Source organism: Paenibacillus sp. J31P190 (assembly GCF_059692075.1).
Window position 1 is genome coordinate 1 of sequence record NZ_JCAUAS010000033.1, and the last position, 57,671, is coordinate 57,671.

Sequence of the window (57,671 nt, forward strand, 5' to 3'; positions counted from 1 at the left end):
GGCTTGCATTTCCATTAATTGTTCGAAGGAAAAAAGCTCTTCTTGTTGAATATGATACATGGGAGTACTCCTTTCTCTGTTTATTTGGTGTGGTAACCTTAAACTTCGAGATTTGGGGAGGTACTCCTTTTTTGCGTGCTTAAAACCCTTGCGGTAGCAAGGGTTCTAAATTATGAAATTGACTCCAGCGTACAACAATTCCTATCCATTCACCGGGGCTAAAGTGAAGATGTTGTATTTCGTACAACAATTTAGCCTAAATTCTTGCTAGCATGCTACTTTTGGCTGGAATTGTTGTATTTGGTGCAACAATCGCGAGGAACATGTGGATTACCTCGCTTAATGTTGTATAAAATGCAACCCCCAACCCCCAAACACACTCTCTCGCTCAAACTAATGTAAGCCGTTTATCCTTATTAGTCAGCTTATTACTCCAGATTCACATTAAACAACTGTCCCGCTTGATAGTAGGGGTAATCCATCTTTTGTTGAACTTGCTGCACGAAATGTGAATCAGTAAGAGATTCAATGACGAATAATCCTAAATCAATGGAGGCTGAAACGCCGCCACCGGTAAAGAGATTTCCGTCTCGGACGATTCGTTCTTTAACGACTTCGGAACAGTAAGGCGTCAATAACTCGTAGGCGGAAGGATTGGTGGTTGCTTTTTTTACATGTAGGAATTCGGCTGCACCTAGTAACAACGCACCTGTACACACAGAAACCTTATATGTCACATTACTTGAGGTTTGGAGCCAAGTGATGAAGTCAGAGTCAAATCTAAGGCTTCTCGTTGAGAAACCGCCAGGTACAAACAGGAGATCATAACCCGATAAAGCGGGATAGACATGTGTTGCCTTAACGGTTAAGCCTCGGTCGTCCGTAATTTCCTCCTTATTGGAGCAGAAATCCCAAGTGACGTTCTCTTTGGCCCCCATTATCCCCATCCATGTGATTGCTTCATAGAAGCCAGCGAAGTCTAACGTGGTCATTCCATCGAATAGTACGAATGCCATTTTCATAAACAGCCACCTGACCTTTCAATTGTCTTAAAAGCACAAAAAAGCATTTGATTAAGGATCAAATGCTTTGCCCAGGCGTACGGCCATTTGCGATGTGCTCCCTCATGGTTATCCATGTTTACGCCAGTCACACATCGGTTTAATTTCTATAATATTACAATTGCCCGCTCCGAAATACAATATCTTTTTTCAAGTGACGACCATGACATAAACCCATTACGTTCCCATATGAATGGAAGAGGTGTTTGTTGCGCACGTCATAATGGCAGTAAAGCAGGGAGGGAATGACTTATGAAATCGGTTTTTAAGCTTGAAGTAGAGGAAGCGAGGGTCATGATCGCAGCAGGCATACAAGCGGCAATAGAAGCGAATGCAGCCGAAACGATATGTATTGTAGACGATGGCGGGTATCTAATTGCGTTAGAAAGAATGAATGGCGCTCGCAATACGAGCCCTGAAATCGCCATAGCAAAGGCGTTTACAGCTAGCGGTCACAGGCGTTCTACGCATTTGTTCAATCAACCCGGTGGCCCAGCGACCATCCATGGTGAGGCATTTGGTATTCATGCTATGATGCCTGGTAAATTTGCCATCTTCGTCGGAGGGCTTCCGATTGTGGTGAACGGGAGTGTCATTGGCGGAGTCGGTGTAAGTGGAGGGAATGGAGAGGATGACATTGCGGTGGGGGTTGCGGCGTTAAAGGCGCTGCAGTCTTATTTGGGTAACACGTATGAAGTCATGACAGAGCCTGATATAAAGAAATAGGCATTATTTCAAAAAGGAAAGCCCCAGTCCCTCTGATGATAGAGAGGACGGGGCTTATTTTTAACTCATAAGGCTTCTTACATATTGAAAAGTTTCATCAAGCGTATCATCAGCAAGCTGTTCTAAGGAGATATCGATGCCTGGTTTTGCCCGGTACAGCTTTTCCAAAAACGATTTCGTTTGGAAAATACCCTTACCAGATCGTACCTCTTTTCGCTTGTCGTTCTGAATAACAACATCCTTAAGATGGGCGAGGACAATCCGGTCACCGAAAGCAGCAAAAGCCTGATCTAGGAAAACATCTTGTGAATCTATTGCTGTTGGCGGGAGCAGGTTGACTGGGTCAAATACAACTCCCAGATTACTGGATGGAACCTCATCCAAAATCCGAACCATTTTCTCAGTGCTAGATAACGTGTGAGTAAAAACAGGTTCGAGTCCGATGAAGACACCCCAACGTTCCGCTTCTTCAGCTAATTCCTCAACCGTTTGCTTGAGTATCTCCCACCCAATGGCTTCATAACGCTCGGAATCCTGTGAGAGGTAAGTCGTTAGTTCGGCTGTTTCCGTCGCAACGATGGATGTACCAAAGTCTCTGGCGAAACGCAGATGCTCTTTGAACCGATTGATTTCATGACGCCGTTGCTGAGGATCAGGATGAATCGGGTTAATATAACAGCCAAGCACGCCAATCCGGATACCAGCACGGTGGAATTGCTCGCCAATGTGGTTGGCTAGAGCAGGGCTGAGCCTACCGAGGCTGGTGTCAAAATCACTGATTGCTTTGCTGAGTGCCAGTTGAACGAAGTCAATGCCTCGTCCGCTTAGCTTCTCTGTTAATTGCTTTAATGGAAGATGGCCGACGGTATGGGCTAACGTACCGATTCCCATCTATCTAGCCATCCATCCGCCGTCCACGCACAGTACGTGTCCGTTCATATAATCCGATGCATGCGATGACAAGAACACAACAGGACCTTTCAAATCCTCTGGAGAGCCCCAACGGCCTGCCGGAATTCGGTCTGTAATGGATTGTGTACGTTTCTCATCTTTGAGGATAGGAGCTGTATTATTCGTCGTCATGTAACCAGGGGCGATGGCATTGATCTGGATACCTTTCCCGGCCCACTCGTTCGCTAAAGCTTTGGTAACGCCAGCTATAGCATGTTTACTCGCTGTGTAGCCAGGAACATTAATGCCACCTTGGTAGGTTAGCATGGAAGCGATGTTCACGATCTTGCCGCTGCCGCGCTCAATCATGTGACGGCCAATTAGCTGACATAAGAAGAAGGCAGAGTTCAAGTTCAGATCAATGACATCGTGCCAATCTTGACGTGCATGGTCAACAGCCGGCGTACGTCGGATGATTCCGGCATTATTCACGAGAATATCGATGCCGTCGTAGATACCGATAGCTTTATTTACAACATCCTCAAGGATGTCTTCGTTGCTAAGGTCAGCTGCGATCAGCTCGGCTTTGCCGCCTAGTGCTCGGATGGCTTCTACCGTTTGAACGCTTTCGGAAGAGGATACAGCAATGACATTTGCTCCTGCTTCAGCAAGGCCAATGGCCATGGCTTGACCAAGACCGCCGGAAGCGCCGGTTACGAAGGCTGTTTTGCCTGTTAAATTAAAAAGTGTCATGAAGGATACTCCTTTTCACTATTGAGTTACGATCTGAATGCCAGCATCAAGGTATTGCTTGGCAATTTCAGCGGGTAGGGCACTATCTGTTAGGATCATAGCCACTTCAGACAAGGAAGCGAACGTGCGTAAGGCACACTGGCCGAATTTGTAATGATCGGCAACGCCGTAAACCGTTGCGCTGGATCTAATCAATGCACGTTTATAATCAGCATGATCACTTGTGTAGATGGTAAAGCCGTGCTGCAAATGAACGCCAGTGGCAGAAATGAATGCTTTCTGAATGTTGAGCTTATTCACATAGTCCACGGCTTCAGGACCTGCGAGCATGTTGCGCAGACGGTAGCCGCCTGGAACAACCAGACGGATTTCTTCCTTATGCAAGAGCTCGGAGATAATAAATAGATCATTCGTTACAACAGTAAGCGGCTGATTCTCCAGCCGCCTAGCAATTTCAAGTGTTGTACTGCCGCCATCGAGGGCAATGATATCCCTTGGTTGAATGTATCGCAGAGCTATCGTCGCGATTTCGGATTTCTGATCGGCATGCTTAATGATCGGCTCTTTCGTTGAAAGTATGCCAAGCTGATCACTTTGAGCGAGCACTGCGCCGCCATGAATGCGGACAAGCAGCCCTTTTTCTTCGAGTTTGGCCAGATCTTCGCGAATCGTTTTACCTGTAACGTCCAGCCGTTCACTAAGCTCGTTAACGGTTACTTCTTTCTGTGCCAGAAGTATTTCCATAATGGTTTCATATCTGCGTAAAGGGTTCATCGGTTGTCATCCGTTTCTAAGTAGAGGTTATCGACTATTTTAAATCTTTCATAGCCACGGCGTCCATATCATCAAAAATTTGATTTTCGCCAGCCATGCCCCAAATGAAGGTGTAGTTGTTCGTGCCCACACCGCTATGAATGGACCAGCTTGGGGAAATGACAGCTTGCTCATTGCGCATGACTACGTGACGTGTTTGCTGCGGCTCACCCATCATGTGGAACACTACCGCATCTTCCGGCATGTCAAAGTAGAAGTAAACTTCGGAACGACGATTGTGTGTATGAGAAGGCATTGTGTTCCACATGTTGCCTGGCTTCAGAAGTGTCATACCCATAACGAGTTGACAGCTTTTTATGCCGCCTGTGTGGATGTATTTGTAAATCGTGCGCTCATTGGATGTATTGATGCTGCCTAAATGAGTAGGAGTAGCTTCGCTAATAGCGACTTTCACCGTTGGATATGTTTGGTGAGCAGGTGTTGAATTAAAGTAGAATTTCGCTGGCTCGGCAGCGTTATCACTAGCAAACGTAATGTCCTTCGCGCCAAGACCAATATAAATGCAATCTTTGGAATCCATGTTGTAAACCGTACCATCAACGGTGATCGTGCCTCTGCCGCCAACATTAATAATACCGATCTCGCGGCGCTCTAAGAAATAATCTGCAGCCATTTCTTTCTTGTCAGCTTGCAATTGAAGTGCGCCTGTAATTGGAAGGACACCACCAATGATGAAACGGTCAACATGGGAGTAAACCAATTTAATTTCATTAGGTGAGAACAAAGCATTAATTTGAAACTCAGCTTGCAGGCGTTCAGTGTCAAATTGTTTAACTTCATTCGGGTGTGATGCGTAGCGGATATCCATCGGTTAATCTCTCCTCATATTTGGTTTATTTATGTTGATATTCGTTCATATAGGTTTAATTTACTCCAATAATGGGGTTTAGGCAAGCGTTTTCGGACCAATGTTTCAAAAGTTTCTGTTAGGGTGAATAAAGGATACGGAATAGGTAAACAACAAACGAACGAGACTAGTTTACAATTAGGAGGTTAGCACATGGATAAAAGTCATTATTTCGATCACGTATGTAACGACACGATTCCTACTCAACCTGAGGAAGAGGCTACAACACCAACAGATATGCTGAGTGAGGCTGTCGAGGAAATCATGGATAATGTGAAAAAGGTGTTCTCTGCCGGCGATCCCGATGATCGGGATTAGGAAGTGGAAGAGCTTCTCCCGAAGATGGGAGAGTGTTGAAAAGGACCTTGTTGTTGTCTACATGTGTAGATAACAAGGTCCTTTTTTTCATTTTGGAGTTAGGCGACGATGCTTCCCTTATATTGGGTAGTTTCAACGGATTTTTGCTAGGTTAAGTAAGATTTTGGACATGCAAAATATTCGGTAATTAGCATGTTTTACTAACGTTTTACTTCTGGTTTATTGAAAAAATGGAGAATTAGACAGACAAGTTGTACAGCGTACAACAATTTCCTTAATTTCTTCTTGGCAAGCTATGGATTGTTGCATGTTAGAGGCCGTCGATTCATTCATCTAATCTTGCTCTGCATGGAGGTGTCTTGGATCGGGTTCATATGTTAAATAGGCTAATTGAGGTTGCTAGATGAATGAATCCGTGTTCGCGGTTGAATGATGTTGTAGAAATTACAACAATTACTACCTAATTCTCACCTTTTTCCATTAGTTGTTGCATCATGTACAACAATTTAGTCCTATACAGGCCATTCGCAACAAATTGGGTTAAAAATGTTGTACAAACTGCAACTTCAAGTTGCAAAATAGCCTTTGGGCTTGCAAATTATTGTATAAAATACAACATTGGAACCACTTTAGCCCATTTGCCCTAACGAAGACTGAATGACTCTAAAATCGGACTTTGGAGTTTTGAATACCGTTGTGAGAGACATAATGAATCAATCGATACGTCAATTGGGAATTGCTTTGTTAGAGTGTATCATTCCATCCAGCTTGAAACAGTCTCCATTGGATCGGGGTCATGCCGGTAATGCGTTTAAACACGGTGGCAAAATGTTGACTGGATGCGTACCCCAATTCATTAGCAATCTTTGTTACCGTATCCGTGCCTTCAACAAGCAGTCCGCAGGCATTTTTAATTCGTGAGCGTTCTATAAATACCATTGGCGGGAGCCCCGTATATTCCTGAAAGGTGCGGAAGAAGTGGGAGGGACTGATTCGGACAAAATCAGCCATCTCTTCGATGGCGGGGCGCCATTGCGGCTCTTCCGCGATCCGGCCTATCAGCGCATCCAATTGACGTAATAGATCGTCAGCGAGAGAAACAACTGTTTGACTAGGCTGAAGAATTCGAAGCAGCAGCCCAAGCAGCGCTTGGCGGGTAGCGGAGGTTCGTAATGGACTGTTGGAATTTAGCGCATTTCGCAACTGTCTAATGTCGTCAACGGCCTGCAGACCAGTGTGGGTAACTCTTGGCAGCGCCTCTAGTGCAAGTTTGAAGCATTCACTCTCGTCTTGCGGCAAGCGCAACCAGTCTTCCACATGCGGCGGTGTGACGATGAACCACCAGAATCGACTGGGCTCAATCACGTTGAAGCCCCCGCGATGAACCTCGCCAGGGCTGGTGTGAAACACGTCACCTGCTTTTGTCTCATAAACGTGCCCGTTCAGCTCCCAGCTGGCTTTACCCCGTTCAACCAAAACGAATTCGTATCCGTCATGCTTATGAAAGGAAAGGGGCAGTGCCGACCTAATTTCATCGAAGCCGAAGAGGAGCAATTCCGGAACTCCTAGTATGCGATTATCCTTATTGATGTCGTAAGTCCAGCGTGGACTTTGTTTCGCAGGCACGGGGAGGGACCTCCTCTACGTTCGGATGTTCTTATTTGTCTTGTATGTTTCTCATACTACTTTGTAGCTCTGTGAACGTCAATCATCAAGGGATTAAGTATGATGAAAGCAAGACATATAAGGAGGAATTTACGATGACTTTGAAAGTAGATAGAACGTACAAAATTACGGCTCAGGACAAGGATACATTCAATCGCGATGGATACTGGATATCTCCGAAGCTGCTGGACGATGATCAAATCGCACGGTTGCGACTTGCGCACGAGCGGGTTTGGACTGGCGATTACGATGGCGATGGGCTTCCGATGAACCATTACCGTGCGAACCCGAACCCTGATTCATTACGCAAGCTAGATAATGGATGGTGGATCAATGACGAGATCCGAAGAGCTGTCACAGATCCGTTAATCGGTGAGCTTGCAGCCGATTTGCTGGAGACCGATGAAATTCGGCTCTGGCACGATCAGGTTATTTATAAGCCAGGTGTCAGCAATAAGGAGACGCAGTCAGGTAACGTTGGCTGGCATCAGGATTACGGCTACTGGCAATGCTCCAGCAATTCGAACATGGTGACCGTATGGATAGCGCTGCAGGACACGGATCTAACCAACGGCGGGATGATGACCATACTTGGATCTCACAAGTGGGGACTAATACCTGATAGCAATACGTTCTTCGATCCGAACATGGAGGAGCTTAGGAACAAATATGCGGCAGGTCGTGAATGGGTCGAGGAGCCCTGCATTCTGAAGGCTGGTCAGGCAAGCTTCCATCATGCTCTTACGTTCCACGGGTCCGGCGCAAATAAGACGAATCAGCCTCGTATGTCTGTCGTCGCGCATCTGATGCCTGGCGGCACCAGCTACCGCGCAGGCTTACAGCGTCATGATAATTCCCGTCTGTTAGGACCGCGCCCTTATCACGGTCAAGCTTTTGCAAATGAGTATTTTCCAGTTTTGTTTAAACGATAATTAAGGTGCAAAATCCCTTCCATACGAAGGGATTTTCTTTTTACCTACAGGCGGTTACAATTGCCTTAATGATGACACAGCTTTTCTGGAGATGAAGCACATGGCGAATCCGTTGGAACATCTTAGTTTTAATCATATCGATTCCGCTACGGTCGGTACGATTGTATATCCGCCGGGCGGCAGGTACGGTCCTCGCATCCAACAAGATATTCAGCTCGTTCTATTACATACTGGTTCTATGGAAGTGACCATTGATGGCGTTCTCTTCCGATTGGAGCCCGGCAATGCGGCACTTTTGAAGCCTGGGCACATCGAGCATTTTACATTTGCGGATGAACAGGAGAGCTGGCATCGTTGGGTGGCCGTAAGCGTCCAACCCTTATCAGTAGATGAGGTAAAAGCATTGGAGCAGGTCCCGTTTAGCTTCCCAATCTCTGAACACTTGAACCGATTAACAGACCTTATGCTTTCGATCCGATCCGAGCATGCGGATACAGGGACTGTCATGCGAAGTCTCGGTCACACAGCGATTCAATTGTTTCTATCGGAGTTGTCCAAGGCGCAGCTGCAGCAAGACATTCATCCTTCTGTTTTACGTGCGAAAGCTTATATTCATCAAGAGTTCAAGGAAGGACTCGATTTGACGATGATTGCCTCACATGCGGGAGTTTCGGATGAGCATTTGGTCCGGCTTTTCCGTAGATACGAGCAGACGACGCCGATTAAATATGTGTGGCACTATCGTGTACTGCGTGCTATTGAGTTACTAGCCCATACGGGTTTATCGATATCGGAAATTGCTCAGCGAAGCGGGTTCCAAACCAGTTACCACTTCGCGCGATTGGTGAAGCAGCAAACAGGTAAAACCCCTTCAGAAATAAGGACTTCCTCATGGGGGAAAGGAGATTCTCATGCAGAATAGCGTCAGCCTATTTCCCGCTTTTTTAACCGAGCATCACTGCCATCCTCAGGTAATGGCGTATTATTTTAAACAATGGCAAGGCTTCTATATGTCCTTTCATCGCCATGATGCAGTAGAAATTATGTATACCATACAAGGTTCCTGCGACGTTGAAATCCAAACACAGCCTTCACAAATCGAAAGTGTTAGTCTCAAAAAGGGAGAGTTCATTATTATGGACGCAAATGTCTCCCATCGATTGATCGTTGACGAGGCTGCTCCCTGTAGAATGCTAAATGTAGAGTTCCGCTTTGCCCAGCAAAAGGGTGTGTTTCCATCTATTCATCAACTGGCGGCAGAAGACAAGCTGTTGGCTTCTTTACTGGAGGTTAAATCTCCTTATTTGGTGCTGCGCGACCCCGATGAGGTTTACCACATTATGAAAAGCTTGGTGCTTGAACTGGATAAAGCAGCTGCCAAAAGTGAAACGATGGTTCAATTGCTCATCGCACAACTGCTCATTCGAATTGCGCGTCTTAGGCAAGAAGCAGCAAGCAGCGGCATGGCGCAAAGTGAATGGTATGTGAAACAGAGCATGGATTATTTGCATCAGAACTATGACCGCGACATTCAAGTGAAGGATATTGCCGGAGCAGTAAATTTACACCCCGGGTATTTACAGCGAATTTTCAAATCGTTAACGGGGCAAACCCTTATGTCTTATTTAACGGTGATTCGGATGGAAAAAGCTAAAATGCTGCTGCTGGAAACGGATGTGCCGATTTCAGAAATTTGTGACTATATTGGGGTTGGGAGCCGACAGTATTTTCATATGCTTTTCAAAGACTATACCGATTTAACTCCTACGGAATATCGGAAGTCAATGGATACTCATAAGTGGAATTATCCAGAAAAAAGTTAGGATTTTTGACAAATCACCTCCGATGAAGTTAGGAATTTGATAACGTTTTCTCTTTCGCGCTTGATACAATGTGAATTGTAGATTAAACGATAGAGAGGACGATAGATATGTCATTTAAGGTAGCTTTTATTGGAGCAGGGAGTATTGGATTTACACGCGGATTACTTCGAGATTTGTTAGCAGTATCTGAATTTCATGATATTCAAGTCGCTTTTACAGACATCAATCAACATAATTTAGATATGGTTACGGAGCTGTGCCAAAGAGATATTCGAGAAAATGGTTTAAAAATAGAGATTCAAGCTACAACAGATCGTAGAGAAGCTTTGAAAGACGCGAAGTATGTCTTATGTACGATTCGTGTGGGAGGTCTTGAGGCTTTTGCAACCGATGTGGATATTCCGCTGAAATACGGCGTTGACCAATGTGTGGGCGACACGCTATGTGCTGGCGGCATTATGTATGGTCAGCGCGGCATTTCGGAAATGCTTCGCATTTGCCAAGATATTCGAGAAGTGGCGGCGCCAGATGTGCTGCTGTTAAATTATGCGAATCCGATGGCTATGCTGACTTGGGCTTGCAACAAGTACGGCGGTGTACGGACGATTGGTCTCTGTCACGGAGTTCAGCATGGGCATAAACAAATCGCGGAAGTATACGGCTTGGAGAAAAAGGAAGTAGACATTATTTGCGCAGGCATCAATCATCAAACTTGGTATGTACAGATTCGTCACAATGGTCAGGATTTGACGGGCGGTCTGCTTGAAGCTTTCGAGAACCATCCGGAGTTCACGCGTACGGAGAAAGTTCGTATCGACATGCTGCGCCGCTTTGGCTACTATAGTACAGAATCCAACGGACATCTAAGCGAGTATGTGCCTTGGTACCGAAAGCGTGCTAGCGAAATCCAAGACTGGATCGACATGGGCAGCTGGATTAATGGAGAAACAGGCGGCTATCTGCGAGTTTGCACGGAGGGACGCAACTGGTTCGAGACGGAGTTTCCGAACTGGATGAAGGATAAGGCATTTGTTTACGATGCTGAGAAACGCAGTGAAGAGCATGGCTCCTATATTATTGAGGGCCTTGAGACAGGACGCGTGTATCGAGGACATTTCAACTTAGTCAATAACGGTGTCATCTCGAATCTGCCTGATGATGCAATCATCGAAGCGCCAGGTTATGTAGATCGCAACGGCATCTCGATGCCTCATGTTGGAGACCTGCCGCTTGGACCAGCAGCGGTATGCAATGTGAGTATTTCTGTACAGCGGCTTGCTGTGGAAGCTGCCGTGCATGGCGATGATAAGCTGCTTCGTCAAGCGTTTATGATGGATCCACTCGTAGGAGCCGTCTGCAATCCCAAAGAAATATGGCAGATGGTCGATGAAATGCTGGACGCACAAGAGGCATGGTTGCCACAATATGGCACAGCAATTGTCGAAGCGAAACAACGTCTCGCAGCTGGGAACCTCGTTCCTACGCGCAGCTATGAGGGTGCAGCTCGCTTGAAAGTGAAAACGGTGGAAGAAATGCAGCAGGATCGTGAAGCTGCGAATAAAAATGCAGGCGAAGCGGACAAAGGGAAGGATCGCGCAGCGGTTAACTCGTAATGTTCGTTTAGATTCAAGTATGTTCATTTAGGTTCTTTTCAGATATAATAAAAAAAGGAAGTGAAGGACCGCTTGCGGTCCTTTTATTTTTTCGTAAGATCGTTTAATGATGAAAGGGGAAAGTCAGATGTCTAATATTGGCGTATGGGAAGCAGCCGAGCCAGGCGTTCAGCGCTGCATTCTGAAAGCTGAGGTTGGTTTAATGATGATGGAGGTTCATTTCGAGCCAGGAGCCATTGGTTACCAACACAGCCATGTTCATGAACAAATGTCCTATTGCTTAAAAGGAAAAATTGAGTTTACCATAGATGGTGTGGTAACCGTTATCGAGCAAGGCCAGACGGTATACATACCAAGTAACGCCAAGCATGGTGTAACAGCATTAGAAGAATCCGCCTTATTAGATGTCTTCACACCGATTCGCGAAGATCTTGTAAAACGGTAACCAGTTGCGCTTGCAGCTGGTTTTTCTTTCTTAACCATTGAATGCGTTTACAAATCCGGCGGAATGGAGGTTAAACATGAGTAGAAGAGGTCGTAGAGCTTGGATCTGGTTCTACAGAAACTTGTTTCTGCGTGATCGTCCATTGACAGTGAAACTGCTCGTCTATTCGGCCATGCTGGTGGTCATACCGCTGCTCGTGGTGGGGCTGATTTCTTATCAGAAATCATCTGAAGTGCTGCGTGAGGAAGCCAATTTGAGTAACAAACAAATCATCGAGCAAGTTAAGCTGCATATTGAATACTATATTCGAGATTTCGAGATCGACTCGATTCGCATGCAGAATCATCCGTCGATGCAGCAGTTTCTAAGGATGACAAGCGAACAAGAAGTGAAGAATTCAGGCATTCGCGAGCCGATGATGCAGCTTTTGAACGATACCGCTTATTCGCGATCAGACATCTCTCGGATTATGCTTGTTATGGAAAACCAGACGGTCTTGGATACAAGCATGAACAAAAATGTGACCCCGGCACTGCAATTGATACAGGAGCCATGGTTTGCCAGTGTACCCTCCAACAGTGATATTATGTTGATCATCAGACCGCCTTCTCAGCGCTACGAGTTGGAATATGTGCCTGTTCTCTCCATCGTGAAGCGCTTAGTGAGTCCACTTACCTTAGAGCCCGTTGCAACGTTAATTATGGAAGTCAACTTCAAACGGATTCAAGAGATTGCTGAACGCGTTACAATTGGACGAACGGGGTATTTATCTATTCTTGACCCATACGGGCGTTATATTTATTCTCCTGAGTATACGGAAATTGGTCATTTGGCGGATTGGGATCAGCTAGCATGGATTTTGCAGCAGGAAAGCGGATCATACCAAGCTCAAACAGGAGATAAGCCATTCTACACCTTCAGTCTGTCGTCCTATTTAAATTGGCGGTTGGTGACGACGATCCCTGAAAAAGAATTGACGCGTGGATCCGAGTATATTCGGCGAACGATTTGGTGGACAGTCCTTGCCACCTTATTGATGGCCTATTTGATTGGGATTGGTTTTGCTACGAGTATCGTTCGGCCTGTAAGAGCGCTGCAATTTTTCATGAAAAGAGTGAAAGATGGCGACTTTCTGGCTCGCGCGGATATCGAATCCAAGGACGAGATTGGGCAGCTAACGAATGATTTTAATAAAATGGTCGAAAAGCTCCAGGTACTGCTCGATGAAATTTACTACTCTCAGCTCCGAGAGAAGGATCTTCAGCTGCGCCAAAAAGAAACAGAACTGAAAGTGCTGCAATCGCAGGTTAATCCGCACTTTCTCATGAACGCTTTAGAAACGGTGCGAGGGATGGCACTGGAAAAGGATATGACCGACATCTCTGTGCTCGTTGCGTCCCTAGCTCGACTACTGCGTTACAATCTCAATCATGCTGGGGCAACGATCTCCTTGCAGCAGGAAATTCAGATATGCGACATGTATTTACGGATTCAGAAGTATCGGTTTGATGATAAACTCACCTATGAATTCCTGATCCCTGAATGGGCTGAAGGACAAATCATCGCGAAGTTCGCTTTACAGCCCTTGGTCGAAAATTGTGTCATTCATGGCATTGAAACGAGTGCACAGCCTGTTCATATTGTTATTTCAGCTGCTCAATTAAATGATCATCAATTTGTTGTGGAGATTCAGGATAGCGGTGTGGGAATTCCGGCTGCCAAACTCCGTGCCTTACAGCTCGATTTGCTGCAGAAAGACATGATTACGGCGGTATCACAGATCGGCATCGTCAATGTGCATCGGCGTATTTCTTATCTGTTTGGTGACGCCTACGGTCTTGAGCTAGAAAGTGGTGCAGATGCAGGAACTCTCGTGAGAATCAAGCTGCCGCTGAAGCCTCGCGGAGAGGAAGGGAGGTAGGAGGTCATGTACAAAGTCATTCTTGTGGACGATGAAAGATGGGTTCGTGTCGTCCTTCGTAAAGCCGTGGAACAAACCAAGCTTCCTTTCGAAATCGTGCAGGAATGCGCGAATGGTCTGGAGGCTATGGATGCACTGCTGAAGCATAGCGCTGATTTGGTTATCTCGGATGTAAAGATGCCGATCATGGACGGCATTGCTTTGGCGGAGCAGATGACACAAGTATCGGCCAATTTAATCCTAGTGAGCGGGTATGACGATTTTCAGTTAGCGCAGCAAGCAATACGCTTTGGGGTGAAGGACTATCTGCTTAAACCTGTGGAAATGGAGGCGATGGCAGATTGTTTGGGCCGATGGATGCAAGACAGGACAACGAAGACAGCGAGGCGGTTGGCGGATTCCCCGCTAATCGGAACGGACGAATTGTCAGTCATTGAACAAGTGCAGCAGTTTATCGGCTCGAACTTATCCAGAGATATCAGCTTAACCGATGCCGCAGCTTTGGTCCATTTGAACCCCAGCTACTTAAGCCAGCTCTTTAAGCAGCAAACGGGAGGCAAGTTCGTCGATTATGTCATTGAAATGCGCATGGAGGAAGCGAAGAAGCTGTTGATAAAAACGTCTTTACGTGTTTCCGAGATCGCAGAACGACTTGGTTATGCGGATATTTCTTACTTCAGCAGTACGTTCAAAAAGCTGATCGGCTGCTCCCCGTTGGAATACAGGAAATGTGGCGGAAGGCTGGATGAAGCCAAATAGAAGCGAAATGAAAAAGGACATCTGAGGGGGAGAATGCACCCCATAGAATGTCCTTTTTCATTTGATTGCTTATGCTATTCTTTAGCTTATTTTCTAGCTTTCTCGATAGCTTCTAACGTTTCTTTGTAGTCGTTGCGATACTTTTCGATAACAGGCTTTACAGCATCTTGCCATGGCCCCAGGTCAGATACGTCCGTAATCGTAACTCCCGCCGCTTTCACTTTGGCTTCGGAATCCTTCTCGAATTTATCCCATTCTGCTTTTTGCGTTTTGACGGATTCAATAGCAGCCTTTTTAATAAGCGCTTTATCGTCAGCAGACAGCTTATCCCAAGCTACTTTAGAAATCAAAAGCACTTCAGGCACCCGTTGGTGCTGGTCAAGAATGAGATTTTTGGCTTGTTGAAAATGATTGGAAGAGAAATAACTCGGATAGTTATTCTCAGCGGCATCTATGATACCTGTTTGCAAAGCATTGAAGACGTCTCCATAGGGCATTGGTGTTGCATTCGCACCAAGTGCATTCATAAGATCAATGTTGACCTTGTTTTGAATAACGCGAATTTTGAGTCCTTTCAGATCGGCGATGCTTTTAATCGGCTTCTTGGAATAGAAATGACGAGCACCAGAGCTGTAATACGCAAGTCCCTTCATACGTGAAGACTCTAAGCTATCGAGCAGCTTCGTTCCTTGCTCGCTTTCAAGGAATTTCCATTGATGATTATCGTTATCGAAAATGTAGGGCAAGCTGAACACTTCATACTGCTTGTTGAACCCGCCAAGCGCTCCCGTACTGACACGTGTGAATTCAATTGCACCGAGTTGAACTTGTTCGATCACGGCTTTCTCTTCTCCGAGTTGGGAGGCAGGGAATACATCGATTTTGATGCGCCCATCCGATGCTTGATTCACGAGTTCGGCGAATTTCTTATCGCCTAGCGTCGTTGGGTAGTCAGCGGGGTGTGTCTCAGCTAGACGGAAATTTAATTTAGGACCGTCGGCATTCTTCGCTGCTGCAGCAGGGCTGGCGGCCCCAGGAGTCGTTGTTGAACCGCTATTGGTCGGTGTACTGCCGCCGCCGCAAGCTGCAAGTAAGAGACTAGTACCAATCACTGTACTTAGAGCCGTGATGTATTTTCTTTTCATTTTCATATCGAATATTCCCCTTTTTATCGTATTAGTTGCGTTGTTTCCTTATTTCATTAAGTTAGGAAGCCACATGACAAGACCAGGTATATAGGTAAGGATCATGAGCACGACGCACATGACATAAAAGAACGGCATCATGGCTTTGGTGCCTTCAGAAATCGAAATATTTCCAATTGCAGAGCCTACGAAGAGGACGGTTCCGACAGGGGGTGTTAGCAGTCCAATGCCTAAGTTTAACATCATAATGATGCCGAAGTGAACAGGATCCATGCCAAGGGCCGTTACGACCGGAAGTAAAATAGGCGTCATGATTAAGATGAGCGGAGCCATATCCATCGGTGCGCCTAGCAAGAGCAGTAAGACGTTAATGATCAGCAAAATAACAATGGGGCTGTCCGTGATGCCCAGCATCCAATCTGTTAACATGCCGGGAACTTTGAGAAAGGCCAGTACCCAGCTGAACGAAGCGGAGGCAGCGATCAGGAAGAGCACCATCGCTACAGTTCGAAAAGTACGTTGGAGAATAATCCACATCCGGCTTATGGGAATATCTCGATACACTAGAAAGGTGAGAATAAAGGCATATAGACAAGCTAGTGCGCCGCTTTCTGTTGCCGTAAACCATCCCGTGAATATACCACCTAGAATGATGACAGCTGTCAAAAGGGAAAGCAGGCCATCGCGTACAATCTTTGGAATTTCTCGCACGGGAACAGCTTCGCTCTTCGTATAACCGCGCTTGATGGCGATGATATAACTCGTGATCATAAGCGATACACATAGAATCAAGCCCGGGACTATGCCCGCTAGGAAAAGCGATGCGATAGAGATTCCACCGCCAGCCGCTAGGGAATAAAGCACGAGGTTGTGGCTTGGCGGCACAACAACGCCTTGAATGGCGGCAGAGACTGTAACGCCAACTGCGTAATCGGTGTCATAGCCCTTCTTTTTCATCATCGGAATCATGACAGAGCCAATAGAGGAGACGTCGGCGATGGCTGATCCGGAGATGTTCCCGAAGAACATACAGGCGACGCAGTTGACCATGGCTAAGCCTCCGCGTATGCCTCCGACGAGAACTTGAGCGAGATTAATGAGGCGCAGTGCCATCTGGCCTTCACTCATAATTTGCCCGGCAAGAATAAAGAACGGGATGGTCAGGAGGGAGTAAGAGTTCATCCCTTGAATCATCGTTTGACCGACGGTTGCGAGCGGGACTTTCAGGTAAAGTAAGGTGAGCAGGGAAGAACCTGCTAAAGCGAGTGAGATCGGAAAGCGGAGCACGATCAGACCAACGAAGGTGATAGTAAGGATAAGAATAGCGATGGTCGGATCCATTATTCGGGACCTCCTTCTTTTATATGTTGATGACGCTTCGTTTCGATACCAAACAACTGCAAGAGCGCATAGGCACAGGTCATGACGCCGGTTATCGGCATGATGACATACAGCGTGCTGTTAGGCAGGCCTGTCGCCGGTAATTCGGATTCATTCATGATAACGGTGAAGTCCCATCCAAAATACACGAGATAGGCACCAAAGGCGAGAATAACAAGCTCGATGATTTTATCAAGAGCTTTATTGATGGTGGCTGGAAGCTTGTGGGTGAAGGAATCAATGCCCAAATGCAGCTTCTCACGAAAGCCAATCGCAATGCCCATGAAGGAAAACCAGACAAGAAGCAGCATGGTCACTTCCTCCGACCAGAAGAATACGAAGTTAAACAACTTACGGGTCATGACCTGTGCGGTGACGATGATGATCATACTAAGCAAGCCGATGAGGGCGGCGGACTCGATAAATGAATCGATACCGAGAGCAATTTTTCGAATTATTCTCATCGTAATAGAGACCTCCTCTCTAATTTTGTAAGTGCTTTCATTAACGTACCTTAAGTATAGCGCTCCTTTCTACCCACAGGTATGCCATAGTTTTTAGTTTTTTTTGTAGTTTTTTTAGATATTTGGTTGGAATGAAACAAATAATGAGCAGGTGTCGGAGGACAACCTGCTCATTAAATCTTTCTGCCGAGAATGTGGATTCATTCATCCAGTGTTCAACGGTTCCTCCACTCCTTCTATAAGAATTGCATGCCCATATAGACAGCAACAGCCCATATCATACAAGCAGAAACCTTGTTTAATTTGGTAATGAATTGGCCTCTAGGATCACGCTTACCCACTAGGCATCCTGCGAACGCTAAGCCGAAGAACCAGAACCAGGAAACTAGAATAACGCAGACAGTGAACACCCATTTTTCTCCGCCAACATATTGTAAGGAATTTGTACCTATAACTCCTATCGTATCCAGTATTGCGTGGGGATTCATTAAGGAGACGGATGCTGCAAACAGGATTTGTTTTTTTGGTTCATGTTCCCGTTGTGAGGTCACCGAACCTGGTTTACTTTTCCAGAGTACCCACCCTATATATAATAGGAAAAATAATCCAAATCCATAGAGCGCTGCTTGAAGCCAAGCGAAGGTTAATACGACGAAAGAAACGCCTAAGACTGCCAATAAAATAAGGATCGTGTCACAAACCGACGCCGTGATGATGACAGGCAGTGCTTTAAGGTAAGAGGGCCCGCGGGCACCTTGGTTGAATACGAAAACATTTTGTACCCCTACAGGCAGAATGAGTCCAAAACCCAAAATAACCCCATGTAAAACAGTTTCCAGCAAAATGATCTCTCCCATCACAAAGACTATTCTTCCCTAGTATAGAGCAAATCTAATGGATGTCTCCCTCCAAATGGATGGTGTATTACCCAACCAAATGTTATATTTGAACTTGTTAGGAGAGGATCATAGCATGGACTGGAAACCGGATATATCGTCGGAAACCCCTTTATATAGTCAGATTAAAGATTTTATTAAAAATAAAATATCGCTAGGCGAATGGGCGGTTGGGACCAAAATTCCCTCGCAGCGTGCGCTGGCTGAACGCTTTAACGTCAATCGAAGCACGGTTGTCACAGCCCTGAGCGATTTGATTGCCGAGGGGTTGCTAGAGGGCAACACCAAAGGGGGAACTAGAGTCATCAATAACTCTTGGAACCTTTTAGCTGCTTCGCCTCCCCCAGACTGGAGCTCTTATGTGCAAGCTGGCACTTACTATCCAAATCAGCCTGCCATACAGCACATTAATCGTGCGGAATTTCAAGATGGCATTATCCGGTTGGGGACTGGAGAGCTTTCACCTGAGCTACTTCCTTCTGAGCAAATGAAACAAATTTTTGAAGATCGTTCTGTGAATCCTTTCACTTTGGGCTATGAAGAACCTAAGGGAAATCAGTATTTGCGGGAACAGGTAGCCGCGTACATGCATGGAATTGGCGTTCATACCTCGCCCTCCAACATCCTTATCGTATCTGGCTCACTCCAAGCGTTACAGCTAATATCCATCGGACTACTGCAGCGTGGTTCTTCCATCCTTTTGGAAAAGCCATCCTATCTGTATTCGGTCCATGTGTTTCAATCTAGTGCAATTAAGCTTGTTGGCCTACCCATGGATGAAGAAGGTATTCAGACGAATCTGATTAGCCGTTACAAAGAAGGCTATAACGCTTCGTTGCTGTATACCATTCCTACTTTTCATAATCCTACGAGCACGTTGATGTCAGAGCCAAGACGTCAAGAGCTGATGAGAATCTGCGCGGATGAAGGACTTCCAATCATTGAGGACGATGCCTATAGGGAGCTTTGGTTCGATACTCCGCCTCCACTGCCTTTAAAAGCTAGGGATCCCAATGCATTAGTCCTCTATTTGGGGAGTTTGTCAAAGACCTTAAGTCCAGGACTAAGAATTGGTTGGGTGGTCGCCCCAGAGCCTGTTATTGAACGTTTGGCTGATATCAAAATGCAGAACGATTACGGTTCGAGCTCGGTATCCCAATGGGCAGCAGCCGAATGGCTTTGTAGAGGGTTATATCAAGAGCATCTTGTCTTTGTCAGAGACCAACTTAAGAGAAGACGCGATCTAACTATTCGGTTGTTGAAAACCAATTTTACGGAGATTGCTTCATGGTCAGTGCCGTCAGGCGGTTTCTACATTTGGGTTCGCCTCACCGTGAGTGTGTCCATGCAAATGCTGTTCGAGCGTGCTTTGAAAGCAGGGATATTGCTGAACCCGGGTTCGATTTATGATAGAAATGCGGGAAGTTACTTGCGTATTTCTTACGCCTATGCCAAGCATCATGAGCTTGAATGGGGGATTGTGCATTTGGCTGAGATGATTAAAGAGTTAGCTGGGGGTAGTAAAAATAAATAAATCACGAGGTGATTGGATGCCGATAAAAGGTTTGAATCATTTATTATTTTCGGTTTCTAATTTAGAGAATTCGATTTCGTTTTATCAACAAGTTTTTGATGCAAAGCTGTTGGTTAAAGGAAGAAGTACGGCCTATTTTGATCTAAATGGCATGTGGCTTGCCCTGAATGTAGAACGAGATATTCCACGTAATGAAATAAACCATTCCTACACACACATTGCTTTTTCAATTGAAGAAGCCGACTTTGAGGATCTTTATGAGAAATTAAAGAAACTGCACGTTAACATCCTACCAGGTCGTCCAAGAGACGAGAAAGATAAGAGGTCAATTTACTTCATAGACCCAGACGGTCATAAATTCGAATTTCATACAGGCACCTTACAGGACAGATTAGATTATTATAAACAGGAAAAAACACATATGGCGTTTAACGATGAATAATCGGCTTCATGAGATGTTCCGCGGCTACGAAATGACTTAGGCCGTTAGTGGATGTGCTAAATAGAGAAAAGGCACGCTAAAAGCGTGCCTTTTCTTGTTTTTTCTTTTTTCACTCCATTAAGTCATGTAATTAAAAAAGGTTCTGAATGATTGGATACTAATGGTTGTCCTTCTTTATAGTACAAATGAGGAGAAAGTAGGATAAAAAAGATATGAACATCGCGAAAGCCATGCTCACATAAAATCGTATAGAGTTCTTTAACAATGCTATCATGCAATTCCTGATCTCTAGGGAACATATATATTTCTAAGGATAGGGGAGAATTATTTAATTGTTCCACAAGAAGAAGTTCAATTTTTATTTTCTCTTGCACAACGCCAGTTAACTTTGAAAATTGTAGAATGATGGTACTTGAAATCGAAGAAATGAAATCCTTTTGAAAACCTTTAAATCTGAGAAAAGGCATATGGGTTCCTTCTTTGCAAAATGGTTAGCGAATTTATTTATTTTAATAAAAAATTCACATAAAAACAAATCCTATATTAGATGAAACCATTCTCATATGTAGATAAGTACCTAATCTGAACGATATATCTTATAATGAGATCATTGTACTTTCAATTGATTGACATTTGACTATTGTGGGGGTAAAGACAATGAACAGCTTACCAAAACAATTCGTTCAAACAATAAGAGACGTCCATAAGGATAAAGCTGATGAATGGTTGAGAAATTTTGACAAGCTTATTTGTGATTGTGAAAAGCGTTGGCAAATGAAAATGATGTCCCCGTTTGATTTATCCTTTAATTTTGTGGCTCCTGCCATACGGGAAGACGGAACTGAAGTTGTGATAAAACTCGTCATTCCAGGTGATGAATTTGTATCTGAAGTCGAAACCCTTAAACTTTATGATGGGAATGGAATTGTTAAAATCATTGATGTAGATATCGCAAAAGGGATTCTTATTCTTGAACGATTGATTCCTGGGCAAACACTTGCCTCATTAGAAAATGAGGAGGAAGCTGCGCATATAGCCTCTCAAGTAATGAAGAAATTGTGGATTCCTGCTCCTTCTAATTCATCAAGCATTCCAACAACAATGCATATGGAAGAGAAATTAATCAATATTTATAAGAGAAATACAGAAGGTCTCGGTCCAATAACAAAGGAAATACTGCAAGAAGCAGTGGAGACTTATAGATCAATGAATGCTATGCCGGATAAACCATTTTTGCTTCATGGTGATTTACATCATTACAATATTTTAATGGCTGCTAGAGAACCTTGGTTAGCGATTGATCCTAAAGGGTTGATTGGAGACAGAGAATACGATGTTATTCAATATTTGTTAAATAAATTGCCTATTGGAGATTCAACACATGTTATTGAGAAGCGAATTGATATTTTTGTAAAAGAGTTGAACTTAGACAAAAAAAGAATGTTGTCGTGGGGGTTTGCACATTCTGTTCTAGCAACATGTTGGACCGTTCAGGAGGATGGTAGTTATAGCAAGCCTTTTATTGATGCCATCCATGTTTTTAAGAGCTTGAAGCAGATATAGCGAAGACTGTACGGTTTTTAATTTAGTATCATATTCTAAAAAATGGCTATCCCTCGGGTCTGTTAAGACTTTAGGGATAGCCATTCTTTATACCAGTTGATTATTTGTCGTTAGAAAGCTTGAGAACCTCCAGCAGCTTAAAGAACAAGCTGAGAAGAATGGCAACTATGGTGGCTAGAGCCATACCTTTCAGTTCAAAATGTTCTAGTTTCAGCGTTGCTCCGCTAAGTCCAATAACAAGAACAACGGTTGTTAGTATCAGATTGACTGGTTTGGAATAATCGACTTTGGTTTCCACCAGCATGCGGATCCCCGAAGAGGCGATGATACCGAACAGCAGCAAGGAAACGCCGCCCATGACAGGAGTTGGAATAGTTTGAATCAACGCCGAGATTTTCCCGACAAAGGAAAGAACAATTGCCAAGATCGCTGCTCCTCCGATAACCCACACCGAATATACGCGGCTAATCGCCATGACACCGATGTTTTCACCGTAAGTTGTATTTGGTGTTGAGCCTACTAAGGATGACAGCATGGTAGAGATGCCATTTCCGAGTAAGGATCTGCTTAATCCAGGGTCTTTGGATAAATCTTTTCCTACCATATTCCCGGTTACAATCAAGTGGCCTATATGCTCCGCTATGACAACTAAAGCAGCAGGAGCGATGATTAAAATGCTCGCCAGATCGAATGTTGGGCTGTAGAAAGTAGGGAGTCTGAACCACTGAGCAGCTCCTAATGTTTCTCCAATATGCACCAAACCTAGCAATGCAGCGAGTAGGTAGCCTGCAACGATGGCTACCAAAATCGGGATGACCTTCAAAAGCCCACGAAAGACAATGGAACCTACGACTCCTACCAAAAGTGTAAAAATAGAGACCGATATAACGATAGGATCTGGAACCCAGGCTTCTTTTAAATTAGCCGGCGGAATAATACCTGCCATTGAGGCGGCTGTAGGTACCAACTCTAAACCGATAACGGCAACGATCGCTCCCATCGCAGCAGGTGGAAATACGACGTCAATCCAGCGTGTCCCCACGACACGAATCAACAACGCTATGATCGTAAAAATCAATCCGACGACCAGAAATCCGCCTAACGCCGAACTATATCCTTTGGAGGCGAGGACGGCGAAAACGGGAGAGAGGAAAGCGAAGCTTGACCCCAAGAATGCGGGGATCTTTCCTTTTGTAATGAAAATATAAAGCAAGGTGCCTATTCCGTTCATCAACAGAATAGTAGCTGGATCGACATGAAACAAAATAGGAACCAGCACGGTGGAGCCAAACATAGCAAATAAATGCTGTAAACTAAGGGGAATGCTTTCGCCTATGGAGGGGCGTTCATCTACTTGAATAATACGAGACACGGTGGGAACTCCCTTCTTAAACTTATCGTACGATATCTTACCATATTTGGAATGAAAAAAAGAAATAATTTTCAAAAATTCTATAAGACAATTTAGAGGCATGCCTCTTGTTCATGCTGTCTTTACTTTGTTATTGACAGATTATACAATAGTCGGATAATCATAAGTTCATGGAGTCCTATATGTTACCTCATTCCAAGAAAAAATTCCGTTGGAGTCCGCCGCAAGTTATGGCGATCGGATTCTTAGTGATCATCCTAATTGGCGCCGTACTACTGTGGTTGCCAATCTCCTATGTTGGCGTAGGCAGATTATCATTTATTGACGCCTTATTTATGGCGACTTCCGCTACATGTGTTACCGGGCTGTCCGTGATCAATACAGGAGCACATTTATCGGCCTTTGGGGAGATTGTTCTTATTTTGCTAGTCCAAATTGGCGGTCTCGGCTTCATGACGATGTCCACACTCATTGCACTCGTACTCCGCCGCCGTATTTCTTTTCAGGAACGTCTCATCTTACAGGAAGCGATGAACCACCATTCAACAGAAGGTATAGTCCGTCTTATTCGTAAGGTGTTGATCTACGCGCTATATATTGAACTGGCAGGCGCGCTGTTATTCGCACTTCGCTGGTCATTTGAAATGCCAATCGGCCAAGCGTTGTACTTCGGCATTTTTCATAGCATCTCGATATTCAACAACGCGGGATTTGATCTGTTTGGCGGTATACCTAATAGAATGGGAAGTCTCATGCATTATGTAGAGGACCCGTACATGAACATCGTCTCGATGTTACTTATCATTTTAGGCGGAATCGGCTTTATCGTTATCTCCGACCTGCTTACATTCCCTAAGAATAGAAAACTAACGCTGCACAGCAAGGTTGTCTTAACTGCATCCGCCGCTCTGATAGTGGTAGGAACACTGGTCGTCTTTGTGTTTGAGTTCACCAATTCCCTCACGCTTCAGCCATTGTCTACCATAGGCAAAACGCTCAGTGCGATGCTGCAATCCGTGTCATCACGTTCAGCGGGAGTGAACACGGTCGATATTGCCTCGATGAGGCAAGCTACACAGTTTTTTATCATTATCATGATGTTTATTGGAGCCGCGCCCGGTTCTTCCGGTGGGGGGATTAAGGTGACTACCTTCGTAATCCTCGTCGGAGCGGTTTATGCAATGGTTCGAGGCAGGGAAGAAATTGTACTATTCCACCGAAGAATTTCGAAGGATCGGATTTATAAAGCTATTACATTTACTTTGCTCTCTTTTATCTTAATTGTACTTTCGACAATGATCCTTTCGATCACCGAGAACTTCCATTTCTTAGGTATTTTGTTCGAGGTTACTTCGGCGTATGCTACCGCAGGAATGTCGATTGGATTAACGTCTCAGCTCTCGGGATTCGGTAAGGTGTTTATCATTATTTTAATGTTTGTAGGACGTCTTGGTCCCGTCACATTGGCTTATACCTTGTCACCATTACCGAAAAAAGAACCGTATCGTTACCCGGAGGGGAAGATCACAATCGGCTGATAATAGAGGTGCTGCGATTCCTCATTCTTCACGAATTTCTACCTCTTTATCATTCTCTACACGCAGGAAAACCTTGATATGACAAGGTTTTTTTTGTTTTTCAAGGAAATCCCGAGAAAAATATAAGTCGGTGGAAATCGTTTTATTTACGAAAGTTGGAAGCGCTTTTAATATAAAAAGGGAAGCTGACGCGCTTACAAGTAAATACCAAAAGCGTAAATGCAAATAAAAGGGAGGAACGCAAATGACAAGAAAGCCGATCCGCATCATTACCGTATTATCAACGATCATTATGATTCTGGCTGCTTGCAGTGGAAAGGCCGACGTAAACAAGGATGCAGGTGCAGTCGGCAATGCGACGAGCACACCTGTAAGCTCGCCCACGGCAGCGGCCCATCCTAACGGCGATATCGGAGGATTAAAGCTTCCTTTGGTGGACAAACCAACGACGCTGACTTGGATGCTGCCGAGCAATTCATCCAATATTAAAGAAGATCGGCTGGTTGTTCAGGAAATATTAAAGCGTACAGGCATTAAAGTCGAGTTCCAGACGTATTCACCTCAAACTTATCAAGATAAGCTTAAGGTTGTTGTCGCCTCAGGCAAGCTGCCGGACATTTTCAGCGGGCTCAAGCCGGCGGAATTAAAGAAAATTGGTAAACAAAAAGGTGTAGTTGCCATCAATGATTACACGGACCAGCTTCCGAATTTCAAAAAATTATATGTGGAAGAAAACAATTGGGTCATAAAATCTTACGGCGATGAAAACGGTAAGCTGTACACGTGGCCTATATTTAACCTGAATCGGGATGTCAATCACGGTTTTATGTTTAGAAAAGATGTTTTTGACAAATTAGGCATAAAAGAATGGACGAATACGGAAGAGTTTTATCAAGCTCTCAAAAAACTGAAAGAAGCTTATCCGGACTCCTACCCGTATGCCTCGAAAGGCCTTGCCAATATTTTTAGAGACTGGTCGTTCGGCTGGGGCTTAGGCAACGTAGATACGTATCCTTCTTATTATGACGAGAAGGATAAAACTTGGAAGTATGCGAGCGTTCAGCCCGAGCACAAAGAAATGCTGGATTTCATGAAGAAATTATACAACGAAGGCTTGATGGACCCTGAGTTTTTGACGGATACACAGGATTCGTGGACAACGAAGATGACCACCGGCAAATCTTTTGTTACTTGGGATTGGATTGGACGTTTGGATTTATTCTATAACCAAATTAAGGACAAAAATCCCGACTATAATCTGCGTTATGCCAATCCGATAGGACCGACGGGCAATGTAAGAACACTGCCTAAAGTATCTGATTTTAGCGTGACAGTCTCCAACAATAAAAACAAAGAAGCAGCTCTTAAACTGCTTGATTACTTGACGAGCCCGTCCGGCGGCGAATTGATGACGATTGGGGTCGAGGGTGTGAATTTTGAGTGGGGCAAAGATGGAGTCCCTGTCTATCCGCAACTGAAGGATTTGCCTCTGGTTGACATCAGCGTACTGGAAGACCGTTATGCGATGTGGTTAGAGGGAGCCTACTTGCGACCGGATCGACGCAGTGTGTATTACAAATTTTCTGAGAAAGAACGAGAAGCTCAAGATAAGATTCTGAAAGGGAAAAAGTTTGAGCCCGTCGATCCTATTTTAAACTTCACAGATGAAGAAATATCGACCCTAGCTCAACTGCAAACCACGCTGCAAAAAGCAGCCGAAGAATTTAACGCCAAGTATATCCTTGATAAAAAATACGGGGATAGCCAATGGGAAGAATGGAAAAAAACGATTGCGAAAAAAGGACTGGATGCGTATATCAAAGTCTACAACGACGCTCAAAAACGGTATGATGCAGCCAAATAAGAGATCAAGCAGCTAGAGATGGTGAGCCGGGCGTTCAGAAGTTAGTTTCTGGGTGCCCTTCATCGGTAAAGGAGGGGATGGAACCGTGCAGCAACCAATCGCAGATGCTTCGGCAGCATCATCGAAAAAACACCCAAAGACACAATCCCGATTATCGGCCGCATTTAAGCATATGAGACGGGATCGACAGCTGCTAATACTCTTCATTCCGTGTATAATCTTCTACGTTTTATTCCGTTACGGACCCTTATACGGGTTAATTATAGCCTTTAAGGATTACAGCGTCTTCTCGGGTGTGCTGGGCAGTGAGTGGGTCGGGCTGAAGCATTTTATCCAATTTTTCACCAATCAAGATTTCTGGATATTATTCAGAAACACACTATTGTTAGGTTTTTATACGCTGATATTTGGCTTTCCTTTTCCGATAATATTGGCCATTTTGCTGAATGAGGTCAGATTGCAGTGGTTCAAGAAATCGGTTCAAACGTTAAGCTATCTTCCTGCTTTCTTATCCGTCGTCATTATCAGCAGTATGATCATCGATTTTCTCTCACCTACCAATGGGTTATTCAATCAACTTCTTTCTGCTGTCGGCTTTGAAAAAAAGTATTTTCTGATTGATCCCGACTGGTTCCGACCGATCTACGTAGTGTCTGAAATATGGGGCACGATGGGCTATGAAGCGATTATTTATTTAGCAGCGATAGCAGGAATAAGCCCGACGCTGTATGAAGCGGCGAGAGTCGACGGAGCAAGCAGATTCCGGATGATTTGGTATATTACTATTCCTGGACTGCTGCCAACCTTACTTGTGATGTTTATTTTAAAGACGGGATCGATGATTCGGATCGGTTATGAAAAAGTATTGCTTTTATACAATCCGATGACCTATGACGTTGCCGATGTTTTTTCCACGTATGTATACAGAAAAGGTTTATTGGAATCAAACTACAGCTATGCGGCTGCGGTTGGCATGTTCGAAGCGGTAGTAGCCATGATTATGCTGCTGGGTGCCAATTATTTGAGCAAAAGGATCGGGGGGAACGGGCTATGGTAGGACAACGCAGACTGTCTGTCTTCGGCATTGTGAATGGAATCCTATTGATCTGTGCAGCCATAGCGACTCTGTATCCTGTTCTGTACATGATAGCAGTCTCTTTAAGTGAGACCTCATCCGTCATACAAGGAAAAGTCTTTTTATTTCCCAAAGGAATCAATCTGGGTGCCTACATGGAAGTGCTGAAAAACGATAAAATTCCAAGAGCATATTTGAATTCGATTTATTATACGGCGCTTGGGACGTTCATTAATTTGCTGTTTACTTCGATTGCTGCTTACCCGCTTTCACAGCGAACATTTTTCGGACGCAAGTTTTTTATGCTGGCCATTGTGATGACGATGTTCTTTAACGCTGGTATTATTCCAACTTATATGGTCGTACAGCAGTTGGGACTTTTGGACACAGTATGGGCGATTGTGCTGCCGAATGCGATATGGACGATGGAATTGATTATTCTGAAAAGCTTTTACGAAAACATGTCCAGCCAAATTAGGGAGGCTGCGGTCATAGACGGCGCTTCTGAATACCGCATCTTGTTCAGTATCGTCATCCCGCTATCCAAGCCGGCCCTTGCTTCCATCGGATTATTCTATTTCATGGGACATTGGAACAGCTTCTTCCTCCCGATGATTTATTTAAGCGATAAAGATATGTACCCCTTGCAGGTTGTACTCAGGGATATGCTTATCTTCAATGCTGAAAATGATGCCGCCCTTGTCGATCGGGCCGCCTTGGCGCCGCAAGCGATGAAAAATGCCACGATTGTATTGTCAATGATTCCAGTCTTAGTAATTTACCCATTTGCTCAAAAGTATTTCGCGAAAGGGGTGATGCTTGGTTCCGAGAAGGGTTAAATAGACAAATGTGGAATATTAGTTGGAGACAAAGGTGAGAGATAATGAGGTGACACCAATGAACCGATTAATGGCTAACAGAGGCTTGCTGCAAATCTTTTTCGCATTATTGCTAGTCATTGTGATCATGTTTGTATCCAACTATGTTGTCTATAAAAATTCCATTTCCGGGATCTATGAGAAAGTGACGCAAAATAATCGGTTAGCTATCAAAAATATTATTCAATCGTTTGACAGCAGCTTTACGAACGTTAACAATCTCATGTTTAGCATCCAAGGACTGCCGTACGACAATCTTGAATCAGCTGAAGACAAGCACATCGATATGACAAAGGCATACACGATGCAGGAAAACATCTCCAGGCTGGCCTCTTCCGTGGATTATATCGAAGATGTGATCGTATTTTACAACAACATTGAATTAGCCGTTACGGCTAAAGGCACCAGTGATTTGAAGATTCTTTTTGAAAAAAAGTACAAACACGAAAGCTGGAATTATGAGTATTGGCGGGCGTTTGCCAAATCCAAGCATGCGTTAACTTTTTTTCCGGTGGAAGACTTTTCCGTTTCAAATGACGGTTTAACGAACAGAAAACAGCGCTTAATGGTGGCTATGGACGGCAATAAAGTCCGAATGTCCGATAAGAATGTCATGGTTCTGCTGAATGCAGACAAACTGCTGAAGAAAATCGATCTCAGCGCGATGATTCCGGGAGCTTCCTTGATCGTTCTCGATGCTAACCGCAATATGATTTTCAGCACGGACAAGGAATGGAATCTGGATAAGGTGTTAAACGATGTTTATTTTAATCCGTCACAGGAAGGTTCTTTAACTCGCGAGAATTTCGAATATAACTTCTATAGGTCGGAGTACAACGATTACATTTATATCAATAAAGTTCCGTATCAATTCCAAAATATTAATTCGGTTGCAACCGCCAATCACATGATTATGATCAGCGCGATCATCAGTGCCGTTCTGCTTTCCGCCTTTCTTAGCATCTACTTGTACCGTCCGGTCAAAGATATACTCAAATTGCTTGGCGGCGGGCATGTAAAGGGGAACGATTTTCGGAAAATATACAGCGGCATTGTCAGCGTGCAGGCGGAAAATGAATCGCTCAAAAAACAAATGGACTTTGTTGATTCTGAGATGCGCAGAGGTATTTTTCTGCAAATGCTGGATGGTTTTTCACATGGTCAGGAATACGACATACAAATGCAAAAGTATTATTCCGATTTTTTCCGGAAGCGTCAGTTTGTTATGGCTGTCCTGCACGTAAAACGTCTCGAGGAGTACGATCAACCCCTTCTGAGGATTGAGGAAATGACAGATATCTTGAGCAGCGGATTGAGCAGCAAGGTAGATCACTCTGTTGTATTTCATGCAGGCAGTATGCAGTTTCTGGCTCTCATAGGTATCGAGCAGGCCTCCGAACGGAAGACGGTTATGGATGCTCTTGAGTCTTTGGTAAATCGTGCTATGAAAGAAGAGCTGAAAGGGTACTCAGTTTGGGGGTGCGTCAGCAAATTGTACGATTCAAAAGTTAGTCATTGCAATGAAGCCTACCAAGACCTTACGAACGGCATGCTTTACCGGAATGTTAATATGCCTCGGACAATTGTCGACATGGAGGCCATTCGCTACGTCTCGGATATTTATTTTCCTTTTGAGAAGATTGAGAAGCTGTCTCATACGTTGTTAAGCGGAAAAGCAGACGATGGCATCCGAATTGTTGCAGAGATTATTCAGGAAAATAAGGATCGGAATGTCCATTACCATCAGCTTGCGCATATTGCCAAGTGCATATTTTTCTACCTTTCCAAGCAGGTCGAGGATTCTTCCGGAAATAAGGATTTTTGTAAATTGGAAATGGACTTTTGTTGGAAGGTGGATAACGCTTTTGGTTATGGCGAAATCCAGAACGCGCTTATAGAGGTGGTCCGATTCATCGCCAACAAGCGGAATCATGATCAGAAGAGCAAGCTGAATCCAGAGTTCATTTCCCAATATATCGAGCTGCACTATATGGAGAACTTGTATCTAGATCATATGGCCGAAGTACTGAATACGAGTCCCAAATATTTCTCGAACTATTTTAAGAAAACGTTCGGCATCAATTATGTGGAGTATTTCAATAAGGTCAGATTGTCGCATGCAAAAGAATATTTGAAACATACGGAACTGAGTATCGCGGAGATCGGGGAAAAGACCGGGTATTTGAATTCATCCACGTTCACAACTACATTCAAAAAATATTGCGGCATCTCACCGAGTGAATATCGCAAGAAACCAGAAGATTAAATCTAGGAATTCGGATGGGAAGAGGAGAACCAGAATGAAGGCTGTTGCAGCTCTAAAAGGCAAGATTATGATTACAGACATTGACCTTGGCGTCCTACCCGATGGTCATGTGCGTATACGGACCGAGTACTCGGCGATTAGTCCCGGAACCGAAATAACGTATATCAAACGCGCTTCGGAGCAGCAGGGTTTGCTAGGTTACAGCGCCGTCGGCGTCATTGAACAGATAGGGGACAACGTGACCGGTTTGCAATTGGGCCAGAGAGTCGCTTGCTACGGGGCCCCTTATGTACGCCATGCAGAATGGCTGACTGTCCCGGCTAATTTAACCGCTGTTGTGCCAGACCATGTCCGTCCAGAGGACGCAGCATTTGCGGGGCTAGGCGCCATTGCCATTCATGCGCTGCGCACAGCGGATTTACGATTCGGGGAATCCACGGTTATCGTTGGATTAGGCATTTTGGGTCAGATGATCGCGCAAATTGCTTCTGCAGCGGGTTTTCAAGTAGCGGGAATTGATTTGAATGCCAGTCGCGTTGAGTTGTTCAAACAGCAGGGGAGCGGGCATGCTTTTGTGGATCAAGAGCAGTTAGAAGATAGGCTTGGACAACTGACTGGCGGTCATGGCGTCGATAGTGTGATCCTGTGTGCGAGTGGCCCCGGTGAAGTGCTGATTAACCGCTCACTCAAGTGGATCAGGGATAAAGGTAAGATCGTTATTGTCGGAGATTTATCGACTGAGTTTTCTAGAGGGCTTATGTTCGGCAAGGAAGCAGAGGTTCTAATTTCCAGAGCCGGCGGTCCCGGGAGGTACGATGTTCAATATGAGCTGGAAAACCGCGATTATCCGATTGGCTACGTGCGCTGGACAGAAGGCCGGAATATCGGCGAATATGTTCGTCTGCTGGCGGAGAAGCGAATCAAGGTAGAGCCGCTTATATCTGATATTTTCACTTTGGAGCGTGCGGAAGATGCTTACCGGAATTATGAGCAGCCAGGCAAAGTGATAGGAACACTGTTGAAATACGAAAAAATAAGCTATTGAGGAGTATTAGAACAATGAAGGAGGAAGAAGCATACGGGTTCCGATTTGATATGAAAACGCTTACAAATCAAGGAAGGTTATTTCTGATAACTCTAAGGAGGTTTTGTAATGCCAAACAATAAGTATCGTGTGTTCGTGCTCATGATGGTCCTATTAATCACTTTGACTAGTTGGGGTGCTGTTTTCGTTTCGGCTGAGGGCAGCCGACTTTCACAGAAAACTTACGGGACCCCGGAGGAGCTCCTAATTCCGAATAATTATACGGTTGCAGTATTCAACGGCACTGTAGGCCGAGAAGATGGACATTATGTGCTTTATGCGACGAGCAAAGGGAAACCGGGGCATCTTAATGTCATTGATCTGGAGGACTATAAGCTGTTGCGAAGCATACCAATCGGCCCTTCGGAGAGTTCCTGGGCGCATACTGTCGCCCCTGACGGAACCTTATTCCTAGCAGCTGATGGTGGCGGGGCCAGGCTTTGGAGCTACTCGCCGGTTACGCATACGCCAACGCAGGTAGCCCAATTCGATGGGCAATCCGTACCGAATAGTATTACAACGGATGAGCAGGGACGTGTTTACGTGGGGACATATCCCGGCGGAAAGGTATACCAGTATGACCCTGCCTCCAAAATGACCAAGGATTACGGCCGAGTCATTGGCGCAATGGATCAAGAATATGTACGTTCTATCGCGTACCAAGGCGGGAACGTTTATGCGGGAACCGCACATAAGCAAATTGTGAGGGTGAATTTGGCAACGGGTATGAAAACGAATATTGCCGCTTCCCTCAGCGTTAAGAATGATACGGTATATGACTTGGACACCATTGATGACCGATATTTGTTTGCCCGTTATACGGATGGCAGCGGGGTGCCGGGAGAAGCTTACATCTACGATACGCAGACAGAAGCTTGGCTGGACGTCCAATTGGAGAATGTGACGGGATTGCATGCCACGGACTCACTAGACGGAAAACTGTACTATATGTCAGATAAAAAGCTGAAGACCTTCGATCTCGCGACGCATGAAGTCGCGTTGACAGGAATGGAATATGGTTCAGGCTTACGCGGTGCGGATTGGGTGGAGATTCCGAATAACCCTGAACTGCCCGGCAAAACCTTGGTGACGGTACGTTATGACGGCGGCGTAACGTTAATGAATATCGAAACGAAGCAGGTTTATCTCAAACCGCCTGTTATACCAGGACTTCCTGGAGTTGTGAACCGACTCCAGAGCGTCTCTGAAACACAGTTGATCACGACTGGGTCACAGGCACGATCATCGCTTGTCAATCTGACAGATAATACGGCCAAGCCCTTCAGCATCGGTCAAGCGGATAGTGTATACCCTGTTGGAAATAAAGTATATATGGGGGTTTATCCGGAAGGCGCCCTGTATGCATACAACTTGGCAGCTGAACCGAGCGATTCAAATCCGAAACGTTTAGCTGTGTTAGGGGATGATCAAGAACGGCTTGTAAATATCACAGGCGGTCAGGGCAAGCTGTTTATTTCCACGATATCCGGTTATGGGACGTTAGGCGGTTCATTAACGGTACATGATTCGGCAACGGGGGAAACGAAAGTTCACCGCAACGTTGTCCAGAATCAAAGCGTACTCAGCACAGCTTACCTTAATGGCAAAATATATGGATCCACTACAATCCGGAACGGCCTTGGCTCCGAACCGACGGAAGAGGAAGCAAAAATCTTCGTATGGGATGTCGATAAGGAGCAAAAAATTGCTGAATTCCCTCTTCGGGTTCCCGGCTTGACGAAACCGATCTTCATCGGTGATCTGGCCGTCGGACCGGATGGCTTAATCTGGGGCGCATCTTACGAGTACATTTTTGCCATAGATCCCAATACGTACAACGTTGTAAAAAGTAAGAAAATCTATCCGAGTCTGAGCTTTAGCCAATGGGCTCATCATCCGCTTCGCTGGTCGGAGGACGGACTGCTCTACGTACTCTTTAATAACAAACTAACCGTTATCGATCCGCAAACGCTGGAGTTCCGCACGTTGGCGGACACATCAAGATTTGATCTGGGAATGGATGGGAACTTGTACTTTACCGATCAGGCGACCAATACAATTTTATACCGAATGAAGGTAGATGGGGAAATCGTGGAGGAGCCACCGGGCATCCCAGTTCCTGTCCGCAACGCAGGGTTGGAAGATAATGTGAATAATGGCGTCATTCCCGGCTGGACTTCCTTGTTCGCGACAGGAACAGATTACCGGTTTGAGATCAGCGGCGAGCGCAGCTTCTCTGGCTCCAAAAGCCTGAAGATCACGGATAAACTCCGGACAGCTTCCGTTGCCGTACAAAGTGACAAGATTCCGGTTAAACCTGGGGAAGAATACCAAGCGGGCGTCAATCTGTACATTGAGTCAGGTCAACCGGGATTCATGTTCCGCTTCTTTGATAAGAACAACGCGACGATCTCCACACTCGAAATCCATCTGGACGAATCCAGATTAGCCCAATGGCAGAAAGTGACTCTCAAAGGAAAGGCGCCGGCCAACGCAGCTTACGCTAGTCTAATCGCGGTAACGAGCCGTTATAATATTTCATCGGCGTATTATGATGATTTTTTCATTAGTGTCAAAGATTCAGTCCCGCCAATCTCAGTCGCAAGCATCAATCCGTCTCCGAACGAAAGCGGATGGATCAACAAGGATGCTGTCGTAACGATTGAAGCAAACCGTGCCTACACCATCACCTATTCGGCATTGGGGGCGCAGCAGATTGCTCAAACGACCGTAAAGGGATCATCACTCCAATTCCCGATATCTGCCGAAGGGGTTACGAGCGTGACGTATGCCGCTACGAACTTCTCAGGTATCAAGGAGACTCCACGAACGATGGATATCCGGATCGACAAAACGGCGCCGGTTATTGAATTCTCGGGCGAACGTTCGTATACTGTACAACAAGCGGTCTATATTGGCTGCACAGCTGCAGACGCATTATCCGGACTGGTTACGAATTCGTGTTCATCTTCACTCGTTGGGCAACCTGCCTATACGTTTGAACCTGGAAGCCACGATATTTCGGTGTCGGCCACAGACTTGGCAGGAAATACCAGTACTGCCACATTTACGTTTCAGGTTTCTGTGACATATGACGGGGTGTGTGGACTCATTCGTCAGTTTATAGCTGATGATCAGGGGATTGTAAGTGGGCTTTGCAGCAAGCTTCTGAATGCTCAGGAAGCGGAGAAGCGAGGAAATCTAAAGGCAAAGGAAGGCATGCTCCATGCTTTCTTTAACGAAGTGGAAGCCCAAAGCGGCAAAAAATTGACGACAGAACAAGCGCAAATTCTTACAAAGTTGGCAGGTCATTTGTAACTATTGGAGGAGAACAATGGATATAACGGTGATGACGTTTAACCTGAGGGTTAATGTCAAGCAGGATGGCGACAATGCATGGCCGAACCGTATCAATGAAGCGGCAGAGGCCATAAAAAAAGCAGGGGCAGCGATTGTTTGCACGCAGGAGGGAACGCACACTATGCTGCAGGATCTGCAAGCGCTGCTATCGGATTACGCCTGGCTCGGTGAAGGCCGTCAGGGAGGGAACGAAGACGAGCATTGCGCCATCTTCTATCATCGTGGTTTGCTGAAGCCAGTCGAGAGCGGGAACTTCGGTCTATCCGAATATCCTGAACGGCTCGGTTACATGAGCTGGAACGCTGGCTGTCCGCGAATATGCACCTGGGTACGGCTGAGGCAGCAAGACGGACAGGAGTGGTACGTGTTCAATACTCACTTGGACCATATGAGTGAGAAAGCTAGAACGAACGGCATCCAGCTTATTGTAGAACGAATCCGCACCATGGACGGCCGAGACGGGATTCCGACAATATTGACGGGTGACTTTAACTGCGGCCCAAGCAGCGATGTGATCGAATTTCTGACACAAGCGGGGCTTTGTAATGGTTATGGCGCGGACGATAATGTAGGCAGCACCTGGCATGACTTTAACGGCGGCGACACGGGAGAGCCGATAGATTACATTTTCGTGACTCCCGAAATTCAAATGAATTCAATCAACGTCGACCGAAGCGTGTACAACGGTCGCTATCCGTCAGACCATTATCCAGTCGTGGCGAGTGTGCGATTCAATTGAAATAAGACAAAGGGAAAGAACTCTGATGTTATTCATCAGGAGGGCTTTCTCTTTTGTTTGTTCATAACAAGGAGCTGCCGCTGTGACTAAGATGCGGATTTAGATAGGCAAGTTGCAAGTTGCCCAATTGTAGGGACTGAATGAATGAAATCCATATTCGCGGTTGAATGATGTTGCAAAAAGTACATTACCGATGCAAAAAAGCTGACATGATCAGAAAGCCTATATACGTAAATACAATTTATTTAATTTATTGTATTTATTACCATATATTGTACAAACTGCAACTTCAAGCTGCAAAATAGCCTTTAGGCGTGTACATTGTTGTAGAAAATACAACATAGGTAACTACTATAGCCCATTTGCCCTAACGGAAGCTGAATGAAACTTAAATCAAATTTTGAAAATCAGAAGATCGGATCAAGCAACTCGACATGGGAAAGTCGCGGCTCCCGTAACATCGACCATATTATGGTAGAGTAGTAAGATGGATTTTATTAGACAGCCCTATTCTTTTTTAATAGGAAAAAAGGAGATCAAAATATGCCAAAGAACAAAAACATTGAAATTAATCATGTGGAAATTAACGGTGACCAGAAATCTGACCTTCCGAGGTTAAGCAGTCCAGCACGTCGAGCGCTTGCTAGTGCTGGATACTTGCGGCTAGAGCAGTTCAGTAAGCTCACTGAGGCAGAGATCTTGAAGCTGCATGGTATGGGACCAAAGGCCTTGGATCAGATTCGCCAAGCCCTCGCCGCCAAGGGCCAATCGTTCGCCGATGGCTCTTGAAGTTATTCAGGTACATATTTGTTGTATAGAATCGGCATATTTATCCAAACTATGGTTGATGGAGGTGATCAATTTGAAAGATAAGTCCCAATCCAACCATAACGAGCCGACAATTGCACCGGGTATGAACACGCATGATCCACTTGAAAAAAAAGCGACCGATGAAGATGTTGAGAAGGGCGATGCTACTTCAGTGACTCGTTTATACTTGGATCGTACCCCAGAAGACTAAAGTCATTCATAAATCTCCCATTGGCCGAAATGGCTAACGGGATTTTGTTATATCCAGAAAAAAACAAGGCGGAAGAAAGGTTGACTTCTACATGATTAGCAGCCTGTGTAAAAGGAACGGACCAACATGCTGACCAACACCGACATACCATTTTCCCGCAATTGGCTTTTGCACTTGATGATTTTCGTGTTTGCTGTGTATTGGGGATTCACGGCTATCGCACCCACTGACCGGATTCAATGGCTTATGGAGAGCATACTTCCCGTTATCGTCGTGCTTGTTCTCGCTTTCACTTATAAAGTTTTCCGTTTCTCTAATGCTTCCTATTTACTCATGTTTATTTTTCTCTGCTTACATACCTATGGGGCTCATTATACCTATCAGGGAACACCTTTTGATATGTGGCTGAAGGCTTCGATTCAGTCCCAGAGAAGCTACTACGATCGGGTCGTTCATTTCACATTCGGTTTGTTCTGGGCATATCCATTCCGTGAATTGCTAACCCGAGCCGCCGCACAGCGTGGTTTTTGGTCATATGCCATTCCCGGGGCAGTCGTTTTTAGTTGCAGTGCCAGTTTCGAAATTATAGAGATGGTAGCTGCTTATGTAGCTGGGCAACATGGGGAGGAATATGTCGGACTTCAAGGTGATGTTTTTGATACTCAAAAAGACATGGGACTCGGATTAGCCGGAGCGGTTATTTCAATGGGCATACTTGCCTGGTATCTACACGGACATCATACGGATGATAATCCGTTTAAAGGCATTGAAAAGCAGCTCAAATAATCACATTGACGCTCCCTGTTTCACAACTTATGATGGGGATAACCATAATCTGAATGAAAGGAGAGACCTCACTATGATAGCTTTCGCACGACCTCCCTGCTAAGACGTAACCGCTAGTCCACCGCGAGCGCCCCCTGAATTGATTGAGCCCAATTAGCCAATCAGATTTAGGAAAGGAGCTCCTTCATGGACTATACAGCCAATCTCCCCAAACTATTTGCGCTCCGCTTCTTTTCCAGCCTTATCCCAGCCTACGTCATCGAGAGGCTTTTCTGGGAAGAGCGGGGTATGACCATTCAGATGGTCGTGTATACCGAAATTATTTACGCCCTGACAATCGTCCTTCTGGAGATTCCGACTGGCATTATGGCCGACAAGTGGGGCCGAAAAAGGATGCTAGTACTAAGCGCCCTCTTGGCGTGCAGCGAGTTTCTGATTCTACTGTTTGCGACGGAATTTTGGCACTTTGCCTGGGTCGTTTTCTTGGCGGGCGTAAGTAGATCAGCTAGCAGCGGCTCAGAAAATGCCTTGCTTTACGATTCCTTAAAGCTGCAAGGGAAGGCCTCTTCGTTCGAAAAGCAACTTGGCAGATTGAATGCCTGCGACTTCGTATCCGCGATACTTGCGGCTTTGTGCGGAAGCTTCCTCGCTAGTAAATACGGCCTTGAGCTGAACTATTGGATATCACTCGGCAGTACTATAATCGCTCTAGTCCTCTCATTGCTATTGATTGAGCCTGCTGTAGAAGACAGCACTTCTCACGAAGAAGTTATTCCTTTCAAGACATATGTCGCTGTGTCTCTGCGTTTTTTTCGAACGAATCCAAGTGTCACACTTGTGATGCTTTCAGCCATGGTGACAGGTGCTGCCATGGGCTACATTGAAGAATTCTGGCAATTGTACGTGAGCAGATTGGGTATGCCGGTTGTATACTTCGGCGTGTTTTCCGCCGCGATCATGCTGCTGCAGCTCCCTGGCAATTTGATTGCACACGTGCTGTTACGTTGGTTCAGCTATAAAGCGTTGATTTTCATGATTATGGTTGTATTCGCCGTCGGCTTCAGCTATGTTGCCATTAGTAAGGATTTCATCGGACTCACAGCGATGCTCTTCATTTGTTTGTTCTCTGGCGTGATGGAGCCGATCGCCACCGGCTACTTGCATCACCGGATCAATTCCTCCATGCGGGCAACGATCGATTCGTTCCAGTCGTTAGGGCAGAATCTAGTGCACACTCTCGCAGGTCTTGGCTTCGGCTACTTCGCTTCAAAGTATGACGTGTTCGGCGGCTATGGCTTTATTGCACTACTGTGCTGCGCTTTTCTCGTTTGGTTTATTGGAGCATCCCGTAAAATCGAATAATAAACACGGTGCAATAAGAGACGGCGGCCCTAATTGGCTGTCGTCTTTTCTGCATAAAAGCTTGGACGATGAATTTATTGACGGGAGGATGTTGTCGCGGTAAAGTACAATTGATTGAATGTTAATGGGAAAGGGTGACCGTATGACGAGTAGTGGGAAATTCGCTTGGACATGGACCATACGTGAAGAGGATTTAGAGGAATACGTGACTATGCATCTGGCTCCATGGCCGGAAATTATGGAAGAACACACGAAAGCCGGGATTAGGGATTACTCGATCTTTCAAAATGGCGCACAATTTTTTTATTGTTTCTTGTGCGATGATGTAGAAGCTGCTTTCGCTTATTTAGCAGAAAGCGAAGCTTGTAATCGATGGAATGCGATTACTTCGAAGATGGTCGTCGGATCCTTCGACTTCCGCGAAGCGGTGCCAATCCAACCGATGCGTGAAGTGTTTTATTTGAAATAGATAGAAGAAGAGCCATGGAAAGCAGCAGCTTCCCATGGCTCTTTCTATTCTATCATGGGATCTCTGAACCCGGTGTAACCGGAATCGTGATCTCCACTTCCGTCCCCTCGCCGGGTACGCTGCGATACGTCAAATTCGCTGGCTCGCCGAAATAATGGCGAATGCGCTCGATGACGTTTTTGACGCCGTATCCGCTGCCGCTGATTTTGCTGCGGCTCGTACCCGTCATAATGTCTTCAACCTGGGTAGCACGCATGCCGACACCGTCGTCCTTGATGATCAGGTGAATGTTGTCATTCACCCTCGTGCCATTAATCGTAATCGTACCTTCACGGTGAGTACGTCCAAGAATACCGTGCAGAATCGCATTTTCTACGATGGGCTGCAGAGTAATCTTCGGAATCGCGTTATCTAACAGCTCCTCCGGCACATGGATCTGAAAATCGATTTTATTTTCAAATCGGATATTTTGAATCTGTACATAAAAAGAAACATGCTTTAATTCTTCGCGGAGCGAAATAATATCTTTCCCGCTGCTTAAGCTGACTTTGTAGAAGCGGGCTAGCGCTTTAACGACCTTTTTGATGTCCGTGTTAAGACCGCTGTCAGCCATCCAGTTAATGAGGTCGAGCGTATTATACAGGAAGTGAGGATTGATTTGCGACTGCAATGCTTTCAGCTCCGCGTTTTTCACTTCTTGTCCTAACCGGTAATGCTCTTTATTCATCGAACTAATTTGTTCAATCATGTAGTTGTAGGTCTGAATCAGCTCTCCAATTTCATCTTTTCCTTGCGTTTGAGCCAGTGCGATTAGATTGCCTTTCTGTACATCACGCAAACGGCTTGTCAATTGTGAAATGCGCCGAGTGACCGAGAAGGAGAGCAGATAAGCTAACAGGTAGGCAAGACTGCTGACAATAAGCAAAATAACTAGCAAGTCATTGCGCAGCTCATGGCTCTGCTGAACGACTTCATCCAGCGGAATGACTGTCACCATACCCCAATTCGATGGAAGCTGCCGGTATAAATAGTAGTTATTGTTGCTTTGCCAATTCATCGTTACTGCGTCGCTGGCCATATCCGGCAGGGTAAAGTCGGTAAGAGTAAGAGGTTCAGAGGCAAGCACGATCTGGTGATTCTGGTCGACTAAGAAGGTGGCGCTTTTCTTCACCACGTTGGCTTTTTTAAGCATGGAGCGCAGTGTCTCCGCCTGTACATCCACCCGCAGTTGGCCGATGGGTACCGAATAATTATTTGGATCCAGAATGCTCCTAACCACATAGAGGGAGGAGTTATCATGGGTAGCATGAGTACCTAATTCCGGTGGTGAGCACCATAAATATTTGGCATGCAGTTCGTTTAATCGGGCGAAGCAAGGGCTGTCAACGGTCTGGTCAAGGGGCAGGAAATTCTCCGATTCGTTGGAGAAAATAAATGCCTTCGGCACATACAGAATGACCCGAGAAATATCAAGACTGTCCTGCATAGATCGGAGGAGTTGCTTGAGATTGCTGTAATCCTGTAGCTCACGATTAATATTTTGCGTGATACTCGTGTCCATTAAAATGTCAGAAATGGTTGTATTGGAAACCAGAATATTCGTCGTTTCCGCTATTCGCTGTACGCGGTAGCTGAGGAACGAATAGGTCTGGTCGAAGCCCTGCTTGGCCGAATACGTCACATGATTAATGATGATGGCTGACATTTTATCCGATGCAATGAATTGATAGAAGCCAAGTGGAATCATGATCAGCAGCAAATAAGTAACCATGATTTTATGCCGTAATTTCGCGTTGTACAGCCATTTTCGTATCGTTTGAATCAAAGTAAACATCATAGCTGGCATCGCTCCCGGTACTCGGAAGGTGTCATCCCCGTAGATTTGCGGAATATTTTGGAGAAATGCTCCCCATCTTTAAACCCCACTTGTGAGGCGACGTCGAGCACTTTCAATCGATTATTTCGGAGCAAATCCTTCGCCTTTTCCATTCGGTATTCTGTGACGTATTGCTTGATCGTTTTGCCAGTCGCTTCTTTGAAAATCGAGATGAGATGAGAGGCAGTCATTTGCATATGATCACTCACATCTTGGACAGACAAGTTATCCTCTGCAAAATGCAGATGAATGTAACGAATGATCCGCGAGCTGGCAGATGACATGGTTCCGTTCCCGCGTTCCCTGAAGGATTGCTTCAGCTCATCCAGCTTCTGGGTGATGACTCGATGAATATCATCTAGGAAATGACATTCCAGAATAAGCTTCCACGGCACATTATTTTCTTCCGAGACATCGAACAGGATCACATTTCGGCTGCGAGCAAATTTGTCCATTTCCAAAGCAAAACGATAATAGAGCTCTTTGACGCTGACAATTAGCGTTCCAGGATGCTGGTGAATGTCTGCGGTGACCGTGTTCAACAAACGAGAGATTTCCTCAAAGTTTTCCTCAACAAGTGATTCTTGGAACCTGTTGAATAACTCAGCCGGAACTTGATAATGTTCGGAATGTGTTTCGCTGCCATGGCTATCATGCAGAATGACGGAGCACGGTTTATGGAAAAATGACTCCTGAAGACGGAGGACAGCACTTGTATACGACTCCTGCAGCTGTTTAACCGTGGGTACTATTTTCCCCGCGGCAATGGAGAAGGAATGAAATTCCTTTTTTAAAGCAGAAGAGAGCTCGTAACAAACGTGATGCAATCCACTGTTTTCTATAGGCTCTTTGCCGCTCGAAAATAAATGAAGGATGACGTGATTGTCATCTTTCAATGCATACAAGTACGGGTTTTCGAAGCCGTTCAAGGCTGATTCCATGATGGAATTGATGATTTCTTTGGTTGGTTGAGGCGTGATTAGCTTGGACATGATCGTAACCGTTGGGGCGTGAAGCGATGCCTCGAAACCAACGGCCAACAGCCGCTTAACTAGCAATTCCTCGTCAAATCCCCCGCGAATGAGCTGAAGCGCTGCTTCTTGCTTGATATAGCTCTTATTATCTCTGGCTACCGCGTCGTTCGCCAAATGCCGCTGCTCTTCCAAACAAATGGCTATTGCGCTTCGCAAAGCTTCTTCTAGTTCCTCGATATCAATCGGCTTCTCTACATAGCTAACCGCTTTCAATGAAATCGCTGCTTTCAAATAGTCTTTGTCCGCGTAACCGCTCATAAAAACAATTTTGCACAGCGGATACTTTCGGCGAAGGTGTGTGGCAAGCTCAATGCCATCCATGCGCGGCATACGAATATCTGTCAGCACAATATCGGGCTGAAATTGCTCAGCAATAGCAACCGCTTCTAGACCATCGACCGCTTCGACAAGCTCAGTAATCCCGAGTTCTCCCCATGCAATTGATTTACGAATACCTTCTCTCGTGAATTTTTCATCCTCTGCGAAAAGAAGTTTCATAGTTAAAATCGCCCCCAAGAATTTTCGAAGAAACTTATGATGTAAGCGTAAGCTTCTCTAGAGTTGATAAGAAAGTATAAGTTTTATATTTTGGCTTTGCACAACCTTGACAAACGCGCTCGTCCTGGAGGACGGCGGAACCGTTTATCCTAGGGTAGCTTAAGATTAGCGCATATTGGATAGCAAAGCCACTAACTTAGGTGCTATCTGCAAAAGTTACAGGGAATCGATATTTTGTCGGGTTACTACGCTGCATGGAACCTGTTAATTTAGTAACAGGAGAGACAACTAGAACCGGATGGGGGAACGAATAAAGATGAGAACAGGACTCCTGTATCGACTCAAGTCTAAGAAAACACTGCTGTTCATGATTGCTCCGGCAGTCCTTTACTTCTTGCTTTTCAGCTATGTGCCCATGGCCGGTATCGTGCTTGCGTTCAAGCAGTACCGCTATGATTTGGGCATTATGAACTCACCATGGGTGGGATTTGATAACTTCAAATTCTTCTTCATGACGGGTGATGCGTTTAGAGTCACTCGGAACACGATGCTTTACAATGCCGCTTTCATCCTTATTAATAATGGGCTGCAAATTGTGGTCGCGATCTTGATGGCCGAAATTGGCTCAAAGCTGTTTCGTAAAACGGCGCAAACCCTTATGTTTCTTCCGTATTTCTTATCCTGGGTAGTCGTAGGAGCTGTAGCGTACAATCTTTTTAATTATGAGCACGGAACTGTGAATACACTGCTTCGCTCCCTACATATTCCTGAGCTTGATATTTATACGACTCCGGAATATTGGAAGTATATTCTCATCTTTTTCTCAGCGTGGAAAGCGGTTGGTTACGGCGCTGTGTTTTACATGGCATCCATTCTGAGTATTGATCGAGAAACGTATGAAGCTGCTGAAATTGACGGTGCCAATGTGTTTCAAAGGATTCGATATATTACGCTTCCGTCCTTACGTCCAACGATAACAATCCTTGTTTTACTAGCGATTGGCGGTATTTTCCGCGGTGATTTCGGACTATTCTACCAACTCGTGGGCAACAATGGTCTGCTGTATCAAACGACGGATGTCATTGACACGTATGTGTATCGTTCACTTCTGGTCAACAATGAAATCGGGATGTCATCCGCGATTGGATTCTATCAATCCATCCTCTGTTTTGCGACCATTATGGTAACGAATTTCCTTGTGCGTAAATCGGATAAAGAGAATGCCTTATTTTAAACAGAATGTAATTTGCGGGGTGAACCTATGAGTACGACGAGTGTTAAAAAGAGTCAAATCGATCAGCGGATGCTGGATATCATTGGCTATGTGTTTATCAGTTTGATCAGTTTGGCTTGTTTAATTCCTTTTATACTTATTATTAGCGGATCGTTAACGAGCGAATCTTCGATTACGAGCGATGGCTTTCGAATATGGCCTAAGGAGTTTTCTTGGGACGCCTATGCTTTTGCGCTCAAACATCCACAGCAATTTGTCAGCTCTTATCTGTTGACGATTGCTTTAACCGTAACGGGTACGATTGTAGGACTGTTCATATCAGCGATGGCTGCCTATGTCCTTCAACGTCAGGATTTTGAGTGGCGAGGAGGATTTTCCTTCTTTTTCTACTTCACCACCCTTTTTAATGGCGGACTTGTACCTTGGTACATCCTAATGGTTAACTATTTACACATGAAGAATACCTTCTGGTCGCTGCTCTTGCCTCCGCTCTTAAACGTGTTCTATATTATCATCTTACGAACGTTTTTACGGAGCATACCAGACGCTATTACGGAATCTGCGAAGATTGATGGAGCAGGGGATTTCACGATTTTTATCCGTTTAATTCTACCTCTGGCGAAACCGGGACTGGCCACAATTGGACTGTTCACTGCACTGAATTATTGGAACGATTGGTTTAACTCTCTGCTGTTTGTACAGAATGAGAAACTGTATACCCTGCAATATTTACTTTATAAAATGCTGGGCAATCTCGAAGGCATTCGCAAGGTTATGGCCATTACAGGTATGCAGGTTACGGAATTGCCTGGTGAAAGCTTGAAAATGGCGCTCGCCATCCTTGTTACAGGACCGATCATCTTCTTATATCCGTTCGTTCAGCGTTATTTCGTGCAAGGCTTAACCGTTGGAGCTGTAAAAGGGTAACCCCGGGAATTCACATTCCCGGTTATCATAAATTATCTATCTTTTATAAGGGGAGAAAAAAAATGGCATACACCAAGAAATTAGCTAAACTCAGTCTGGCATCACTTTTCGTGATGGGTACTGTTCTGACGGCTTGCGGAACGAAGGATGCATCACCAACACCAGGTGCGTCTGCGTCACCTCAAGCAAGCGCTTCCGCAACTTCAAGCAGTGGTATTGATACAAGTAAAGAAGTAAAGCTGAAAATGGTTTTGCTTGGTTCCAAACCAAAAGCTTTTGATGAGGTTTATGGTGAAGTGAATAAAATCATGAAGCAAAAGATTAATGCGACGCTGGATGTTAGCTTCCTAGATTGGGGCGAGTATCAACAGAAATATCCGCTTATGTTCGCAGCAAACGAGGATTTCGATCTCGTGTTCTCGGCTACATGGTCCTACTATGCGCAGCAAGCTACGAAAAATGGCTATATGGAATTGACAGAAGATATGATTAAGAAGTTTGCCCCGAAAACATGGGCGGAAGAGCCAAAAGTAGCTTGGGAGCAAGCCAAAATCAACGGTAAAATTTATATGGTTCCACAAAACAATTTTGAGTACAGTTACCATATGGTCGGTATTCGAGGAGACTTGCGTCAAAAGTACAATTTGCCTGAGTTGAAAACGTATGATGACTACGTGACATATTTGAAAACGGTTGCTGATAAAGAGAAGGATTTCAAACCAAGTATCGGTGTGAGTGAGTTTAATGCTATTGAGTTGGTTCAACCGAATGAGTGGAACTTCGTCGTGCCTCAACTGCCAGTTGCTTATAAAGTAACGGATGGTTCGGGTAAACTATTCAACTATGTAGATACGCAGGAGTTCGCAGACTTTGCTAAGAAAATGAATGATACCCAAAAAACAGGTGCCTGGTCCCGAGATGCCATTGCCAATAAAGTCGACAAAACACAAGCATTCAAAGATGGTAAACTAGCTTCCGTAGAATGGAATTTAGGAACATTATTGCGTGCAAAATCCGAAATGCAAACCACACATCCAGATTGGAAAGTGGAGCTTTATGATCTCAGTTCAGACAAAAAACGTCTATCTAATCCGTTCATCAATAATGGGATGTCCATCCATGCAGGTTCCAAAAACTACGAACGCGGTTTAATGGCGATTGACTTACTTCGTTATGATCCAGAAATTCATGACCTGACCAACTACGGGATTAAAGGCAAACACTATGAGCCTGTAGGCAATGATCAGTTCAAACCGCTTCCTGCTTCTGCTGATTTCCCTCCGTCAGGTACAGATCCGTGGGGATGGAACTCCTTGCATGAACGTTTGGATTCCACGGTAGCTGCTGAAACGCAAAAATTCACAGAAAACTGGAAAAAGACAGTGACTGTCAACCATCCTTTAGAGACATTTACGTTTGATGATACCAAAGTGAAAAATGAGGTCGCCGCTGTTAGCAACGTAATGGAGACTTACGGTAAACCGCTCTTCTACGGTTTGGTTGATCCTAACGATGATAAGCATGGTCTGAAAGTATTTAATGATAAGCTGAAGCAAGCAGGTATCGATAAAGTTGTTGCTGAAATGCAGAATCAAGCTAATCCGTTGATTGCAAAAAAATAAGTTGAAGAGGTCCGGTTCCTGATTTCAGGAGCTGGACCTTTTTCAATTTTCTTTAAAGTACCCGACCCCTCCAAAAACAGGAAGGATGTCGAATATGTTAGGGAGTTAATAAAATCCCAACAACCGAGGAGTCGTTATTATGAAAATGAACAAGCCCTGGATGATCACAGCTACATGTATTGTTGTAACTAGCCTTATGACAGGATCTGCCTTTGCAAAATCCGAGAATGGCAACAATGCGGATAAAGCGGATTCGTCCAAACCAGCAGTGGAATTGAATGTAAAAGTTAATGCAGATAAGGATTCAACTGTAACCTCAGATACATATGGTAATCAAGGGAAAAACGGGTATCACGGTCTTCTTCACGCGCTCGAGAATGTAAAGGATAAGCCAGCTGGAACTGTTATTGCCGATCTTCTTTTGACTAACTACGGTGCTCACATTAGCGACGAATTAAAGGCTGAACTTGATGCGATTAAAGATCGTGATGCTGCACTTTCTGCTGTTGCTGATGTTTTGGACGAGCAGGGTAGTGTAACCGATGCGGTTTATGTTCAAAAGGAAGCCGTAAAAGCAAACATTAAGAACTTGAATTCCTACAAGAAACTTGGCAAACTTTTTGAAAAGCTTGGTAAAAAAGGCGTGTTTTTGTATGTGAATGGTGAGGAGCCTACTTTGGAAGTAAATCCTTTCATCAAAGATGGCAGCACATTGGTACCATTCCGTGCGATATCCGAATCTTTAAAAGCCGAAGTAACATGGAACGCCGAAGAACGTTCGGTAACCGTTACTCGTGGCGGAATTACAGTTAAGCTCTTTATCGATAGCACGAAAGCTACTGTTGACGGTAAAGAAGTAACATTGGAAGTTCCTGCGGCCATCGTTGAAGGCAACACGGTTGTACCGGTTCGTTTCATTAGCGAAGCACTAAAAGCTACGGTTAAATGGGAAGAAGAAACGAAGTCCGTCGTGATTTACGAAGAACAATAAGTTTTTTATGAGGAGCTTACCTTCGGGTAGGCTCTTTTTGTTTATTTCATTAACTGGAGGTCGGAATCCGTGGAGACTTACATCAGACATTTTTCGGTTATTGGTTAGTAGTCTAGTCTGACCTTATTTTCTTGGTTTATAGGAGTGATTGTTGTACGGAGTACAACAATTTCGTTTGTTTCTTCTCACAAAGCTGTCAATGTTGTATGGTGTACAACAATTTCGCCTATTTTCCTTCTATGGAGCTGCTTTCGGGAGAAATTGTTGTATTTTCTGCAGCAATCTAGAGAATAGCGCGGTATTTCAAGCTTTTTGTTGTACAACATACAACATTGCATGGATCAAATTGGGGATCACCCAGTAGGATACGCCTAAGCCTTTTTATAAGTCGATAGAATGAACAGGTAAACGATATTTTAGAGGGTTATTTTGAAAAATGGCCGATAAATAATGATGGATATGTCGATATTGCTGATCTTCAGCGATAGGTCGAACAAATGGTTCGACCGTAAATCGCAAGAAATGACGGGTAATCGATACTTTATCGGGTATTTTTGTGGTGGTGAACCTGTTAAACTTGGATGCAATGAACCAATATGAGTCCATACATTAATCCTAGAGGTGATCATCTTGTCACAGAAATATCCGCCAATAAGTCCGAAATTACCCGTTTTCATGCACGGTGCCGATTATAATCCTGATCAGTGGCAGCACGATCCACATGTGCTGGAAGAAGACATTCGCATGATGAAGCTGGCCAAATGTAATGTGATGGCTGTCGGCATTTTTGCTTGGTCAGCGCTTGAACCAGAGGAAGGTGTGTTCACCTTCGATTGGCTCGACCGTGTGTTGGACACATTCGCGGCCAACGGCATTTATGCATGGTTGGCTACTCCGAGTGGCGCTAGACCTGCATGGATGGCAGAGAAATACCCGGAAGTACTGCGGGTAGGCCCTAACCGGGTGCGCAACTTATTCGGTGCGCGTCATAATCATTGCTATACGTCCCCGGTCTATCGGGAGAAAGTCACAATCATGAACAAGCAGTTGGCAGAGCGCTATGCGCAGCATCCGGCTGTAGTGGGCTGGCATATCTCCAATGAATATGGAGGGGAATGCCACTGTAACTATTGTCAGGAAGCTTTCCGCGGATGGCTGAAGCGTAAATATGTAACGCTGGATGCTCTAAATATGGCGTGGTGGACTTCATTTTGGAGCCATACGTATACGAATTGGTCTCAGATTGAATCTCCTGCACCGCATGGCGAGAATTTGGTCCATGCGATGAATTTGGATTGGAAACGGTTCGTGACGGATCAAACGGTTGATTTCTGCCGTCATGAAATCGCTCCGCTGAAGGCGGAAAATACCGAGCTGCCCGTAACGACGAATCTTATGGACGCTTACGAAGGTCTTAATTACTGGAAGTTCGCCGATGTACTGGATGTCATTTCATGGGATGCTTATCCAACTTGGCATGATGCGGCGGATCAGAGTGATTTAGCCGCATGGTTCTCACTTAACCATGATATGTTTCGCTCGCTTGGGGGCGGTAAGCCTTTCCTGCTAATGGAGAGTACACCGAGCTTAACGAATTGGCAGCCCGTTTCAAAGCTGAAGAAGCCGGGCATGCATCTTCTGTCTTCCTTGCAAGCTGTGGCACATGGATCTGACTCCGTGCAATATTTCCAGTGGCGTAAAAGTAGAGGAGCCAGCGAAAAGCTGCATGGCGCGGTGATTGATCACGTTGGTCATGAGCATACGCGAGTATTTCAAGATGTAGCTGAGCTTGGCGGCGCTTTGGAGAAGCTGACAGATCTCATCGGGACACGAGTGCCCGCACAAACAGCCCTTATTTTCGACTGGGAAAATCGCTGGGCCGTTAAGGATTCTCAAGGTCCTCGTAATATGGGGATCAAATACGAACAAACGGTTTTAAGCCACTACCGCGCATTTTGGGAACAAGGCGTTCCTGTTGATGTCATCGATATGGACTGTGATTTCAGCAAATATAAGCTTGTTGTCGCTCCAATGCTATATTTGGTACGTCCGGGTGCCTCCGAACGAATCGAACAGTTTGTAGCGAACGGGGGAACCTTCGTCACTACGTATTGGTCTGGCATCGTGGATGAGAATGACCTTTGCTTCCAAGGCGGCTTCCCAGGACCGCTTCGCAAAACGCTTGGTATCTGGTCTGAGGAAATCGACGGACTGCATGATCATGAGGTGAATCGTGTCCTCTTCACGGAGGGCAACGCGCTTCAAATCTCAGGTGAATATGAGGTTCGTGAGCTGTGTGAGCTGATTCATACAGAAGGTGCAGAGACTCTTGCCGTCTATGGTGATGACTTCTATGCAGGTCGACCTGCGCTTACAGTCAATGCGGTTGGTAAAGGCAAAGCTTACTATATCGCAGCTCGTACAGATCAAACTTTCCAGAGCAGCTTTTATAAGCAGATCCTTAAAGAAGCGGGCATTGATGGTGCTCTACAAACAGAGCTTCCTGCAGAGGTAACAGCTCAAATTCGTACGGACGGTGTGAATGAGTTCATCTTCCTCCTGAATTTTAGCAATAAAACTCACACCATCACATTGGATGAACAAGCATATACGGACATGCTGGCCTCAGATTTCGCGTCGTCTGTGATGATTGATTCTATCTTGCAGCTCCAGCCTTACGGGGTACGGATTCTGAAGCGAAGTAAGCGGTAGAATTCATTGGAGAGTGCCTAATTTCATAAAAGAAAGAGGATGCCTGGCTATTAATACCAGCATCCTTTTTTGCTGCCTTTAAAGGTAAATGAGACTTCCATCACGAAGACACTCTCCAACATGAACCTTATTCAGCGAAGAAAAGTGGTGACGTTGCATGAAATCAGGCATAAGCAAGTGGTTTAATGAAATACGCAATCTGCGTATTAAAGCGAAGCTTTTTCTGCTCATTACAATTACTATGGCAGTCAGTTCTTGTATCTCATTAGTGGGGCTCCAGATTGCCTATTCGATTTATGATCAGCAAATTTATGAGAAATCATCTCAAGTTCTGAATCTATCATCTACCTTGATTGAGAACGAGTTAAACAAAGTGGAACGATTGACCTTTAGTATCATGTCGGATGAACAAATTCAGCAAAATTTGATCGTGATGAACGAGGATGAATCCGATTACAATCGTATCCAATCACGTGCCAAACTTGTGGATCGGCTCGTACAATACATTAATACGGAGACGTATATCATCGCAGCAGATATAACCGATGTGAAGGGAAGCAGCTATTCCAGCGGAAATTTGACAACGCTCTCATCCGAGCGGAGAGACCTTATTCAAATGACGGCTGACCGAGGCAATGGCACCCTGGGGTGGGTGAACCCGGACGCGCAGGATTACAGTTTAATTGCTGCCAGGCAAATTCGTTCCTTCGACAAATTAGAGTTAAACAAGCTGGGCACCTTGGTGCTGCATGTGAATTTAGACAAAATTGTTAACCAATACGCAAGAGAAGCCGTAACGAGGGACGGCGAACTTGTCATTGTATCAGACAGGAATTTAGTTTACCCGCGAGCAGCTAGTATGAAATCCTTGCTTAGTGAGGGGAATCCAGCGGAGTCGGCATCCAAGGGCTTTCGCATCATGGAACAGGACGGAGAGAAATATTTCGTTTCCCATATTCACTCTGATTATTTGGGCTGGACGTATTACAACACCCTGCCCTTCCAAACTATCTTTTATCATATTATTTTGATGAAAAACTGGATGATTGCCGCATTCCTGCTTAGCTTTTTCCTCCTTGTCGGGTTTGGGATGACGGTTGCAAGAAGCGTAACAAGGCCGATAGAAGGCTTAATTACCAACATGCGCGGCCTGCAAATTAGCGATCTGGAGAAGTCCGAACTGCCGACGATCGCACCATTATCACAGCAGATGGATGAGGTAGGCTTGCTGCAGCGTACGTATCGCATGATGCTAGTGCGTATTCAAGAACTGATCAAAGAGAACTACACGAAACAGTTGATCATCAAAGAAACCGAATTTCGCTCCTTGCAGGCGCAGATTAATCCGCATTTTCTTTACAATACGCTTGAATCAATCAATTGGATCTCCAAGATGAATGGACAGAAGCAAGTGTCCCAAATGGTTGAATCACTCGGCTATTTGCTCCGTTCGTCGATTAGTTTGAAGCAGGATATCATCACCGTGGAAGAAGAGCTGCAGCTTGTGCAGCATTATATTACGATTCAAAGGGTCAGATTTGAAGAACGGCTCGATTTTCGACTCGATGTTCCAGAACCTATAAGAAGTAACAGTATACCAAAGCTGACGCTGCAGCCGCTTTTGGAAAATGCGATTAAATATGCGGTAGAAGTTATGCTAGAGCCATGTGTGATTCAAATTATCGGCCAGGAAGAAGGCGAATCTCTTTTGCTCATCGTGGAAGATAGTGGACCCGGTATTGATGAGGCCTATTTAGAGCAGATCCTGACAGGAGAACGTAAATCCAGAGGCACGGGTATCGGTTTGAAAAATATTGATGAACGGATCAAGCTTTCATATGGCGAAGAGTTCGGCGTCCAAGTGGATAACCGCGCGGGCGGCGGTGCTCGTATTACAGTCCGTATTCCTATTACGAAAAGAGGGTAACTGCTTATGTATAAAGTGCTGTTAGTTGATGATGAACGGATGATTCTTGAGGGTATTTCTGCCATTGTGGACTGGCAATCGGTAGATACACAGTTAATTGGAACAGCGCGAAATGGTGTTGAAGCCTACGCCTTCGTGTGTGAACATACACCTGACATTATTATTAGTGATATTCGCATGCCCGGCATGGATGGACTCGGGCTTGTGGCCCGAGTAAAAGAAACCCATCCGCACATCCGGTTCATTATGCTTTCTGGATTCGATGAATTCGAATATGCCCAAATCGCCATGCAATATGGGGTGAAGCATTATTTATTAAAGCCATGCAACGAGAACAGCATTCTGAAGGCCTTAAGCGAAATTGCAGCGGAATACAAGCAGGAAGAGAGCAAGGAAGGCTTTATTCAGTCGATGAAGGCGAATTTGCGGAAGGTTCTGCCCCATGTGAAGGAACAGTTTCTGAAGGAGTTCGTGACGAACAAGTCGTATGGAAGCCGAGATTGGGATTATTATCAGGATTTATTTGGGCTGCAGGTTAGCGGAAAGAAAGTGCGCTTATTGCTTTTCCGTCTGGAAGACAAGTTCGAATATGAGCATCTTTTTGCCGTGAAAAATATTGCTGAGGACATTCTCGATGAACCTCTGTTAAGTTCAACTATTGCCGAGCAAATTCTGATTATGATTGAGGATCAGGAAGATATGGAGCGATTACAAGAGCAAATCAAAGAGATACGGCGTATTTTTATGCTCTATTACAAAATTGACACGACTGTTGCCTTAAGTGATTCGGGCGATATCGTAGAGGCGAGGCGTCTTTATCTGCAAGCGCTCGATTGTTTGGGGCATCGCTTTTATCTCGGTGAAGGCGGACTGATTACGATGCGTGATATCCTGGATTCCGCCCTATTGAGCAAAGCTGATTTCGTCTATGACGAAGATCGGATTCTGTTCCCGATAAGGGCGGGCAATTGGGAGGAAGCTGAAGTGAGAATTGAAGCGTTTCACGATCAACTGGCCAATTCCCGACTCGATATTCAGACGACCAAGTCGTATGTTATTCAAATATTTATTTCCATGACTCGACTATGTGCGGAAGAGCAAATGAATCATTACATGGGGCTTATTGGTCAAATATCTCAACTGGAGACCCTGCAAGCGAGCATCCATTTGCTGAAACAAATCGCATCCGAAATCACGCTTATTAATTTTGAACAAAATAAAAATAAACATTCGCAAGTCGTTCAAAAGGTTATTGATATTATAAATATGGAGCTAGCCAACACTGAACTTTCTCTCAACTGGGTAGCCCACCAGATGCTGTATATGAACCCGGATTATCTAGGGAAATTGTTTAAGAAAGAGACAGGAGAACGGTTCTCTAACTATGTGGTCACCGTTAGGATTAAGAAAGCAATGGAGATCATTAAACATCATGATGATGTTAAAATGTTCGAACTAGCGGAACAGCTGGGTTTTGGCGATAATCCGCAATACTTCTCCCAAGTGTTTAAAAAGATTGCAGGCTGCGCTCCTTCCGAGTATAAGAAGTTGACGCTTTAAATCTTGTTTTCACTGTTTTTTGAACATTTATCGCGGTAAATTAGATTCAACTTTCGCTCCTCCAAGCTGATAATAAGAAGTGTGGAGCGCAGGTGACTCATAGGGGGAAGCTAACTATGAAACGCATACCAATACCAGTCCTGCTCCTAGTCATGTTGTTGTTAACCGTAATCGGATGCAGCTCGAGTCAGCAATCAGCGAATGGGGGAACTGGGAAATCAAGAACGATAGAAACAGCGAAAAGTGAAAGCAAGCATGACGTTAAGCTTCGAATCGCTTGGTGGGGCGGTCAAGCCAGACATGACTACACCTTGAAGCTGATAGAGTTGTACCAGCAGCAGAATCCAGGCGTGAAGATCGATACCGAATATGCCGGCTTCGATGATTTTTGGAAAAAACTGGCTCCGCAAGCCGCAGCCAACCAATTGCCGGATATTATCCAGATGGATATCTCGTACTTAAATCAATATAGCTCGAAGAATCAGCTGGAAGATTTAGATGAGCTTACGACCAACGGAACGCTTGATGTTCGTTCAGCTTCAGCGGAAATGATAGACTCTGGACGAATTGGCGGCAAGCTTTACGGTATTCCTCTAGGGGTGAATGCAATGGGAGCGACCTTCGATGCAGCGCTGCTGAAGCAGGCCGGTATCGCTTCGATTCCTGTGAACTGGACTTGGTCTGATCTGGAGCAAATTGCCAAGCGTATGAAAGGACAAGGCAAAGTGCTCGATCATATGCGATTCGACCAGTTCTTTCCTTACTATTTGCGTACGCAAAATCAGCACTATTTTAGCTCGGATGGTACGAGTCTTGGTTATAGCGATCCCCGATATTTTATAGATTACTTCACGATGTATCTCAAATGGTACGATGCCGGCTACATGCGAAACTGGGATAAAGAATCTTTAACCAAATTGACACCGGAGGAGAATCCGGTTGTACTCGGTGACGGGTTCATGACAATGGCATGGTCCAATCAATTCGTGACTCTGCAGGAGGCCTCTAAGAAGTCTTTGAGCATGATTGGGCTGCCGGGTCCAAATGGGAAGCAAGGACTTTATTTGAAGCCGACGATGCTGTTCTCAATTTCGAAAAGCTCGAAGCAGAAAACGGAAGCAGCTAAATTTATTTCTTGGTTTATTAATGATTTGGAAGCAAATAAGCTCATAAATGGTGACCGCGGGATTCCGATTTCGGCTGCTGTTAAAGAAGGTCTGCAACCTCTACTAACAGAGGCTGATCAGAAAGTCTATGATTACGTCGCTTGGGCGCAGCAGAACAGCAGTGTTATGGATCCACCGGATCCGCCGGGGGCTGCAGAAGTAAGCAAGCTGCTTCGGGACATGCAAGAGCAAATCTTGTACAGGAAGCTCTCGGTGGAAGAGGCCGCAGCCAGATTTATGAACGATGCCAACGCAATTCTTGCTAAAAATAAGAAATAAGAACTTTTTGAGCAGTTTTACAAAGGGGGAAAAGGGCAGCTTCTTGCAGGCCGCCTTCCCTAAATAAATAGACATTGACGAATGTAAGGAGTGGAACTATGAAACTACGTGAAAATGATCACATAGTCGGTTATGTGTTTATATCACCTTTTATCCTGGGTTTTCTGATCTTCACGCTGTTTCCGATGTTTTCATCACTGTATTTTTCATTTACAGAGTACGATTTGCTCTCGGCTCCACGATGGGTGGGCCTCTCTAATTACGAGAAAATGTTCACAGATGACGACAAAATCATGGACTCGATCCGAGTGACGCTGACTTATGTACTTACGTCCGTTCCCCTGCGACTGATTATTGCATTGCTCGTCGCCATGCTTCTGAACCGCGCGGTAAAAGGAATTGGTTTATACAGAGCCACGTATTACTTACCGTCATTGATTGGCGGCAGCGTAGCGGTTTCCATTATGTGGCGGCAAATATTCGGAGATAAGGGACTAATCAATGCTTTTCTAGGAAACATCGGCATCCACACCAGTACATCTTGGATTGGCTTCCCGGCAACAGCGCTTGGAACGTTAGTACTGCTGTCGGTTTGGCAATTTGGTTCCTCCATGCTGATTTTTCTTGCCGGTCTTAAAAATATTCCGGGGACCTATTACGAGGCCGCAAGTGTAGACGGTGCTGGACCGATTCGCAAATTTTTCCACATCACACTGCCTTTGTTAAGCCCGATTATTCTTTTTAATTTAATCCTGCAAACGATTTCAGGCTTCTTAACCTTTACTCCGGCCTACATTATTTCTAATGGAGAGGGCGGGCCGCTGAACAATACCTTGCTGTATTCACTCTATTTATTCCATCGAGCATTCGTCTTCTTCGAAATGGGTTACGCTTCAGCCATGGCTTGGTTCATGCTGATCCTGATCGGACTCATTACCTTAGTTATTTTCAAAACATCGAAATATTGGGTTCATTACGAAAGCTAGGAGGGGTAGACCATGGTTTTACGAGTCAAAAATGTGAAAACGCTGCTGTATCATCTCATCGTTTGTACCATCGCGATAACGGCGATTTATCCAATTTTGTGGCTGGTCGCCAGCTCACTGAAGCCGAACGATGAAATTTACACAACAGCTACCAGTCTGATCCCAAGTCGGCTCGAGTGGAACAATTATGTGTCGGGTTGGAAAGGTTTTGCCGGCAATACGTTTGCTACATTCATGAAAAATTCATTCATTATTGTTATTCTCTCGACGATAGGTGCGGTGGTTTCCTCCGCTTTAGTAGGATATGGATTTGCCCGGATTCGTTTTGCCGGAAGCAAATTCTGGTTTTCAGCGGTTATGCTTACTTTGCTGTTACCTCAAGACGTAACGATTATTTCGCAATATATTTTATTTGCCAAAATAGGCTGGTTATCCAGTTTTAAACCGATTATTGTCCCTCAGTTCTTTGGGATTCCGTTCTTCATCTTCTTGATCATGCAGTTTATTCGTACGATTCCCCCAGAATTGGACGAAGCCGCGAAAATGGACGGCTGCAACAAGTACAGCATCTTTTACAAAATCATCGTACCTTTAATTGTTCCGGCACTCGTGACATCGGCGATCTTCTCCTTCTATTGGAGATGGGATGATTTCTACACGCCGCTGCTTTATTTGAACAATCCGAGTCAATATCCGGTTTCCTTAGCATTGAAGCTTTTCTTGGATAGCGAGTCTTTGAATAACTGGGGCGGCATGTTTGCCATGTCAACGATATCACTTGTCCCGATTTTCGTAGTTTTCATCATATTCCAGAAGTACATTGTTGACGGGATATCGACGAGCGGTTTGAAAGGATAAGAAAAGATGATTACAAACATAGAAAATAGCCAACTACAGGGAGGAAATGAAGAGATGCCAGCCTTACAATTTGATCCAGATGAAATTCGCAAAGTGATTGACCGTGTTGTTCATAGAACGTTCCGGATGGACTTTAATTGGGATTGGCCGGGCGGCGTAGCCTTCTATGGTGTAA

General features: G+C 45.0%; 50 protein-coding genes and 1 riboswitch (1 of these 51 running past the window's edge). Of the genes, 36 read left to right on the forward strand and 14 right to left on the reverse strand.

The features are described from left to right. Positions 1–428 precede the first annotated feature (428 nt). The gene (locus AC58U0_RS33070) at positions 429–1,022 is read right to left on the reverse strand and encodes a DJ-1/PfpI family protein (protein ID WP_497383018.1); all 594 of its coding nucleotides are present in this window, start codon (positions 1,020–1,022) and stop codon (positions 429–431) included. A 62-nt stretch (positions 1,023–1,084) separates the two neighbouring features. Then, a riboswitch (ZMP/ZTP riboswitch) is annotated at positions 1,085–1,163 on the reverse strand. 150 nt (positions 1,164–1,313) lie between these two features. Between AC58U0_RS33070 and AC58U0_RS33075 the strand changes: the two genes are divergently transcribed. Beyond that, a complete protein-coding gene (locus tag AC58U0_RS33075; protein ID WP_057305276.1) occupies positions 1,314–1,787 on the forward strand; it encodes a GlcG/HbpS family heme-binding protein in 474 nt (157 codons plus the stop codon). A 60-nt stretch (positions 1,788–1,847) separates the two neighbouring features. On the opposite strand, the gene AC58U0_RS33080 is transcribed toward AC58U0_RS33075, so the two are convergent. The 4 genes from AC58U0_RS33080 to kduI are packed head-to-tail and all read right to left on the reverse strand — an operon-like array spanning position 1,848 to position 5,073. After that, positions 1,848–2,678: a sugar phosphate isomerase/epimerase family protein gene (locus AC58U0_RS33080; RefSeq protein WP_497383019.1), complete on the reverse strand. Its 831-nt coding sequence runs from the start codon at positions 2,676–2,678 to the stop codon at positions 1,848–1,850. Then, positions 2,679–3,431, reverse strand: a complete 753-nt coding sequence (gene kduD / locus AC58U0_RS33085; RefSeq protein WP_497383020.1) for a 2-dehydro-3-deoxy-D-gluconate 5-dehydrogenase KduD — start codon at positions 3,429–3,431, stop codon at positions 2,679–2,681. Between the two features lie 18 nt (positions 3,432–3,449). Then, positions 3,450–4,205, reverse strand: a complete 756-nt coding sequence (locus tag AC58U0_RS33090) for a DeoR/GlpR family DNA-binding transcription regulator (RefSeq protein ID WP_497383021.1) — start codon at positions 4,203–4,205, stop codon at positions 3,450–3,452. Between the two features lie 34 nt (positions 4,206–4,239). Then, the gene (kduI, locus tag AC58U0_RS33095; RefSeq protein ID WP_057305272.1) at positions 4,240–5,073 is read right to left on the reverse strand and encodes a 5-dehydro-4-deoxy-D-glucuronate isomerase; all 834 of its coding nucleotides are present in this window, start codon (positions 5,071–5,073) and stop codon (positions 4,240–4,242) included. A 192-nt stretch (positions 5,074–5,265) separates the two neighbouring features. Between kduI and AC58U0_RS33100 the strand changes: the two genes are divergently transcribed. Beyond that, complete coding sequence (locus tag AC58U0_RS33100) at positions 5,266–5,430, forward strand: hypothetical protein (RefSeq protein ID WP_497383023.1); 165 nt, start codon at positions 5,266–5,268, stop codon at positions 5,428–5,430. Positions 5,431–6,174: 744 nt separating this feature from the next. Here the strand turns inward: AC58U0_RS33100 and AC58U0_RS33105 are convergent. Then, the gene (locus tag AC58U0_RS33105) at positions 6,175–7,056 is read right to left on the reverse strand and encodes a helix-turn-helix transcriptional regulator (RefSeq protein WP_497383024.1); all 882 of its coding nucleotides are present in this window, start codon (positions 7,054–7,056) and stop codon (positions 6,175–6,177) included. A gap of 134 nt (positions 7,057–7,190) precedes the next feature. On the opposite strand from AC58U0_RS33105, the gene AC58U0_RS33110 reads away from it, so the two are divergent. The 7 genes from AC58U0_RS33110 (at position 7,191) to AC58U0_RS33140 (ending at position 14,588) form a co-directional block, all read left to right on the forward strand. Continuing rightward, positions 7,191–8,027, forward strand: a complete 837-nt coding sequence (locus tag AC58U0_RS33110) for a phytanoyl-CoA dioxygenase family protein (RefSeq protein WP_497383025.1) — start codon at positions 7,191–7,193, stop codon at positions 8,025–8,027. A gap of 100 nt (positions 8,028–8,127) precedes the next feature. Next, positions 8,128–8,949: a helix-turn-helix domain-containing protein gene (locus AC58U0_RS33115; RefSeq protein ID WP_497383026.1), complete on the forward strand. Its 822-nt coding sequence runs from the start codon at positions 8,128–8,130 to the stop codon at positions 8,947–8,949. Next, positions 8,939–9,850, forward strand: a complete 912-nt coding sequence (locus tag AC58U0_RS33120) for an AraC family transcriptional regulator (protein WP_497383028.1) — start codon at positions 8,939–8,941, stop codon at positions 9,848–9,850. The genes AC58U0_RS33115 and AC58U0_RS33120 overlap by 11 nt, the downstream gene beginning before the upstream one ends. Positions 9,851–9,957: 107 nt before the next feature. Continuing rightward, the gene (locus tag AC58U0_RS33125; protein ID WP_497383030.1) at positions 9,958–11,463 is read left to right on the forward strand and encodes an alpha-glucosidase/alpha-galactosidase; all 1,506 of its coding nucleotides are present in this window, start codon (positions 9,958–9,960) and stop codon (positions 11,461–11,463) included. 127 nt (positions 11,464–11,590) lie between these two features. Next, positions 11,591–11,908, forward strand: coding sequence for a cupin domain-containing protein (locus AC58U0_RS33130; RefSeq protein WP_171642082.1), 318 nt, complete (start codon positions 11,591–11,593; stop codon positions 11,906–11,908). A gap of 76 nt (positions 11,909–11,984) precedes the next feature. Beyond that, positions 11,985–13,829, forward strand: coding sequence for a sensor histidine kinase (locus tag AC58U0_RS33135; RefSeq protein WP_497383031.1), 1,845 nt, complete (start codon positions 11,985–11,987; stop codon positions 13,827–13,829). Between the two features lie 6 nt (positions 13,830–13,835). Further along, positions 13,836–14,588: a response regulator transcription factor gene (locus AC58U0_RS33140; RefSeq protein WP_497383032.1), complete on the forward strand. Its 753-nt coding sequence runs from the start codon at positions 13,836–13,838 to the stop codon at positions 14,586–14,588. Positions 14,589–14,674: 86 nt separating this feature from the next. Here the strand turns inward: AC58U0_RS33140 and AC58U0_RS33145 are convergent, their stop codons facing one another. From AC58U0_RS33145 to AC58U0_RS33160, 4 genes are all read right to left on the reverse strand, one after another. Further along, complete coding sequence (locus tag AC58U0_RS33145; RefSeq protein ID WP_497383033.1) at positions 14,675–15,739, reverse strand: TRAP transporter substrate-binding protein; 1,065 nt, start codon at positions 15,737–15,739, stop codon at positions 14,675–14,677. 42 nt (positions 15,740–15,781) lie between these two features. Then, the gene (locus tag AC58U0_RS33150) at positions 15,782–17,074 is read right to left on the reverse strand and encodes a TRAP transporter large permease (protein ID WP_497383034.1); all 1,293 of its coding nucleotides are present in this window, start codon (positions 17,072–17,074) and stop codon (positions 15,782–15,784) included. Then, on the reverse strand, positions 17,074–17,577 hold the full coding sequence (locus AC58U0_RS33155; protein ID WP_497383035.1) for a TRAP transporter small permease: 504 nt from the start codon (positions 17,575–17,577) through the stop codon (positions 17,074–17,076). The genes AC58U0_RS33150 and AC58U0_RS33155 overlap by 1 nt, the downstream gene beginning before the upstream one ends. A gap of 236 nt (positions 17,578–17,813) precedes the next feature. Continuing rightward, positions 17,814–18,419: a LysE/ArgO family amino acid transporter gene (locus AC58U0_RS33160; RefSeq protein WP_497383036.1), complete on the reverse strand. Its 606-nt coding sequence runs from the start codon at positions 18,417–18,419 to the stop codon at positions 17,814–17,816. 130 nt (positions 18,420–18,549) lie between these two features. Here AC58U0_RS33160 and AC58U0_RS33165 point away from each other — a divergent pair, with 130 nt between their 5' ends. Continuing rightward, the gene (locus AC58U0_RS33165; protein ID WP_497383037.1) at positions 18,550–20,007 is read left to right on the forward strand and encodes an aminotransferase-like domain-containing protein; all 1,458 of its coding nucleotides are present in this window, start codon (positions 18,550–18,552) and stop codon (positions 20,005–20,007) included. 16 nt (positions 20,008–20,023) lie between these two features. Next, positions 20,024–20,449 (forward strand): FosM family fosfomycin resistance protein, encoded by a 426-nt coding sequence (fosM, locus tag AC58U0_RS33170; RefSeq protein ID WP_497383038.1) that lies wholly within the window; start codon positions 20,024–20,026, stop codon positions 20,447–20,449. A gap of 122 nt (positions 20,450–20,571) precedes the next feature. Here fosM and AC58U0_RS33175 read toward each other — a convergent pair whose 3' ends face one another. Beyond that, on the reverse strand, positions 20,572–20,916 hold the full coding sequence (locus tag AC58U0_RS33175) for a DUF1904 family protein (protein ID WP_057303209.1): 345 nt from the start codon (positions 20,914–20,916) through the stop codon (positions 20,572–20,574). Between the two features lie 190 nt (positions 20,917–21,106). Between AC58U0_RS33175 and AC58U0_RS33180 the strand changes: the two genes are divergently transcribed. Then, complete coding sequence (locus tag AC58U0_RS33180; RefSeq protein WP_497383039.1) at positions 21,107–22,012, forward strand: aminoglycoside phosphotransferase family protein; 906 nt, start codon at positions 21,107–21,109, stop codon at positions 22,010–22,012. Between the two features lie 100 nt (positions 22,013–22,112). Here the strand turns inward: AC58U0_RS33180 and uraA are convergent, their stop codons facing one another. Continuing rightward, positions 22,113–23,384 (reverse strand): uracil permease, encoded by a 1,272-nt coding sequence (gene uraA / locus AC58U0_RS33185; protein ID WP_497383040.1) that lies wholly within the window; start codon positions 23,382–23,384, stop codon positions 22,113–22,115. Positions 23,385–23,566: 182 nt separating this feature from the next. Between uraA and AC58U0_RS33190 the strand changes: the two genes are divergently transcribed. From AC58U0_RS33190 to AC58U0_RS33250, 13 genes are all read left to right on the forward strand, one after another. Continuing rightward, positions 23,567–24,922, forward strand: coding sequence for a TrkH family potassium uptake protein (locus AC58U0_RS33190; RefSeq protein ID WP_497383041.1), 1,356 nt, complete (start codon positions 23,567–23,569; stop codon positions 24,920–24,922). Positions 24,923–25,166: 244 nt separating this feature from the next. Beyond that, positions 25,167–26,786, forward strand: coding sequence for an extracellular solute-binding protein (locus AC58U0_RS33195; protein ID WP_497383042.1), 1,620 nt, complete (start codon positions 25,167–25,169; stop codon positions 26,784–26,786). Between the two features lie 172 nt (positions 26,787–26,958). Then, positions 26,959–27,843: an ABC transporter permease gene (locus AC58U0_RS33200; RefSeq protein WP_497383066.1), complete on the forward strand. Its 885-nt coding sequence runs from the start codon at positions 26,959–26,961 to the stop codon at positions 27,841–27,843. After that, positions 27,837–28,700, forward strand: a complete 864-nt coding sequence (locus tag AC58U0_RS33205; RefSeq protein WP_497383043.1) for a carbohydrate ABC transporter permease — start codon at positions 27,837–27,839, stop codon at positions 28,698–28,700. Before AC58U0_RS33200 ends, AC58U0_RS33205 begins: the two co-directional genes overlap by 7 nt. Before the next feature lie 34 nt (positions 28,701–28,734). Further along, on the forward strand, positions 28,735–31,005 hold the full coding sequence (locus AC58U0_RS33210) for a helix-turn-helix domain-containing protein (RefSeq protein ID WP_497383044.1): 2,271 nt from the start codon (positions 28,735–28,737) through the stop codon (positions 31,003–31,005). A 34-nt stretch (positions 31,006–31,039) separates the two neighbouring features. Continuing rightward, positions 31,040–32,050: a zinc-dependent alcohol dehydrogenase gene (locus tag AC58U0_RS33215; RefSeq protein WP_497383045.1), complete on the forward strand. Its 1,011-nt coding sequence runs from the start codon at positions 31,040–31,042 to the stop codon at positions 32,048–32,050. Between the two features lie 108 nt (positions 32,051–32,158). Further along, on the forward strand, positions 32,159–35,407 hold the full coding sequence (locus AC58U0_RS33220; RefSeq protein WP_497383046.1) for a hypothetical protein: 3,249 nt from the start codon (positions 32,159–32,161) through the stop codon (positions 35,405–35,407). Between the two features lie 16 nt (positions 35,408–35,423). Then, on the forward strand, positions 35,424–36,188 hold the full coding sequence (locus AC58U0_RS33225; protein ID WP_497383047.1) for an endonuclease/exonuclease/phosphatase family protein: 765 nt from the start codon (positions 35,424–35,426) through the stop codon (positions 36,186–36,188). A 543-nt stretch (positions 36,189–36,731) separates the two neighbouring features. After that, on the forward strand, positions 36,732–36,977 hold the full coding sequence (locus AC58U0_RS33230) for a helix-hairpin-helix domain-containing protein (protein ID WP_497383048.1): 246 nt from the start codon (positions 36,732–36,734) through the stop codon (positions 36,975–36,977). A 73-nt stretch (positions 36,978–37,050) separates the two neighbouring features. Then, complete coding sequence (locus AC58U0_RS33235; protein WP_497383068.1) at positions 37,051–37,209, forward strand: hypothetical protein; 159 nt, start codon at positions 37,051–37,053, stop codon at positions 37,207–37,209. A gap of 126 nt (positions 37,210–37,335) precedes the next feature. Beyond that, positions 37,336–37,995 (forward strand): DUF2238 domain-containing protein, encoded by a 660-nt coding sequence (locus tag AC58U0_RS33240; protein WP_497383049.1) that lies wholly within the window; start codon positions 37,336–37,338, stop codon positions 37,993–37,995. Between the two features lie 186 nt (positions 37,996–38,181). Beyond that, the gene (locus AC58U0_RS33245; RefSeq protein WP_497383050.1) at positions 38,182–39,357 is read left to right on the forward strand and encodes an MFS transporter; all 1,176 of its coding nucleotides are present in this window, start codon (positions 38,182–38,184) and stop codon (positions 39,355–39,357) included. Positions 39,358–39,499: 142 nt separating this feature from the next. Beyond that, positions 39,500–39,826 (forward strand): L-rhamnose mutarotase, encoded by a 327-nt coding sequence (locus tag AC58U0_RS33250; protein WP_057303243.1) that lies wholly within the window; start codon positions 39,500–39,502, stop codon positions 39,824–39,826. A 52-nt stretch (positions 39,827–39,878) separates the two neighbouring features. Here the strand turns inward: AC58U0_RS33250 and AC58U0_RS33255 are convergent, their stop codons facing one another. Beyond that, positions 39,879–41,663, reverse strand: coding sequence for a cache domain-containing sensor histidine kinase (locus AC58U0_RS33255; protein WP_497383052.1), 1,785 nt, complete (start codon positions 41,661–41,663; stop codon positions 39,879–39,881). Continuing rightward, a complete protein-coding gene (locus AC58U0_RS33260; RefSeq protein ID WP_497383053.1) occupies positions 41,660–43,234 on the reverse strand; it encodes a response regulator in 1,575 nt (524 codons plus the stop codon). Before AC58U0_RS33260 ends, AC58U0_RS33255 begins: the two co-directional genes overlap by 4 nt. A 316-nt stretch (positions 43,235–43,550) precedes the next feature. On the opposite strand from AC58U0_RS33260, the gene AC58U0_RS33265 reads away from it, so the two are divergent. From AC58U0_RS33265 to AC58U0_RS33315, 11 genes are all read left to right on the forward strand, one after another. After that, positions 43,551–44,468 carry an ABC transporter permease gene (locus AC58U0_RS33265; RefSeq protein ID WP_057303189.1) on the forward strand — a complete coding sequence of 306 codons (918 nt, stop codon included), beginning with the start codon at positions 43,551–43,553 and terminating at the stop codon, positions 44,466–44,468. A gap of 27 nt (positions 44,469–44,495) precedes the next feature. Then, on the forward strand, positions 44,496–45,395 hold the full coding sequence (locus tag AC58U0_RS33270; RefSeq protein ID WP_497383054.1) for a carbohydrate ABC transporter permease: 900 nt from the start codon (positions 44,496–44,498) through the stop codon (positions 45,393–45,395). A 62-nt stretch (positions 45,396–45,457) separates the two neighbouring features. After that, positions 45,458–47,017, forward strand: a complete 1,560-nt coding sequence (locus AC58U0_RS33275) for an ABC transporter substrate-binding protein (RefSeq protein ID WP_497383055.1) — start codon at positions 45,458–45,460, stop codon at positions 47,015–47,017. 139 nt (positions 47,018–47,156) lie between these two features. Beyond that, on the forward strand, positions 47,157–48,008 hold the full coding sequence (locus AC58U0_RS33280) for a copper amine oxidase N-terminal domain-containing protein (RefSeq protein WP_497383056.1): 852 nt from the start codon (positions 47,157–47,159) through the stop codon (positions 48,006–48,008). 675 nt (positions 48,009–48,683) lie between these two features. Then, the gene (locus AC58U0_RS33285; protein WP_497383067.1) at positions 48,684–50,720 is read left to right on the forward strand and encodes a beta-galactosidase; all 2,037 of its coding nucleotides are present in this window, start codon (positions 48,684–48,686) and stop codon (positions 50,718–50,720) included. 157 nt (positions 50,721–50,877) lie between these two features. Beyond that, the gene (locus tag AC58U0_RS33290) at positions 50,878–52,647 is read left to right on the forward strand and encodes a cache domain-containing sensor histidine kinase (protein ID WP_497383057.1); all 1,770 of its coding nucleotides are present in this window, start codon (positions 50,878–50,880) and stop codon (positions 52,645–52,647) included. Positions 52,648–52,653: 6 nt separating this feature from the next. Further along, positions 52,654–54,207: a response regulator gene (locus AC58U0_RS33295; protein WP_497383058.1), complete on the forward strand. Its 1,554-nt coding sequence runs from the start codon at positions 52,654–52,656 to the stop codon at positions 54,205–54,207. A gap of 116 nt (positions 54,208–54,323) precedes the next feature. Further along, positions 54,324–55,652: an ABC transporter substrate-binding protein gene (locus AC58U0_RS33300; RefSeq protein WP_497383059.1), complete on the forward strand. Its 1,329-nt coding sequence runs from the start codon at positions 54,324–54,326 to the stop codon at positions 55,650–55,652. A gap of 98 nt (positions 55,653–55,750) precedes the next feature. After that, positions 55,751–56,638, forward strand: a complete 888-nt coding sequence (locus AC58U0_RS33305) for a carbohydrate ABC transporter permease (protein ID WP_060645324.1) — start codon at positions 55,751–55,753, stop codon at positions 56,636–56,638. Between the two features lie 12 nt (positions 56,639–56,650). Further along, a complete protein-coding gene (locus AC58U0_RS33310) occupies positions 56,651–57,496 on the forward strand; it encodes a carbohydrate ABC transporter permease (protein WP_497383060.1) in 846 nt (281 codons plus the stop codon). Positions 57,497–57,550: 54 nt separating this feature from the next. Further along, positions 57,551–57,671: the beginning of a glycoside hydrolase family 88/105 protein gene (locus tag AC58U0_RS33315; protein WP_497383061.1), read on the forward strand. It continues 905 nt past the right edge of the window; 121 of the gene's 1,026 nt are visible here — the first part of the coding sequence; its start codon is at positions 57,551–57,553; its stop codon lies off the right edge, out of view.

Bases quoted from the DNA above. Each gene is read 5' to 3' on its own strand.
- AC58U0_RS33115 (WP_497383026.1), top strand. From the start codon at position 8,128: ATGGCGAATCCGTTGGAACATCTTAGTTTTAATCATATCGATTCCGCT.
- AC58U0_RS33165 (WP_497383037.1), top strand. From the start codon at position 18,550: ATGGACTGGAAACCGGATATATCGTCGGAAACCCCTTTATATAGTCAG.
- AC58U0_RS33305 (WP_060645324.1), top strand. From the start codon at position 55,751: ATGAAACTACGTGAAAATGATCACATAGTCGGTTATGTGTTTATATCA.
- AC58U0_RS33080 (WP_497383019.1), bottom strand. From the start codon at position 2,678: ATGGGAATCGGTACGTTAGCCCATACCGTCGGCCATCTTCCATTAAAG.
- AC58U0_RS33255 (WP_497383052.1), bottom strand. From the start codon at position 41,663: ATGATGTTTACTTTGATTCAAACGATACGAAAATGGCTGTACAACGCG.
- AC58U0_RS33275 (WP_497383055.1), top strand. From the start codon at position 45,458: ATGGCATACACCAAGAAATTAGCTAAACTCAGTCTGGCATCACTTTTC.
- AC58U0_RS33260 (WP_497383053.1), bottom strand. From the start codon at position 43,234: ATGAAACTTCTTTTCGCAGAGGATGAAAAATTCACGAGAGAAGGTATT.
- AC58U0_RS33090 (WP_497383021.1), bottom strand. From the start codon at position 4,205: ATGAACCCTTTACGCAGATATGAAACCATTATGGAAATACTTCTGGCA.
- AC58U0_RS33310 (WP_497383060.1), top strand. From the start codon at position 56,651: ATGGTTTTACGAGTCAAAAATGTGAAAACGCTGCTGTATCATCTCATC.
- kduI (WP_057305272.1), bottom strand. From the start codon at position 5,073: ATGGATATCCGCTACGCATCACACCCGAATGAAGTTAAACAATTTGAC.
- AC58U0_RS33285 (WP_497383067.1), top strand. From the start codon at position 48,684: ATGCACGGTGCCGATTATAATCCTGATCAGTGGCAGCACGATCCACAT.
- AC58U0_RS33280 (WP_497383056.1), top strand. From the start codon at position 47,157: ATGAAAATGAACAAGCCCTGGATGATCACAGCTACATGTATTGTTGTA.
- kduD (WP_497383020.1), bottom strand. From the start codon at position 3,431: ATGACACTTTTTAATTTAACAGGCAAAACAGCCTTCGTAACCGGCGCT.
- fosM (WP_497383038.1), top strand. From the start codon at position 20,024: ATGCCGATAAAAGGTTTGAATCATTTATTATTTTCGGTTTCTAATTTA.
- AC58U0_RS33200 (WP_497383066.1), top strand. From the start codon at position 26,959: ATGAGACGGGATCGACAGCTGCTAATACTCTTCATTCCGTGTATAATC.
- AC58U0_RS33295 (WP_497383058.1), top strand. From the start codon at position 52,654: ATGTATAAAGTGCTGTTAGTTGATGATGAACGGATGATTCTTGAGGGT.
- AC58U0_RS33070 (WP_497383018.1), bottom strand. From the start codon at position 1,022: ATGAAAATGGCATTCGTACTATTCGATGGAATGACCACGTTAGACTTC.
- AC58U0_RS33140 (WP_497383032.1), top strand. From the start codon at position 13,836: ATGTACAAAGTCATTCTTGTGGACGATGAAAGATGGGTTCGTGTCGTC.
- AC58U0_RS33145 (WP_497383033.1), bottom strand. From the start codon at position 15,739: ATGAAAATGAAAAGAAAATACATCACGGCTCTAAGTACAGTGATTGGT.
- AC58U0_RS33205 (WP_497383043.1), top strand. From the start codon at position 27,837: ATGGTAGGACAACGCAGACTGTCTGTCTTCGGCATTGTGAATGGAATC.
- AC58U0_RS33175 (WP_057303209.1), bottom strand. From the start codon at position 20,916: ATGCCTTTTCTCAGATTTAAAGGTTTTCAAAAGGATTTCATTTCTTCG.
- AC58U0_RS33215 (WP_497383045.1), top strand. From the start codon at position 31,040: ATGAAGGCTGTTGCAGCTCTAAAAGGCAAGATTATGATTACAGACATT.
- AC58U0_RS33270 (WP_497383054.1), top strand. From the start codon at position 44,496: ATGAGTACGACGAGTGTTAAAAAGAGTCAAATCGATCAGCGGATGCTG.
- AC58U0_RS33245 (WP_497383050.1), top strand. From the start codon at position 38,182: ATGGACTATACAGCCAATCTCCCCAAACTATTTGCGCTCCGCTTCTTT.
- AC58U0_RS33100 (WP_497383023.1), top strand. From the start codon at position 5,266: ATGGATAAAAGTCATTATTTCGATCACGTATGTAACGACACGATTCCT.
- AC58U0_RS33230 (WP_497383048.1), top strand. From the start codon at position 36,732: ATGCCAAAGAACAAAAACATTGAAATTAATCATGTGGAAATTAACGGT.
- AC58U0_RS33220 (WP_497383046.1), top strand. From the start codon at position 32,159: ATGCCAAACAATAAGTATCGTGTGTTCGTGCTCATGATGGTCCTATTA.
- AC58U0_RS33125 (WP_497383030.1), top strand. From the start codon at position 9,958: ATGTCATTTAAGGTAGCTTTTATTGGAGCAGGGAGTATTGGATTTACA.
- AC58U0_RS33290 (WP_497383057.1), top strand. From the start codon at position 50,878: ATGAAATCAGGCATAAGCAAGTGGTTTAATGAAATACGCAATCTGCGT.
- AC58U0_RS33155 (WP_497383035.1), bottom strand. From the start codon at position 17,577: ATGAGAATAATTCGAAAAATTGCTCTCGGTATCGATTCATTTATCGAG.
- AC58U0_RS33135 (WP_497383031.1), top strand. From the start codon at position 11,985: ATGAGTAGAAGAGGTCGTAGAGCTTGGATCTGGTTCTACAGAAACTTG.
- AC58U0_RS33250 (WP_057303243.1), top strand. From the start codon at position 39,500: ATGACGAGTAGTGGGAAATTCGCTTGGACATGGACCATACGTGAAGAG.
- AC58U0_RS33075 (WP_057305276.1), top strand. From the start codon at position 1,314: ATGAAATCGGTTTTTAAGCTTGAAGTAGAGGAAGCGAGGGTCATGATC.
- AC58U0_RS33195 (WP_497383042.1), top strand. From the start codon at position 25,167: ATGACAAGAAAGCCGATCCGCATCATTACCGTATTATCAACGATCATT.
- AC58U0_RS33130 (WP_171642082.1), top strand. From the start codon at position 11,591: ATGTCTAATATTGGCGTATGGGAAGCAGCCGAGCCAGGCGTTCAGCGC.
- AC58U0_RS33180 (WP_497383039.1), top strand. From the start codon at position 21,107: ATGAACAGCTTACCAAAACAATTCGTTCAAACAATAAGAGACGTCCAT.
- AC58U0_RS33225 (WP_497383047.1), top strand. From the start codon at position 35,424: ATGGATATAACGGTGATGACGTTTAACCTGAGGGTTAATGTCAAGCAG.
- AC58U0_RS33120 (WP_497383028.1), top strand. From the start codon at position 8,939: ATGCAGAATAGCGTCAGCCTATTTCCCGCTTTTTTAACCGAGCATCAC.
- AC58U0_RS33240 (WP_497383049.1), top strand. From the start codon at position 37,336: ATGCTGACCAACACCGACATACCATTTTCCCGCAATTGGCTTTTGCAC.
- AC58U0_RS33110 (WP_497383025.1), top strand. From the start codon at position 7,191: ATGACTTTGAAAGTAGATAGAACGTACAAAATTACGGCTCAGGACAAG.
- AC58U0_RS33300 (WP_497383059.1), top strand. From the start codon at position 54,324: ATGAAACGCATACCAATACCAGTCCTGCTCCTAGTCATGTTGTTGTTA.
- AC58U0_RS33150 (WP_497383034.1), bottom strand. From the start codon at position 17,074: ATGGATCCGACCATCGCTATTCTTATCCTTACTATCACCTTCGTTGGT.
- AC58U0_RS33265 (WP_057303189.1), top strand. From the start codon at position 43,551: ATGAGAACAGGACTCCTGTATCGACTCAAGTCTAAGAAAACACTGCTG.
- AC58U0_RS33190 (WP_497383041.1), top strand. From the start codon at position 23,567: ATGTTACCTCATTCCAAGAAAAAATTCCGTTGGAGTCCGCCGCAAGTT.